The organism is Streptomyces sp. SudanB5_2050, assembly GCF_964272335.1.
GTDB classification, from domain to species: domain Bacteria; phylum Actinomycetota; class Actinomycetes; order Streptomycetales; family Streptomycetaceae; genus Streptomyces; species Streptomyces rochei.
Genome location: NZ_OZ186760.1, coordinates 1,465,001 through 1,522,671, shown reverse-complemented (window position 1 = coordinate 1,522,671; position 57,671 = coordinate 1,465,001). Strand labels below are relative to the sequence as shown.

Below are 57,671 nucleotides of genomic sequence, written 5' to 3'. Positions count from 1 at the left end.
GTCGCCTGGGTCGGCTCCGAGGGCGCCGCGGACGCCTTCGCCGACGGCGTGGACGAGGTGATCGACCTGGACGGCGCCCTGGTCACCCCGGCGTTCACCGACGCACACGTGCACACGACGTCCACCGGCCTCGCCCTCACCGGCCTGGACCTTACCGGCGCCCCCACCCGCGAGGCCGCCCTCGCCCTCGTCCGCGACTTCGCCGCGGCCCGCCCGGCGGACCGGGTGCTCCTCGGCCACGGCTGGGACGCCTCCCGGTGGCCCGACGGGCAGCCCCCGACCCGCGCCGAGCTGGACGAGGCCACCGGTGGGCGCCCCCTCTACCTCAGCCGCATCGACGTCCACTCGGCCGTCGTCACCACCGCCCTGCTCGACCTCGTCCCCGGCGACGTCACCCGTGCGGACGGCCCGCTCACCGCCGACGCCCACCACGCCGTGCGCGCCGCCGCCCTCGGGGCCCTCGCCCCCGCCCAGCGCACCGAGGCCCAGCGCGCCGCCCTCGCGCACGCCGCCTCCCTCGGCATCGGAACCGTTCACGAATGCGCAGGCCCGGACATCTCCTCCGAGGACGACCTCACCGGGCTGCTGCGGCTGGCGGCCTCGGAGCCCGGCCCGCGCGTGATCGGCTACTGGGCCGAACAGGACGTCGACAAGGCGCGCGAGCTGGGCGCGGTCGGCGCCGCCGGTGACCTCTTCGTCGACGGCGCCCTCGGCTCGCACACCGCCTGCCTGCACGAGCCGTACGCCGACGCCGGACACACCGGCACCGCCTACCTGGACGCCGACGCCGTCGCCGCCCATGTCGTCACCTGCACCGAGGCCGGCCTCCAGGCGGGCTTCCACGCCATCGGCGACGCCGCCGTCACCGCCGTGGTCCGGGGGGTGCGCGCCGCCGCCGACAAGCTCGGCCTCGCCCGGGTCCGCGCCGCCCGACACCGCGTGGAACACGCCGAGATGCTCACCCCCGAACACATCGCGGCCTTCGCCGAGCTGGGCCTGACCGCCTCCGTCCAGCCCGCCTTCGACGCCCTGTGGGGCGGCGAGGACGGCATGTACGCCCGGCGCCTGGGCGCCGAACGGGCCCGCACCCTCAACCCCTACGCGGCCCTGCTGCGCGCCGGGGTCCCGCTCGCCTTCGGCTCCGACAGCCCGGTCACGCCCCTCGACCCGTGGGGGACCGTCCGGGCCGCGGCCTTCCACCGCACGCCCGAGCACCGCGTCTCCGTCCGGGCGGCCTTCACCGCGCACACGCGCGGCGGCTGGCGGGCGATCGGGCGCGACGACGCGGGCGTCCTGGTGCCGGGCGCACCCGCCGACTACGCCGTGTGGCGCACGGGCGCGCTCGTGGTCCAGGCCCCCGACGACCGGGTGGCCCGCTGGTCGACCGACCCGCGCTCCGGCACGCCCGGGCTGCCCGACCTGACTCCGGGCGGTGACCTGCCGGTCTGCCTGCGCACCGTGGTGGGCGGCCGGACGGTGTTCGTACGGCCGGGCGAGTGATCCACGCGGCCGACGGGGCGATGATCTTCTCCCGTCCGCGACCTGCGCATCCTCCGCGCTGACCTGCGCATTGGCAGGGAAGTCGCAGGTCGAACGACTGTTGACAGGCGACGGCGGGGGGCCGGTAGGTTCGGCCGGGTCCACCACCGGACGCCCGACCGGGGAAGCCTCCGCGCGCGCGTCGCGGCGCCGCTGGGTCAGGGACGGTGTGCCGCACCGGGGCACCGCCACTGGGAGCCAGGCTCAGCGCTCGCGCCGTGACGACGGAACGTTCCGGACGGTCGGGAGGTGTGACCCGGGTGGGGCCCGGGCGCTCAGTAGACAACGGCCTAGGTCGACCCGCAGCCGGCGGGTCCCGGGTCGGCCCGAAGGGCGCCGGGCCCCCATCCGCCGTGCAAACGGTCCCGAATCGCCTATCCCTACCCCGGCCCGGGGAAAACAACACCCCTTTGCGGACGTCCTGTCACGTCACCGCAGGCCGTGGCCATTATGGTGGTCCTCTGCGTACGGACTCGAAGGGACAGCGGTGAACGACGGCGACGGGACGCCCGCGGCGGCGGGGCAGGGGAGGCGGTTCGGTCCCCTGGGCACGGCCTTGGTGATCATCCCGACCTACAACGAGGCGGAGAACATCAAGGCGATCGTCTCGCGCGTGCGCGAGGCGGTCCCCGAGGCGCACGTCCTGGTGGCCGACGACAACAGCCCCGACGGCACCGGCAAGCTCGCCGACGAACTGGCGGCCGAGGACGACCACGTCCAGGTCCTGCACCGCAAGGGCAAGGAAGGACTGGGCGCCGCCTACCTCGCGGGCTTCCGCTGGGGACTGGAGCACGGCTACGGCGTGTTGATCGAGATGGACGCCGACGGCTCGCACCAGCCCGAGGAGCTGCCCCGTCTGCTGACCGCCCTCAAGGGCGCCGACCTGGTGCTGGGCTCCCGCTGGGTGCCCGGCGGCCGGGTGGTGAACTGGCCCAAGTCCCGCGAGTTCATCTCCCGCGGCGGCAGCATGTACTCGCGCCTCGCGCTGGACCTGCCGCTGCGCGACATCACAGGCGGCTACCGGGCCTTCCGCCGCGAGACGCTGGAGGGGCTGGGCCTGGACGAGGTGGCCTCCCAGGGGTACTGCTTCCAGGTCGACCTCGCCCGCCGGGCGATCAAGGCCGGCTACCACGTCGTCGAGGTGCCGATCACGTTCGTCGAGCGCGAGCACGGTGACTCGAAGATGAGCCGCGACATCCTCGTGGAGGCGCTGTGGCGGGTCACCACGTGGGGTGTGGGGGAGCGGGTCGGCAAGGTCCTCGGCCGCGACCGGCAGCCCGAGCGCCCGGTGGACACCCCCGACGGGCCGGCGCGGTCCACGGAGGAGAAGGGCTGATCGCCCCCTTATGCCGCGCTGAGCCGGGGCCAGGCACACTGGAAGCATGACGACTGGCGCTCAGACCCCCAGGTCCCCCGCCCGGCCCCCGCGCTCCAGGCTGCGCACGTTCCTGCCGCTGGGCTTCGCCGCGTGGCTGGTGCTGGAGATCTGGCTGCTGACCGTGGTGGCGGGCGCCTCCAGCGGGTTCGTGGTCTTCCTGCTGCTGGTGGCGGGCGTCGTCCTCGGGTCCGTGGTGATCAAGGCGGCCGGCCGCCGCGCCTTCCGCAGCCTCCAGGAGACCGTCCGGCAGCAGCAGTCCGGCGTCATGCCCGGAGCCGTGCCGGGCGGCAACAGCGAGGGCAACGGTCTGATGATGCTGGGCGGCCTGCTCATCGTCATCCCCGGCCTGATCTCGGACGCGCTGGGCCTGCTCATGCTGCTGCCCCCCGTCCAGAAGGCGGTGAGCCGCTATGCGGAGCGGACGGTGGAGCGCAAGCTCCGCGAGGCCGGTCCGGGCACGCTGGGCGACGCCTTCCGCCAGGCCCGCATGCACCGGCCGGACGGCAAGGTCGTCCAGGGCGAGGTCGTCCGGGACGAGCCGGGCGACGCCCCGCAGGGACCCCGCCCACCGCTGACGCACTGAGCGCTCCGCAGGCGCGCCGGGGGCCGGTCCACGCGCCCGTGCGCGCCCGTCGGCGCGCCGGGACCCGGCGGCACGGCAAAACCGCGGGTGCCGTACGTGAGATCACGTACGGCACCCGCGGTGTTGTCGATGTGTCGTCTACGGTTTCCCGTCACGCACCTTTGTCACGCACTCTTGCGGCTGTCTCGCGGGTGCACCGCGATGTTCATCGCGCCGGAGCGCAGAACCGCCAGCCGCTCCTCGAGGACCTCTTCGAGTTCCTCGCGGGTGCGCCGCTCCATCAGCATGTCCCAGTGTGTACGCGCGGGCTTGGCCTTCTTCTCCTCAGGGCCGTCGCCGTCCACCAGGAGTGCCTGGGCCCCGCAGACCTTGCACTCCCACTCCGGCGGGATCTCCGCCTCGACCGAGAAGGGCATCTCGAACCGGTGCCCCTTCTCGCATGCGTACTCCACGGCCTGGCGCGGGGCCAGGTCGATGCCGCGGTCCGTCTCGTAGCTGGTCACCACGAGGCGCGTGCCGCGAAGAGCTCGCTCACTCATGAATCGTGCCTCCCGGGCTTGTCGCCCACAGGACAGGTGTCGCTGTCGTCGTCATCCGGTCAACGTCCGGGCGGCGGTAAAGATTCCCGTCCCGACTCCCGATCCGGGCCCTGCGTCGCCGTCGCAGCCGCAGCCTTGCAACCAGTGCAGTACCCGCCGACGTCCGGTTTGTCACCTCTGCTGGCAGGTGTGACATAGCGATTCGGCACCTTTGACGCGCAGTAACGGTACGCCTGGCAGGCCAAACGCGTACACTACAGCCCTTTCGCGCCGAGTGCTAAATCCTTTCGGGTACCGGGTTGCCCGCGTCGCCGATCGCCCGGCGCACCGGCACCCGCGCGAGCAGCGCGAAACCGATGACGAAGAACGCCACCAGCGAGACGATCGCGTCGCGGTAGCTCCCCGTCAGCTGGTAGGTGAGCCCGAACAGCAGCGGCCCCAGCCAGCTCATCCCGCGGTCGCTCAGCTCGTACGCCGCGAAGTACTCGGCCTCCTTGCCGGGCGGGACCAGATGGGAGAACAGGGAGCGGGACAGCGCCTGGCTGCCGCCGAGGACCAGCCCGATCCCGGCGGCTAGCGCGAAGAACCAGCCCGGCGCCCCGGCCGGCAGGAAGTACCCGGCCGCCAGCGTCACCGTCCAGGCGACCAGTGACCCGAGGATCGTCCGCTTGGCCCCGTACCTCCGCGCCAGCCGCCCCAGCGCCAGGGCGCCCGCCACCGCGAGCACCTGGACCAGCAGCACCGCCACGATGAGCGTGGACTGGCCGAGGCCCAGTTCCTCGGAGCCGTACACGGACGCCTGGGAGATCACCGTCTGGATGCCGTCGTTGTAGACGAGATAGGCCAGCAGGAACGCCAGGGTCAGCGGGTGGCGCCGCATGTCGCGGACGGTCGCGGCGAGCTGCCGGAACCCGGGCAGGGCGGAGCCCTCCCGCGCGGGGGCACGGCGGTCGCGCAGCCGCCGCAGCGGGACGAGCGCGAACGCGCCCCACCACAGTCCGGCGGAGGCCAGGCAGACGCGGACCGCCTCGCTCTCGGTCAGCCCGAAGGAGTCGTGGCCGGTGTAGAGGACCAGGTTGGCGACGAGGACCAGGGCCCCGGCCGCGTAGCCGAAGGCCCACCCGCGCGAGGAGACCGCGTCACGCTCCTCGGGCGGGGCGATCTGGGGCAGGTAGGAGTTGTAGAGCATCATCGCCACGGACTGCGCGGCGTTCGCCACGACCAGCAGCAGGCCGCCCAGCAGATAGCGGTCGCCGTCCAGGAAGAACATCCCGGTGGTGGCCGCGGCGCCGGTGTACGCGGCGGCGGCCAGCAGCGGCTTCTTGCGGCCCGAGCGGTCGGCGGCGGCGCCCACCAGGGGCATCACCAGCACCGCCACGATCACCGACAGGGACACCGAGTAGGCGAAGAACGACCCGGCGCGCACGGGTACGCCCAGCGGGTGCACGTACCCGTCCGCGTCCGCCGCCGCCCGGGCGACCGAGGTCAGGTAGGGCCCCAGGAACACGGTGACCACGCTGGTCGAGTAGACCGAGCACGCCCAGTCGTAGAAGTACCAGCCGCGCTGCTCGCGCCGTCGGCCGGCGGCGTCGTCGGCCGCGTCCGTCCGCAGGGTGTCGGTGCCCACCCGTGCCCTCGCTTCCCCGTGCCCGCGCACCGCCCCCGGGGACGGGCCGGGACCTCAGACCCAGACGCCCCGGTCCTCCATGACCTTGCGCAGTGTGTCGATGTGATCGGTCATGATGCCATCCACGCCCAGGTCCAGGAGCCGGTGCATGCGGCCGGGATCGTTCACCGTCCAGACGTGCACCTGGAGCCCGCGCGCGTGGGCCGCGCGGACGAAGCGGCGGTCCACGACCTGGATGCCCGACTGCGCCTCGGGCACCTGCGCGGCCACCGCCGAACGGCGCGGCGCCGCCGGCACGCCCCAGGACCGCAGCCGCAGGTTGAGCACGCCCCTGGTGCCGTACGAGGTGGCCAGACGCGGCCCGGCCAGGCGCTGGGCGCGCACCACACGCGCCTCGGAGAAGGAACCGACGCAGACCCGGTCCCAGGCGTCCGTCCGCCCGATCAGCTCCAGCAGGGGCGCCAGCGCGGGCTCCGCCTTCACGTCGACGTTCCAGCGCACGTCGGGGAAGGCCGCCAGCAGGTCCTCGAACAGCGGCACCGGCTCCCGGCCCGCCACCCGCGCGCGGCGCACCGTCTCCCACGTGAGGTCGGCGATCCGCCCGGCCCCGTCCGTCACCCGGTCCAGGGTCGCGTCGTGGAAGGCGACGAGCTTCCCGTCCCGGGTGGCGTGCACGTCGGTCTCGATGTAGCGGTAACCCGCCTCGACCGCGCGCCGGAACTGCCGCAGCGTGTTCTCCAGGCCGTCCGCCGCCCCGCCCCGGTGGGCGAAGGCGATCGGACCGGGATGGTCGAGGTAGGGGTGGCGCGGACGGGGTATCGGCGTGGTCACCGACGCAGTATCGCGCGCCGGGGTTGACCTGCGGCAACCACCGTGCTGCCGTCGGATGCCGCCGGGACGGCGAACACGCGCAGGAACACCTGGGCGAGCGGGCCGATCGACACGGCGTACAGGAGGGTGCCGACGCCGACCGTGCCGCCGAGGGCGAAACCCGTCACGACGACGGTGATCTCGACGGCCGTGCGCACCAGGCGCACCGACAGTCCCGTGCGCCGGTTCAGCCCGGTCATCAGTCCGTCGCGCGGACCGGGACCGAAACGCGCGGCGATGTACAGCCCGGTGGCCGCGCCGTTGAGGACGATCCCCGCCACCAGCACGGCGATCCGCAGCGTCCAGCCGTGGGCGTCGGGCACCACGGCCAGCGTCGCGTCCATCGCGGCGCCGATCACCAGCACGTTCGAGACCGTGCCGAGGCCCGGCCGCTGGCGCAGCGGGATCCACAGCAGCAGCACCAGAGCGCCCACGACGGTCAGCACCACGCCCATCGACAGACCCGTGCGTTCGGCGAGGCCCTGGTGCAGCACGTTCCACGGCTCCAGACCGAGCCCGGACCGGACGAGGAGCGCCGAACTGGCGCCGTAGAGCACCAGGCCGCCGTAGAGCTGGGTGAGCCGGCGGGCGAGGTGACCGGATGGGCCGGGTCGGCCGGGTCGACTGGGTCGGCTGGACAAGACGAGCCCCCCTGTGTGGTGGTAGTGGCCTGCTGCATGACACCCTGTGGCGTGAGAGGCAGGGTCAACCATGGCCAATTCCGGGAAGGTGGACTGATTTCCATGGCGCAGTGGACCTCGGCCGTGGGGGCCGGACAGCTCGCCCGGCTGCTCGGCTCCCAGCAGGACCGCCCCGCCGGGCCCGGCACCCGTCGCCCCCCGGCCTACCGGGCGCTCGCCGACGGCATCCGGCTGCTGGTCCTGGAGGGGCGCGTGCCGGTCGCCGCCAGGCTGCCCGCCGAGCGCGAGCTGGCCCTGGCGCTGACCGTCAGCCGCACCACCGTCGCCGCCGCGTACGAGGCGCTGCGCGCCGAAGGCTTCCTGGAGTCCCGGCGCGGCGCGGGCAGCTGGACGGCGGTGCCGGCCGGGAACCCGTTGCCGGCGCGCGGTCTCGAACCGCTGCCGCCCGAGGCCCTCGGTTCGATGATCGACCTCGGCTGCGCGGCCCTCCCCGCGCCCGAACCCTGGCTGACCCGCGCCGTGCAGGGCGCGCTGGAGGAGCTGCCCCCCTACGCGCACACCCACGGCGACTATCCGGCCGGTCTGCCGGCCCTGCGCGCGATGATCGCCGAGCGCTACACCGCGCGCGGCATCCCGACCATGCCCGAGCAGATCATGGTGACCACCGGGGCGATGGGCGCGATCGACGCCATCTGCCACCTCTTCGGCGGCCGCGGCGAGCGCATCGCCGTGGAGTCGCCCTCGTACGCCAACATCCTCCAGCTGATGCGCGAGGCGGGGGCCCGGCTGGTCCCGGTCGCGATGGCGGAGGGGCTCACCGGCTGGGACCTGGACCGCTGGCGCCAGGTGCTGCGGGACGCCGCGCCGCGCATCGCCTACGTCGTCGCCGACTTCCACAACCCCACCGGCGCGCTCGCCGACGACGACCAGCGGCGGCGGCTGGTGGACGCGGCCCGCTCGGCGGGGACGGTGCTGGTGGCCGACGAGACGATGAGCGAGCTGTGGCTGGACGACGAGGTCGAGATGCCGCGCCCGGTGTGCGCCTTCGACCCGGCCGGCTCCACGGTCGTCACCGTCGGCTCTGCCAGCAAGGCGTTCTGGGCCGGGATGCGCATCGGCTGGGTCCGGGCCGCGCCCGACGTGATCCGCAGCCTGGTCGCCGCGCGGGCCTACGCCGACCTGGGCACACCCGTGCTGGAGCAGCTGGCCGTGAACTGGCTGTTCAGCACCGGCGGCTGGGAGCAGGCCGTCCAGGTGCGGCGCGAGCAGGCCCGGCAGAACCGGGACGAGCTGGTGGCGGCGGTCCGCCGCGAGCTGCCCGACTGGGACTTCGAGGTGCCGCGCGGCGGGCTCACCCTCTGGGTGCGGACCGGCGGCCTCTCGGGCTCGCGGCTCGCCGAGGCGGGGGAGCGGGTCGGCGTGCGGGTCCCGTCCGGGCCGCGGTTCGGGGTCGACGGGGCCTTCGAGGGCTATGTCCGGCTCCCGTTCACCGTCGGCGGCGCGGTGGCCGAGGAGGCGGCGGTGCGCCTGGCCGCCGCGGCCCGGCTGGTGGAGAACGGCGGCGCCGGGGGCGGGGAGCCGCCGCGGACGTTCGTGGCCTAGCGGGGCACCTTCGGGGCCGTCCGGCCCCGGTGTCCGATACGGCCCCGGCGTCGGTCCGGCTCCGGCGTCCGGTACGGCGAAAAGCCCCGCCCGGGGTGCGGGCGGGGCTCGTGCGCGTGCGTCAGGCGGCCGGTGTCGGTCAGGAGGACTCCGCCGCGACCGCCTTGGCGGCGACCGTCTCGGGCGCGGCCGGTTCCGCCGCCGCGGCCGCCTCCCTCGGCGCCGCCTCCGCGGCGACCGCCACGGGCTCGGCGTCCGTCCGGCGCGTCTTCGGTGTGGGCTCGGCCGGCTCCTCCTCCTTCTCGGCGGAGGTCTTCTCGGCCGGCTTCTCCAGCTTCTCGAGCTTCTCCAACTTGTCGAGTTCGTCGAGCTTCTCGAGTTTGTCGAGTTTGTCGAGGTTCCCCAGTTCTTGAAGCTTCGACTCCATCTCCCTCTCCCTCACCGCCTCCGCCTCCGCCTCCACCGGCACCGGTGCCCGTTCGCCGTCCGCCGGTGTGGTGCGCGGCGGGAGCAGGTCCAGTACCGCCTGGCGGTGGGCCTCGCTCGTCGCGTCGTCGTAAGGATCCGGGGTGGCCGGGACCTGGAGGCGGTGCACGGGGCCGGTGCCCAGGCGGGCGTAGCCCCGGCCCGGCGGGACCTGGTCGACGGGCGTGGTGCGCGGCGGAGCCCCGAGCGCGGCCGTCAGTTCGTCGGCCGTCGCGGGGCCGAGCACGACACGCGCGCGGGTGTGCTGCCGTACCGCGTCGCCGAGGCCGTCCAGGGCGTCCAGCTGCTCGGCGACGACCACCGTCACGCTCGCGGCACGGCCGTGCCGCAGCGGGACCTGGAGCAGGGACTGCGGGTCCCTGCGCCCGTCGGCGGCGGCCAGGTGGGAGAAGGCGCCGGGGCGGTCCAGGAAGATCCACAGCGGCCGCCTGGCGTCCTCGGGCGGGGCCTCGCCCTCCTGCCGGGCGCGGTTGACGGCGATCAGCCTGCGCTCCGTCTCGGCGGCGGCCCATTCCAGGCTGGTCAGGGCCCCGGTGAGGCCGCACTCGACGGCCAGCACGCCGTCCCGGCCGACCAGGCAGGCGTACTCGCCGGTGCCGCCGCCGTCGACGATCAGCAGGTCGCCGTGGTGCAGCGCCTGGAGCGCGATTGACCGCAGCAGGGTGGACGTGCCGGTGCCGGGCTGCCCGAGGACGAGGAGGTGGGGTTCCGTGGAGCGGACGCCGGTGCGCCAGACGACCGGCGGCACGTCGCGCTTCTCCTCGCCGTGGGTGAGCGGGAGGGTGCGTTGGACGCCGGTGGGGTCGGTGAAGCCGAGGACGGTCTCGCCGGGCGCCGTCACGAAGCGCTGCGCGGCGATGTCGGTGGGCAGCGCCGCGAGCACGTCCACGGTGAGGTGGTTGGCCTCCTCGTTCCACGTGAAGCGGTACTCCCGGCCCCGGCCCGCCTTGGCCGTGAGCAGGTGCTCGATGCGGGTCCGGGCCTCCGCCTCCCCGTCGGTGAAGTGCGCGGGGTAGCGGATCACCAGATGGGCGAAGCGGCCGGCGTCGTCGAAGTCGTAGGCCGGGAACGCCCTCTCCCACGCGCCGCCGTGGGCGTACAGGGGGTCGGGGTCCTCGGCGAGCGAGAAGTACGGGACCAGCGCCTCGTAGAGGGACCGCAGACGCTGGGACTGCGAGTCGTCGGGGCCTTCCGGCGCGGGCGGGGTGCGGTCCCGGCCCTGCCAGGCCGCCGCCGCCATCAGGACGACGGCGGCGAGCAGCGGACCGTACGGCACGAGCGCCACGACCAGGACCACCGAGGCCGCCAGGAAGAGCAGCGCGCCGCGCCGGTCCTTGGGGGTCTCGGACCACCTGCGCCGCGCGGCCGCGGCCAGTCGGCGCAGGCCGCGGGCGATGGTGATCAGCGGCTGGAGGACGTCGGTGGCGCTGTCGGCCGCCGTCCGGGCCAGCTCCCGGCTCCGGGCGAGCTGTGCGCCGCCGTTGCTCAGAATGCGGGGGAGGGGCCGCCGGGCCACTGCTGCCTCCTGGAAGTGCGTGCGTGCGGATGTCGGGCGGTGCGTGGGGGCCTCAGAACTTGATTCCGCCGAGCAGGCCCGCCAGGCTCTCGCCGCCCGCCTTGATGCTCGGGGCGATGGCCGTGGACGCGAGGTAGAAGCCGAACAGGACCGCTACCAGCGCGTGCGAGGCCTTGAGGCCGTCCTTGCGGAAGAAGATGAAGACGACGATGCCGAGCAGGACCACGCCTGAGATCGAGAGGATCATGTGAGTTCTCCTGGTTCGCGGGGACAGTCACCATGAGTACTTCCAGGCTCACAGGATGTATCCGTACGATAAAAGGTGCAAATGGGGGAATTTCGGCGAAGTTGCCCCGGGCGGGGTAGGCGTGACTGGGCCGGTTGAGCAGTGCGGTTGCGCGCTGCCGGTTCCTTGCCGATCTTTACCTCCGGCACTTCGGCCCGGGTGCCGCGACAGCCAGTACCCTGGCGATTCACTCGTACGGCCGCTCCGCTCGCGGCCGTGCGCACCCGCAGTCCCCAACGCGCGCGCTGCGCGACGTTCGTAGTGAGAGGTGGTCCGGCCGATGACTGAAGCCCCCGACCCCGAGGTCGTGGAGCTGGCGACCAAGATCTTCGATCTGGCCCGGCAGGGGCGGACGGAGGAGCTGGTGGCCTATGTGGACGCCGGTGTCCCGGCCAACCTCACCAACGACCGCGGGGACTCCCTCGTCATGCTCGCCGCCTACCACGGCCACGCCGACGCGGTGCGCGCCCTGCTGGCGCGTGGCGCCGAGCCGGACCGCGTCAACGACCGGGGTCAGACGCCACTCGCCGGGGCCGCCTTCAAGGGTGAGACGGAAGTGACGAAGGCGCTCCTGGAGGCCGGCGCGGACCCGTCCGCGGGCACTCCGTCCGCCGTCGACACGGCGCGGATGTTCGCCCGGACGGAGCTGCTGGAGCTGTTCGGCGCCCAGTGACCGGAGGCGGGGACGGGGCTGACCGGCGCCCGCTCCGCCCATTCTGACCAGGCAGAACACGGAAAACGGGGGAGGCGGTACAGGGCCGCCGAAATTTCGGTCGCGGCAGATGTGACCGCCGGGCCATCATGACGACGTGGTTCACGGACGTGATGGCTGGGCAGGTGTTGCCGCACCGCGCGGGCCGTGACACGGCCCGCAGGGGCCACCGACGAGAGGCAGAGGAACATGGTCTTCAGCAAGCAAGAGACGGCGGGCGCTTCGACGTGTTGGCGCACGGCCAGGTAACGCGTGCTCCCCGGTTGCGTCGACGCTTGATGTGAGGCTGTTTCCCATGTTCGATCCGGTCATAGCGCCCAGCGGTACGCTGCTCGGCCTGCTTCAGCGGGGTCGCGGCGACGGCACGCTGCACGCGCTCACCGCTCCGCGCGCCGAAGCGCTCGCGGCCCTGAACCACTGCGTGGTCCACGACCCCCGGCACGACTGGCAGGTCGAGAACCGCTCCCTCTACTACGCCCGCCTCTATCTCGACCTGAACGGTGAGCTGGACGCCGTCGAGGCCCATCTCTTCGACCCCGAGGACGTCCTGGACTCCGACGAGTCGCGCACCGGGCTGGCCCTCGCCGTCCTCGGTCACCTCGCCTCCTACGGCAGGCTGGACGCGCTCCACCTGCTGCGCCGGTACGCCGCCCACGGCGTCAACTGGGCGTGGGCGCTGGACGAACTGGCGCTGCGCGACGACGACGCCGGGCTGCGCTCGCTCGCCCTGCCCGTCCTGGCCCGCTTCCCGCGCGACGCCGAGGGCGACGCCGAGCTGGCCGCCGCCGTGCGGGACGCCTTCGAACCCCGGCCCTGGCGCCTGTGGGCCGACGATCCGCGTGAATCGGTCGCCGCGCGTGTGCGGGCCGCCCAGGAGGCGGGCAGTTTCGACCGATGGCAGCGGCAGCTGAGTTCCAGCGGGCCGCGTCCGGGGTGGAGCGTGCGGGCCGTGCTCGACTGGGCCGACCAGGGCGTCGAGCGCGGCGTGGCCCTCCATGTGCCCGCCGCTCGCTGCCTCACGGCCGTGGCGGGCCCCGAGGACCGGCCCGAGATCGTCGAGGCGGCCCGGTCGGGCGGCGAGGGCGCCCGCTGCACGGCCCTGCGCCATCTCGCCGACGGCAATGATCCGGAGGCCCTCGACCTGATCGAGGCCGCGGTGGCCACCGGCTCGACGGCGGTCGTGGAGGGCGCGGTCTCCGCCTTCGAGCGCATGCGCAGCCTCGCCGCCGTCGACCGGGCGCGCGGCTGGGTCCACCGGCCCGACGCGCTGGGCGCCGCCGCCGGACGCGTGCTGGCCTGCCGGGCGGGGCGCGCGACCGTGACCTGGTCCTCGGCGCCCTGCGGGAGGCGATCCGCGGCGAGGGCCCGGACGCGCCGACCCTGTGGACCCTCGTCGACGGCGCCGGACGCCTCGGCATCGCCTGCGCGGCCCCGGTGCTGCGCCACATCTACCGCGAGACCGCCTCCTCCCACCTGCGCGGCCGTGCCGCCCGGGCGCTGGCCGCGACCGACCCCTCCTTCGCCGCCGGCTTCGCCATCGAATGCCTCTGGGACTGTGAGGAGACCACCCGCGAAGTGGCCGCCCGCCACGCCGAGACCGGTGACAACCGCGTCGTCGAGAGGCTGCGCAGACTGGCCGCCGATCCGGCCGAGGAGGACGAGGTCCAAACCGCCGTACGCAGCCGCTTCGGCCCGGACGCGCCCGCGGTGTGAGCGGTTCGCGAGGGCCGCGCGCGGGGCACCACCGCCCCCGCCGCACGGGCCTCGTGGGCGCACGGCGGGGGTGGCGGTGGCCCGGTGCGTGAGCGGGACGGACGCCGACGGCCCCGGTCGTTGCGCCGAGCACGCCGGTCGATGTCCGGGCGCCCGGCCCGAAGCCGGACGCCGGCCGTCCCGTGCGGTCGGCCGTCCCGTGTGAACGACGGATGGCCCGTCTGAACGACGGATGGCCCGTCGGCACGGCGGATGTGGCCTGAGTCCGACTCGCGGGGTGGGCGGGGCAACGCTCACGGGACGTTCCTCGCCCCGAAAGATCGACGTTGACGCGAGCACGTCCAGCACGGCGACAACACCCGTATGCGTGTCGTCATCGTGACCGAATCCTTTCCCCCCGATGTGAACGGCGTGGCCCACTGCACGCTCCAGACCGCCCGGCACCTCGTCGACCGCGGTCACGACTGCGTGGTCGTCGCTCCGGCCACCGCACCCGGCAACGGCCCGGACACCTCCGCGCCGTGCCCCCTCGTCCGGATCCCCTCCCTCCCGCTCCCCGGGTACCCCCAGGTCCGCGTCGCCCTCCCCAGCCGGCGCCTGGCGGCCGCGATCGCCGGACACCGCGCCGACATCGTCCACCTGGCCAGCCCGTTCGTCCTCGGCGTGCGGGGCATGGCCGCCGCCGCCCGGCTGGGCGTCCCCGCGGTGGCCGTCTACCAGACCGACCTCGCCGGATACGCCCGTACCTACATGGGGGCGGGGGAGGCGGCGGCCTGGCGGCGCATCCGCTCCGTGCACGGTGCCGCCGACCTCACCCTCGCGCCGTCGAGCGCGGCCCTGCGCGACCTCGAGGCGCACGGCGTGCCCCGGGTGGCCCGGTGGCCGCGCGGGGTGGACACCGACCGCTTCCGGCCCGACCGGCGCGACGAGGCGCTGCGCCGCGAACTCGCCCCGAACGGCGAGCTGATCGTCGGCTACGTCGGCCGGCTCGCTCCCGAGAAGCGGGTGGAGCTGCTGTCCGGGGTCTGCGGGCTGGACGGCGTGCGCGTGGTGGTCGTCGGGGACGGGCCCAGCCGGCCGGCCTGGAGCAGGCACTGCCGGGCGCGGTCTTCCTGGGCCGCCGTACCGGTGACGCACTCGCCCGCGTCTTCGCCTCCCTGGACGTCTTCGCGCACACCGGCCCCTTCGAGACGTTCTGCCAGACGGTGCAGGAGGCCATGGCGAGCGGCGTCCCCGTCGTCGCCCCCGCCGCGGGCGGCCCCCTCGACCTGGTCGCCCACGGCCGCACCGGGATGCTGGTGCCGCCCCACGACGCCGCCGCCGTACGGGGCGCGGTCCGGTCGCTGGCCGAGGACCCCGCGCTGCGGGCCGCCTACGGCGCCGCCGGGCGGGCGGCCGTCGAGGGCCGCACCTGGGCGGCCGTGGGCGACCGGCTGATCGGGCACTACACGGACGTCCTCGCCTCACGGAAGGCGGTGCTCGCGGCATGAACGCGCTGCGGATCGTCCGGCTCGCCAACTTCGTCGCCCCCGCGTCCGGCGGCCTGCGCACCGCGCTGCGCGAGCTGGGCAAGGGCTACCGGGCCGCCGGCCACCACCCCGTCCTCGTCGTTCCCGGTGAGCGGGCCGACGACCGGGAGACCGAGCAGGGGAGGGTGATCACCCTCCCCGGGCCTCTGCTCCCGGGCACCGGCGGCTACCGCGTGCTGACCGACAAGCGGCGCGTGGCCGCCCTGCTAGAGGACCTGGCCCCCGACCGCCTGGAGGTCTCGGACCGCACCACGCTGCGCTGGACCGGCAAGTGGGCCCGCCGGGCCAGGGTCCCCGCCGTGATGGTCTCGCACGAGACCGCCGACGGGGTGCTGCGCACCTGGGGCCTGCCCGAGCGGACGGCACGGCGCACCGCCGACGCCCTGAACATCCGTACCGCGCACACCTACGCGCGGGTGGTGTGCACGACGGAGTTCGCCGAGCGGGAGTTCGTCCGCGTCGGAGCCCGCAACGTCGTACGAGCCCCGCTCGGCGTCGACCTGACCGGACGCCACCCCGGCCTGCGTGATCCGGGGCTGCGCGCCGGCTACGCACGCGGGGACGAGACCCTGCTGGTGATGTGCTCGCGGCTCTCCGTGGAGAAGCGGCCGGGCACGGCGCTCGACGCGCTGGCGGCGCTGCGGCGGCGAGGGGCGCGCCCGGTGCTGGTGGTGGCCGGGGACGGGCCGTTGCGCGCGCGGCTGGAGCAGCGGGCGCGGGAGCAGGGGCTGCCGGTGACCTTCCTCGGACACGTCGCCGACCGCGGTCTGCTCGCAGCGCTCCAGGCGTCCGCCGACGTGTGCCTGGCGCCCGGACCGGCCGAGACCTTCGGACTGGCCGCGCTGGAGGCGATGGCGTGCGGGACGCCCGTGGTGGCGAGCGCGTCGTCGGCGCTGCCGGAGGTCATCGGCTCCGCCGGGGCCGTCGCCGCCGACCACGGGGAGGCGTTCGCCGACGCGGTGGCCCGGCTGCTGGAGCGCGGGGAGCGGGACCGGCGGGAGGCGGCACGCGCGCGTGCGGAGTGCTTCGGCTGGGACACGGCGGTCAGGGCGTTCCTGGACGCGCACGACGCGGCGGTGCCCACCCGGCCCGTGCTGCCGGAGGCCGTGTCATGAGACGCGTCCGGTTCGTGGCGCTCGGTGACTCGCTGACCGAGGGGGTCGGCGATCCGGTCGGGAGCGGGAGCGGGAGCCGCACCGGGGTCCGGGTCGGGGGCCGGTGGCGCGGATGGGCCGCGCTGCTGGCCGCCGGGCTGGCCGAGGAGCCCGTGGAGTTCACCAACCTCGCCGTCAGCGGGGCGCAGACCTCCGACGTGGCCGCGCGTCAGCTCCCCGCGGGGCTCGCCCTGCGCCCCGACGTCGTCTCCGTCGTCGTCGGCGTCAACGACACCCTGCGCGGCACCTTCGACGTGGGGGAGGTCGCCGCCCGCCTCGACACGGTGTACTCCGCGTTCACCGGGCAGGGGGCGCTGCTGCTCACCGCCTGTCTGCCGGACCCCGGGACGATGCTCGGGCTGCCGGGCGTGCTGGCCCGGCCGCTGGCCAGGCGGCAGCGGGCGGTCAACGCGGTGGTGCACGCCCTCTCCGAGCGGTACGGGGCCGTGCACCTGCACGCGTGCGAGGGCGAGTGGGTCACCGACCGGGTGATGTGGAGCGCGGACCGGCTGCACCCCGGCGAAGGGGGCCACCGGCAGCTCGCGCTGCGCTTCCACGCCCTGCTCGCCGAGCGCGGCGCCGCCACGGGGCCCGCGCCCTCACCCGACCACGGGTCCCCGGCCCCCACCGGACCGGCGAGCCTGTGGTGGCTGGCCACCGCCGGTACGGGCTGGGTGGCCCGGCGCTGCGTCGACCTGCTGCCCCAGCTCCTGACCCTGGCCGCCGACGAGCTGCGCCACCGCGCGCGCGGCACGAGCACCCGCCTCGACCTGCGCGCGTCCGCCGCGGTCGCCGCCGCCCTCGCCGCCCTGTCGGCGACGGAACGGCCCGAGGCGGCGTGACGACCGGCGCGGGTGTGCCGCCCGGTCCGCCCGCGCCGTCGGTCAGCGTCTGCGTACCGCCGTGAAGCGCACCGGTGTTCCGGGCGCCGCCTGTGCCGCAGCCGGCAGGTCGGCGGCGCGGACGACGCCGATCACCGGGTAGCCGCCCGTCGTCGGGTGGTCGGCCAGGAACACCACCGGCCCGCCCTCGGGCGGCACCTGCACCGCGCCCAGCACCATGCCCTCGCTGGGCAGCTCCCCGGTGCGGGAGCGGGGCAGGGCGGGGCCGTCCAGGCGCAGCCCGATGCGGTTGCTCGCGGACGACACCCGGTAGGGCAGGGTCGTGAACACCCGCAGCGCCTCGGGAGTGAACCAGTCGGCGCGCGGGCCCGGTGTCACCCGCAGGACCAGCTCGGCCGCGGGCGCCGGCTGCGGGGCGACGTCCACGCGTGCGGGCGGCTCGCCCGGCCGCCCCAGCGGCAGTACCGTGCCGTCCGCCAGCGGAGGCGGACCCAGCCCCGAGAGCAGGTCGGTGGAGCGGCTGCCGAGGACCGGTTCGACGAGGACGCCGCCCGAGACGCCGACGTAGGCGCGCACGCCGGCCTCGGCGGCCCCGACGTCCAGCAGCGCCCCGGCCGGCACGTCGACCGGCGCACCCCAGGGCACCGGCCGGCCGTCCACCGTCACCCGGCAGGGGGCGCCGCCGACCGCCACCGTCACCGGGCACCGCGGGCGCAGCGCGCACCCGGTCAGCGTGGTCTCCAGGACGGCCGCGCCCGGCGGATTGCCGACCAGCCGGTTGACCAGCGCCGCCGCCGGAGCGTCGAGCGCCCCGGAGCGGGGCACCCCCACGTGCGCGTGACCGGGCCGGCCCCGGTCCTGCACGGTCGTCAGGGCGCCGGCCCGGACGACGGCGAGCGCCCGGTCGGTCATGGGTCCCCCCGGTGCCCGCGGGGAACGAACCGCACACGCGTGCCGGGCGACAGCAGCGCCGCCGGGACGCGCGTGTGGTCCCACAGCACCGCCTCCGTCGTGCCGATCAGCTGCCAGCCGCCCGGCGACGAACGCGGGTACACCCCGGTGTACGGGCCCGCCAGCGCCACCGAACCGGCCGGGACGGCCGTGCGCGGAGCGGCCCGCCGGGGGACGTCGTACCGCGCGGGCAGACCGGTCAGGTAGCCGAAGCCGGGCGCGAAGCCGCAGAAGGCGACCCGGAACTCGGTCCCCGCGTGGATGCGCGCCACCTCCCGCTCCGCGACCCCCCAGTGCGCGGCCACGTCGGCGAGGTCCGGACCGTCGTAGCGGACCGGGATCTCGACGACGTCCCCGGTGCGCGGGGGAGCGGCGGGCACCTCGGCGGCGGTCAGTTCGCGGGCCACCCCGGCCGGGTCGGCGAGACCGTCGAGGAGGACGGTACGGGCCGCCGGGACGATCTCCCGGGCCGCGAGCGAACCCTCCGCGCGGCGCCGCAGCAACTCCGCCCGCAGCGCCTCCGCCTCGTCGCCCGAGGCGACCTCGACGAGCAGGGCGTCGTCACCGACCCGCAGGACGTTCACGCGAAGGCCCCCACCCGCACACCGGACGCCTCCAGCCGCCGCCGGACGCGCCGCGCCAGTTCCACCGCGCCGGGCGTGTCACCGTGCACGCACAGGGAACGCGCGCGGACCTCGACCCGCGTCCCCGAGCGGGCGACGACCGCGCCGGAGACGGCCAGCGCCACCGAGCGCTCCACCACGGCGTCCGGGTCGGCCACCACCGCGCCGTCCTGACCGCGCGGGACGAGCGTGCCCTCGTCCGTGTACGCGCGGTCGGCGAACGCCTCCGCGACGACCGGCAGCCCGGCACGGCCGGCCAGCTCCAGCAGGCGCGAGCCGGGCAGCCCCAGCACGGGCAGCGCGCCGCCCGCCAGCAGCACCCCGTCGACCACCGCCGCCGCCTGCGCCTCGTCGCGCACCACCCGGTGGTAGAGGGCCCCGTGCGGCTTGACGTACGCCACGCGCGTGCCCGCGGCCCGGGCGAAGACGTCCAGGGCGCCGATCTGGTAGGCCACCTCGGCCGCCAGCTCGGCGGACGGCACGTCCATGGCGCGCCGTCCGAAGCCCGCCAGGTCCCGGTAGGAGACCTGGGCGCCGACCGTCACGCCCCGCGCGACGGCCAGCTCGCACACCCGCCGCATGGTGGCCGGGTCCCCGGCGTGGAAGCCGCACGCCACGTTGGCGCTGGTGACGGCCGAGAGCAGGCCCTCGTCGTCGGTGAGCCGCCAGCGGCCGAAGCCCTCGCCGAGATCGGCGTTGAGGTCGATCGAGGTCATGTCTCCAGTGTCTCCGCTCCGCGCCCCGCCTCGGGGTCTCCGGGCCTTCGGACCATCCGGGCCGGGGGATTATCCGGTCCTTCACACCGCCCGGTCCTCACACCACCCGGTACTGCTCGTCCCGGGCATCGGTGAGGAACATCTGCCCCGGTGCGTGGGTGAGGGCGAAGGGCGGGCGCGACGCCATCACCGCGGCCTGCGGGGTCACGCCGCAGGCCCAGAAGACCGGGATGTCGCCCGGCTGGGCCTGCACCGGATCGCCGAAGTCCGGCCGGCCCAGGTCGCCGATGCCGAGCGCCGACGGATCGCCGCAGTGCACCGGGCTGCCGTGCACCGCCGGGAGCAGACCGGTCTCGCGGATCGCCGCGTCCAGGTGCGCGGGCGGCACCGGACGCATCGACACGACCATCGGCCCGCGCAGCCGCCCCGCCGGACGGCACTGCCGGCTGGTGACGAACATCGGCACGTTGCGGCCCTGTTCGACATGGCGGATCGGGACGCCCGCCGCGGACAGCGCCCACTCGAAGGTGAAGCTGCACCCGATCAGGAACGACACCAGGTCGTCCCGCCAGTGCGCCCGTACGTCCGTCGGCTCCTCCACCAACTCACCGTCCCGCCACACCCGGTAGCGCGGCAGATCGGTGCGCAGGTCGGCGCCGTCGGCGAGCGCGGTGGTCCACGACCCGGCGTCCGTGACGTCGAGCACGGGGCAGGGCTGCGGATTGCGGGTGCAGAAGAGCAGCATGTCGTACGCCCAGTCGGCGGGCACCGCGATCAGGTTGGCCTGGGTGTGGCCGGCCGCCACCCCGGCCGTGGGGCCGGTCAGCCCCTGCCGGAAGCGGGAGCGGGCCGTCCTGGGGCTCCACGCGTGCGCCTGCTCGTCGACGAGGACGACGGGTCGGTCCGCGGCCACGGGGGCCACGGGGGCCACCGGGGCCACGGGGTGCGAGTGCTTCACGTCAGTTCCCTTCCACGCGTCTCGGGCAGCCCCAGCAGAGCCAGCGCCGCGATGCCGTAGCCGAGGGCGCCGAACACCAGCGCGCCGCCCACGCCCCAGCCGTCGGCCAGGAAGCCGACCGTCGTCGGGAAGACGGCGCCCACGGCGCGACCGGTGTTGTAGGTGAATCCCTGGCCCGCGCCCCGCACCGCCGTCGGGTACAGCTCGCTCAGGTACGAGCCGAAGCCGCTGAAGATGGCCGACATGCAGAAGCCGAGCGGGAAACCGAGCACCAGGAGCAGGGTGTCGGCCCCGCTCGGGATGTTCGCGTACGCCACGATGCAGCAGGCCGACAGCAGGGCGAAGAGCCAGATGTTGCGCCTGCGGCCCAGCCGGTCGGTGAGATAGCCGCCGGTCAGGTACCCGATGAAGGCGCCGGAGATCAGGAACGTCAGATAGCCGCCGGTGCCCACCACCGACAGGTCGCGCTCGTCCTTGAGGTACGTCGGCACCCAGGTGGCGAGGGTGTAGTAGCCGCCCTGGACACCGGTGGACAGCAGGCTCGCGAAGAGCGTCACGCGCAGCAGGCCCGGCGCGGACGCGGTGCCCGGCCGGAAGATCGCCGCGAACGAGCCCTTGCCCGCGCCCTGTCGGCGGACCTCGGTGGCCTTCGGCGCGTCGTGGACGCTGCGCCGCACCCAGACCACGAGCAGCGCGGGCAGCGCGCCGGTCCAGAACATCACGCGCCAGGCCAGGTCGTCGTCGACCAGCGAGAACACCAGGGTGTAGACGAGCACCGCGAGCGCCCACCCCACGGCCCAGGAACTCTGGATCGCGCCGAGCGTGCGCCCCCGGTGCCGGGCGCTCGCGTACTCGGCGACCAGGATCGCGCCGACCGCCCACTCACCGCCGAAGCCGAGGCCCTGGAGGGCGCGGAAGACCAGCAGCGTCTCGTAGTTGGGCGCGAAGCCGCAGGCCACCGTGAACACTGCGTACGTGATGACGGTGAGCAGCAGCGCCTTGACCCGGCCGACGCGGTCGGCCAGGACGCCCGCGAGGGCGCCGCCGACGGCGGAGACGACCAGCGTGACGGTCGTGAGCAGGCCCGTCCGGCCGCTGTCCAGGCCGAAGTAGGCGGACAGGGCGACCATGGTGAGCGGCAGCGTGAAGTAGTCGTAGGAGTCGAGCGCGTAGCCGCCGAACGCGCCGCCGAAGGCCCGGCGGCCCCGCGGGCCGAGGGCGCGCAGCCAGCCGAACGGGCCGTCTTCCGAGGGCGGTCGGCCGGTACCCGCGGTGGTCGCGGCGGCGGACACGGCCGGTGGGGGAGGAGGGGGTGTGCTCATGGGGCACCTCACAGGGGGAGGACGGAGGGTGCTTGGAGACTGAGCGGGTCGGTGCGGCGGCGCCGTGAGGGAGCGGGCGCCGTACGGCACTTGAGGGCACCGTAGAGGATCGTTCAACGATCCCTCAATACCCCTGTTGTTTCGTTCTGGCATCTGCGATTGAATTCCGGGCATGGCAGAGCAGTTGACGGGACTGGCGGACGATCGCGCCCTCCTCGGACGGACCAGCACCGCGGAGCGGGTCTCGGACATCCTCAGGAGCCGCATCGCCGAGGGGTACTTCCCGCCCGGGACCCGGTTGTCCGAGGACAGCATCGGCGGCGCGCTCGGGGTCTCCCGCAACACCCTGCGCGAGTCGTTCCGGCTGCTCACGCACGAACGCCTGCTGGTCCACGAGCTGAACCGGGGCGTCTTCGTCCGGGTCCTGACCGTCGAGGACGTCGAGGACATCTACCGCACCCGCTCCCTCGTCGAGTGCGCCGTCGTCCGGGGCCTCGGGGAGCCCCCGTACGCGCTGGACGGGCTCGCCGAGGCCGTCGAGGACGGTCGCCGGTCGGCCGGCGAAGGTGACTGGAAAAGCGTGGGTACGGCCAACATCCACTTCCACCGGGAGCTGGTGGCCCTCGCCGGCAGCGAACGCACCGACGAACTCATGCGCAGCGTCTTCGCCGAACTGCGGCTCGCCTTCCACGTGGTGGACGACCCGCGGCGCCTGCACGAGCCCTACATCGCGCGCAACGCGGAGATCCTCGACACCCTGCGCGCCGGCGAGCGCGAGACGGCCGCCCGGCTGCTCGCCGTCTACCTCGACGACTCCCTGAAGCGGGTCGTGGAGGTCTATCTGCGGCGGGTGGGGGACGAGGCGTAGCCCCTGGCGCCGGTAACGGCCGTCCACCGGGCTTCCGTCCGCCGGACCCGCATGTCCAGCGGGCCTCCGTCCGCCGGGCCTCCGTCCGCCGGACTGCCTGTCCAGCGGGCTTCCGCCCGCCGGACCGCCGGTCCAACGGGCCTCCGTCCGCCGGACCGCCGGTCCAACGGGCCTCCGTCCGCCGCTCCGCTCGTCCACCGGGCCTCCGACTGCCGGGTCGTCGTCTGCCGGGGACCGGCCGTCCGCCCGGTCCCCGGCCGCCGGGAGGGCTCTCTCTCGCCGGGCGCCAGCCGGGGCGGGGCCTGTCGCGTCGGGGCGCATCTGCGCCGTTTGGGTCGTTGTCGGACCGAGGACCTAGTCTGTGCACCGTGACTTCGCCTGCATCGACGGACAGCGTTCCGCCCCAGCTCAGCGCGGGGCCGCGCCCCGCCCCGGGCCCGGCCGCCGACGAGGGGCTGGCGCGGCGGCTGCGCGCGCTCGCCTGCACCGCGCCGCTGCACGACCTCGATGCGCGCAAGGCCAACCTCGCGGGTGAGTACTCGGTGTACGGCATGGCGGAGGTCGCCCTCGCCGCCATCGACCTCGTCACGCTCAACATGGACTTCGACACCGGCGCCGACCACGACCAGATCGTCGCCCGGCTCGTCCCGCGGGTGGCCGCACAGGCCCCGGCGCGGCCCGCCGCCGAGCACGAGCGGGTGGCCCGCTGGGTCCTGGAGAACCTGATCAACGTCGGCAGCGTCGACCGCGGTTTCCGCGCGGTCTACGGCACGTTCGGGCCGGACGGCACCTATGTGCGCCGTGACTACGACTTCAAGCTGCTGGAGGAGGTCCCCGGCCCCGGCGGCACCGTCTATCTGCGCACCACCGACGAGGCGGTCAACGTCCTCGTCGGCGCCCTGGACACCGACGTCACCAGCGCCCAGATCGCCGCCGAGGTCAAGCTGGAGGTGCTGATCAGCCGCGGCCGGCTCGCCGACGCCCAGCTCGCCGCCGAGCAGGCCCGGTACCGGACCGTGCAGTACTCGGAGACCCTCCGCAAGGCCCTGGACGCCACCCGGCGCAACGTCCGGGCGGTCGACTGGCTCACCGCCGTCCCCGACATGATCGCCGAGGCCCTGGAGCACGTCGCCGACCGGTACCGGCACGAGAACGCGATCCTCACCAACATCCGCAAGGCCCGGGACGAGTCCGAGGAGCCCGAGCACAAGCGCCGCGCGGCCGAGCTGGTCGACATCGTCAAGGACTGCATCCGCCGCCACACCCAGCTCCAGTCCCGCCTCCTGGAGGCCGGCCCGCTCTTCCGCGCCGAGCAGGACCGGCAGGCCTTCGGCACCCCCCTGACGACCTCCGGCCTGGACCTGTACGGCCACCTCGTCGCCCCCGTCCTGCCGCTCCCCCTGGAGCAGGGGCTCCGCGTCACCGACGCCTTCTTCGCCCGCGGCACCGGGCTGCGCACGCCCGTCTCCGTCCGGGTCGGCGACCTCGTCGACATACTCCTGACCCCGCCCGTGGAACGGGAGCACCTCGGCGCCGAGATGCCCGAGCCCGATCTGATCGCCACCCCGGACGACAGCCGCTTCAGCGAGGAGCAGCTCGCCGCCGCCATGGAGCTGCTCGACCTGCCGCACGACGCCCCGCGGCGGCTCTCCGGGCTGCTGGCCGACGCCCGCGCCCAGGACCCCGACCTGCCCTACCTGGTCGCCCTGCTCGCCGTCCACGCCGCCAGCCCGCCGGTCGGCACCGCCTACCGACAGGGCGAGCCCAAGCTGCTGTTCGCCGTGGACGACGGCACCGAGCTGGACGACCCGGAGTTCGGCGGCGCCGACCTCATCGTCGGCACGGCTCTGCTGGACGCCGCCGGAATGGCCGCCGACCGCACGGAGGCGGCATGAGAACCCGCCGGCGGCACCAATGCCCCGGGCAGCCCCAAGCCCCTGAGCCACACCAGCACCAGCACCAGCACCAGCACAGCGAGGAGACCCGACCGTGACCGAGCACGTCGACGCGAGCGAACCGGAGGCGGACGCCACACCGGCCACCGCGGCCGTCACGCCCGCCGACGCCGCCGACGCGGCGCGGCTCGTCGCCTTCGGCCTCCAGCCCAAGCTGCTCCCCGCCCGCGACCAGGAGTACGCCGACCTGCTGCGCCGCTACCGCGAGGACCCGCCCTTCGCCCGCCTCGCCGACGCCGTGGCCGCCGGCCTCGGACTGGTCGTCCTGGAGGTGTCCCCGCGCGCGGGCATGGCCGTCACCGCGGCCGAGGACTCGGTGTTCGCCGTCCGGATGGGCGACTACGCGCGCCGCGCCGCCACCGACTCCGGCGACCGCTTCCTGCACGGCCTCGCCCACCTCGCCGTGGCCGCCATGGCGTACCCGCGGCCCGAGGACCTCGCCGACGACGGCTACATCGGCCGGGTCACGGTCAACGGAGTGGACGCCTTCGTCCGCCAGGCCTGCCGGCGCCTGGAGGAGCGGGCGGAGGAGCAGGGCGAGAACACCGACCCGGCCACCGACGCGCCCGGTCTGGAGGCCGCCTGGCGGATCTGGGCCAGACGCAGCTCCACCGGCGCCACCAAGGACGCCCGCAGACTGCCCGGCTCCACCACCGGCATCGTCGGCAAGGCCGCCGCCTTCCTCACCGAGTCCGGCTTCCTCCAGCGCACCGGCGACGACAACGGCGGCACGTACCGCACCACGGCCCGCTACCAGCTCCAGGTGCGCGACATGGCGGGCAGCGCCGCCATGGCCGAGCTGCTGGACCTGGGCATCGTCCCCGTCACCGACGGCACGGCGACGCTGCTGCCCGCCGACGAGACCGACGACCTGGAGCTGGTGGCCGACGCCGGCCTGCCGTTCCACGGCTCCTGACCACCCACCCGCCGCCGAACGCCGCCCGCTTCCCGACTACCCGAAGACTTACGAGAGTCCGCCATGTACGAGCTGTCCCGGGTCCGCCTCTACTCCATCGGACCCGCCGGTGCGCGCTACGCCGACACCGTGCTTGACCTGCGCGGTGTGGGCGAGCCCGTGCCCGCCCCCGCGCCCACGCAGGCGGAGTTCTTCGAGGAGGAGCCCGTCGGTCCGCCCCGCCGGCCGGCACCCGCCGGCGTGCTGTTCCTGGAGAACGGCGGCGGCAAGTCCGTACTGCTCAAGCTGATCTTCTCGGTGATGCTGCCGGGCCACCGCAACACCCTGGGCGGCGCCAGCTCCGGCGTGCTGCGCAAGTTCCTGCTCGCCGACGACTGCGGTCATGTGGCGCTGGAGTGGCAGCACGTGCAGACCGGCGAGTGCGTGGTCGTCGGCAAGGTCAGCGAGTGGCGTGGGCGCCAGGTCTCCAACGACCCGCGGAAGTTCGCCGAGGCGTGGTACTCCTTCCGGCCCGGCCCCGGACTGACCCTGGACAACCTGCCGGTCGCCGAGGCCACCGCGGTCCGCCCGCCCGTCGAGGGCGTCTCCGGTGCCCAGGGCCGACGGCGCACCATGAAGGGCTTCCGGGACGCCATCACCGAGGCCGGGAAGGCGTACCCGCACCTGGAGGTGCACTGGGAGGAGATCCACGACCGCTGGATCGAGCACCTCGGCGACCTCGGCCTCGACCCCGAACTCTTCCGCTACCAGCGCGAGATGAACGCCGACGAGGGCGAGGCGGCCGGCCTCTTCGCGGTCAAGAAGGACTCCGACTTCACCGACCTCCTGCTGCGCGCCGTCACCGACACCCGTGACACCGACGGGCTCGCCGACCTGGTCGGCGGCTTCGGCAACAAACTGGGCCGCCGCGCCGAGCTGATCGCCGAACGCGACTTCACCGCCGGGTCCGTCGACCTCCTCGGCCGGATCGTCGAGGCCACCGAAGCCCGTGCCCGCGCCCGCGACATCCACACCGCCGCCGAACGCCGGACCAGGACCCTGGCCCGCCGGCTCTCCGCGCGCGGCGCCCAGGAGCGGGTCCGGGCGGGCGACCTCGCCCAGCGGGTCACCGCCGCCGCCTACGCCGTCACCCACGCCGAGTCCGCCCGGGACCGCAGCGCCCTCATCGCCGCCGAACTCGCCTACCGGCACGCCTCGTTGGCACTGACCGCCGCGGAGAAGTCCGCCGCGGCGCAGAAGCGCGAACTCGCCGACGCCCGCACCCTGCACTCCGCCTGGCAGGCCGCCGAGGCCGTCCTGCGCCACCGGGCCGCCGCCGACCGCGTCGCCCGGGTGTCCGCCGCCATCCAGGAAGCCGAGCGGGACGCCGCACCGGCCCTCGCCGCCCGCTCCCAGGCTGCCGTCGACCTCGTCCGCGCGCTGCACGCGGCGGCCGGCCGGGCCGAGCGGCACGCCAACGAAGAGGAGGAGCGGTCCGCCGCCCTCCAGGAGGTCAGCGACGCCGCCCACCGGGACTCCACCACCGCCGCGACCGAGGCGCAGCGCGCCCGCAGCGAGGCCGGGCACCTGCGCCAGCGCCTGACCGAGGTCGAGCAGGAGACCGCCGAGGCCGTCCGCGCCGGCTGGCTCGACGACAGCGCACCCGACGCCGACCCGGCGCGGGCCGCCCTCGCCGCCAGCGACGCCGAGAAGACGACCGTCGAGGCGTGGGACACCGCCCGGGAGGCGGCACGCCGCGCCACGGAGCACGCACGCGAGGCCGCCGCGGCCGAGAGCCGCGCGGAACTGACCGCCGCCCGCGCGGCCGACGCCGCCACCGCCGCCCGCCGCGCCCACGAGGCCGAACGCGGCACCGCCGAAGCACTGGCGGCCGAGGAACGCCTCGCGGAACTCCTGGGCCTGGCCGCCGCGCACCGCCCCGGCATCCCGCAGCCCCGCCGGGACGGGGACGGCGCAGACCCGGCCGCCCCCCACCGTGCGGGCGACGGCGCACTGACCGCCGAGGAGCTGGACCGCTTCGCCGACGAACTGCGCGAACTGCTCGACGACACCGTCCACTCGGCCGAGCGCCAGCTGTTCGACCTGCGCACCGCGGCGGCCGACGACTCCCGCATCCTCGGCGCACTCGGCGACGGCGGGCTGCTGCCCCCGGGCCCGGACGTGCTGGCCACGGTGGAGTTCCTGGGCGAGCACGGCATCCCCGCCCTGCCCGGCTGGCGCTACCTCGCCCAGGCCGTCGACCCCGCCGACCACGCCCGGGTGCTGGCCGCCCGGCCCGAGCTGGTCGACGGCGTGATCATCACCGATCCCGACTCGCACTCCCGCGCCCGCGAGGTCCTCGGCGACGCGGCCCTGCTGCCGCGGTCCGCCGTCGCCGTCGGCACGGCCGCCGCCCTGCTCGCGCCCACCCCCGCCCCCGACTCCGGCACCGGCACCGGCGACGTATTCCTCGTACCGCCGAACCCGGCCATGCACGACGAGCACGCCGCCGACGAGGAACGGCAGGCGCTGCGCGCGCGGGCCATGGAGCGGGACGAGGAGATCCGGGCGCTCGCCGCCCGGCTCGGCAAGGACCGGGAGCTGGCGGCCCGCCTCGCCTCCTGGCGCGCCGGCTGCCCCGCCGGACGCCTCGCCGAGCTGGCCCGGACCGCGGAGGAGGCCCAGGCGTTCGCCGAGGAGACCGAGGCCGAGCTGACCGAGGCCCGTACCGCGCGGGCCGAGGCCGAGGAGAGCGCCGCCGAGGCCGTACGGGTGCGCGACGAGCGGCAGGAGGCCGCGCAGAAGGCCCGCAGGGCCGCCGACGCCCTGGCGGGACTCGCCTTCCGGCTGCGCGAGCGCGCGGGCTGGCAGGCCAGGCTCCGCGAGCTGGCCGACGAGGGCGCCGAGGCCGAGGCGCGCGCCCAGGCGTGCCTCGAGCGCGCCCGCGCCGCCGACGAGGACCGCCGGGCCGCCCAGCGGGCCGCCGACGACGCCCGCCGCACCGCCCGAGCGCTGCGCGCCGAGCGCTCCGAGATCGCCGGCGCCCCCGACGACGTCCTGGACGACGTGACGGGAGAGGCGCCCGAGGACGGCGCGGACGCGCCGAGGGCGAAGGCGTCCCTGCCGGATCTCCGCGAGGCCTACCGGGCCGCCTCCCAGGTGTACGAGAAGGTCGGCGTCGGCGCCGACCTGCGCGCCGAACAGGCCCGCGCGGAGAGCGACGAGAGCGCCGCCCGCGCAGAACTGGACCGGCTCAGCAACAAGGTCCGCACCCGCGCCGCCCAGCTGCTGGAGTCGCCCGACGGTTCCGACGGTCCCTCCCGGCAGGCCGCCGCCGCCCGCGCGGAGGAACTGGTCCAGCTCCTGGAGACCCGCATGTCGAGCGCGAGCGAACAGCTCGGCCGGCTGCGCGGCGAGGCCGAGCGCCACGCCCCCGAGGATGGCGACGCCCACACCGAACTCCCCGGGGAACTCGTCCCGCGCGACGCCGAGCACGCCCAGACCCTGCTGCGCACGGCGACCGCCGAACTCGCCTCCCGCACCGAGGCGCTGGCCGAGGCGCGCGAGGCGCACGCCGGTCTCCTCGACGCCCACCGTGCCGCCGAGGACGCCGCCGGCGGCTTCGACGAGATCGCCGCCATGCTGCGCGACCTGATGCGCGAGCACCCGACCGAGGAGGAACGGGAGGAGCCGGAGCCCTACGCGGACACCCTGGAGGAGGCCCGCCGGTCCGCCGCTGAGGCCCGCCGTTCGCTGCGCGGCTGCGCCGCCGACCTCTCCGCCGCCGAGGCCGCCGTCCGCGAGGCGAGCGACGTGCTCGTCCGCCACGCCAACTCCACCCGGTACGAGCAGGTCCGCACCCCCGCCCGCCAGCAGATCCGCGAGCTGCCCGCCTCCGCGCTGCCCGAGCACGCGGCCAAGTGGGCCCAGGCCTTCGCGCCCCGGCTCCGCGTCCTGACCGACGAGCTGGCCCAGCTGGAGCGCAACCGCGACTCGATCGTGGACCGGCTGCGCGGCCTGGTGGAGTCGGCCCTCGCCACCCTCCGTTCCGCCCAGCGGCTGTCCCGGCTGCCGGAAGGGCTCGGCGAGTGGTCCGGGCAGGAGTTCCTGCGCATCCGCTTCGAGGAACCCGACCAGGCCACCCTCACCGAGCGCCTCGGCGAGGTCGTCGACGAGGCCACCCGGGCGGCCGTCAAGAAGAACTCCGACCTGCGCCGCGACGGGATGTCCCTGCTGCTGCGCGGTGTCGCCGCCGCCCTGCAGCCCAAAGGCGTCGCCGTCGAGATCCTCAAGCCGGACGCCGTCCTGCGCGCCGAGCGGGTGCCCGTCGGCCAGATGGGCGACGTCTTCTCCGGCGGCCAGCTGCTCACCGCGGCCATCGCCCTGTACTGCACGATGGCCGCGCTGCGCAGCAACGACCGGGGCCGCGACCGGCACCGGCACGCCGGCACCCTCTTCCTCGACAACCCCATCGGCCGGGCCAACGCCACCTATCTGCTGGAGCTCCAGCGGGCCGTCTCCGACGCGCTCGGCGTCCAGCTGCTGTACACCACCGGTCTGTTCGACACCACCGCGCTGGCCGAGTTCCCGCTGGTCATCAGGTTGCGCAACGACGCCGACCTCAGGGCGGGCCTGAAGTACATCAGCGTGGAGGAGCACCTGCGGCCGGGGCTGCCCCAGCCGGCCCCCGCCGGTGACGGCGAGGGCGAGACGGTCCACAGCGAGATCACGGCGACGCGCATGTTCCGGCGTCCCGCGCAGTCGCCGGCCTAGGCCCTGACGCCGCGAGGCCCGCCCTCCGGGCGGACGACGGGAGTGTGACGAGGACCTAGGCGAGGCCGTCCCCGAGCCGACCGAGCAGCCACTCGTGGAAGGTCCCGATGTGGTGCTCGGTCGGCACCAGCACGCCGCCCGCGCGGTAGGCCCGGGACGCCATGGCCGGCTGGGTCCGCTCACAGGCCGCGAAGTCCTGGACGTTGACCCGGTGGAACAGCTCGACCGACTTCGACAGGTCGGCCCCCGACGCCACGACCTCCGGCGCGTACAGCCAGTCGCACTCGACCACCGTGCGGTCCTCGGCCATCGGGAACATGCGGTGCAGGATCACGTGGTCCGGTACGAGATTGACGAAGACGGTCGGCCGCACGGTGACGGCGTAGTAGCGGCGGTCCTGGCCGTCCGACACCTCGGGCAGCCTGCCGAAGCCCTCGCTGCCGTCGACCGTGAAGCCCCGCACGCCCTCGCCGAACTCGGCACCGTGGCCCACGTAGTACTGGGCGGCGTACCCGTCGGTGAACTCGGGCAGCACGTCGGTGAGTTCCGGGTGGATCGTCGCGCAGTGGTAGCACTCCATGAAGTTCTCGACGATCAGCTTCCAGTTGGCCCGTACGTCGTACGTCTCGCGCCGGCCCAGCGCCAGCCGCTCCGTCCCGTACCGCTCGATCGCGGCCGGATCGCCGAGCCGTTCGACGGCCGCGCCCCGCACCGTCTCCTCGAAGGAGGGCGGCTCGTCGGCCAGGCACACCCAGGCATAGCCGAGCCACTCCCGCAGGGCGACCTCGACCAGCCCGTAGGCGGCCCGGTCGACGTCGGGCATCTTCGACAGACCGGGCGCGGCGACCAGCCGGCCGTCCAGGTCGTACGTCCAGGCGTGGTACGGGCACTGGAGGGCGCGGCGCACCTCCCCGGACTCCTCCAGGCACAGCCGGGCGCCGCGGTGGCGGCAGATGTTGAGGAAGGCGCGCAGGGCGCCGGTGCGGGTCCGCGTGACGATCACGTTCTCGCCGCCGACCTGGACGGTGCGGAAGGCGCCGGGCCGTTCCAGGTCGGCGCCGCGCACGGCGCAGAACCACATCGCCTCGAAGACGTCCCGCTGTTCCCGCCGGAAGACCTCCGGGTCGGTGTAGTAGCGGCCCGGGAGGGTCCGGACGAGGCTGGAGGGCAGGGGAGTGGTCGTCATGCGTGTGCTCCTCCGGTCGGCGCGGCGGTGAGGCGGGTGGGGTCGAAGAGACCGATGGGGTGCGCGGTGGTGCCGGTCAGGGCCAGATCGGCCAGGATCTCGCCCACGACGGGCACGAACTTGAAACCATGTCCGGAGAAGCCGCAGGCCACGGTGACCGATCCGGGGTGCGCCGGGTGCCGCGCGATGACGAAGTGCTCGTCCGCCGTGGTGGTGTACATGCAGGTCGCGGCCTTGAGGAAGGTACCGGGCAGGTCCGGGATGCGGGTGGACATGTGGTCCGCCATCGCCGTGACCTCGTCGTCGTGCACGGTGCGGTCGATGGTCTCCGGGGTGGTGGGGCGCCCCTTGCGGAAGAAGGCGACCTTCGCGCCGCCGCCGGGGCCGTCGATGGCCGGGAAGCCGTAGACCTGGACGCCGGTCGCGTCCTCCCAGACGTAGATCGGCTGGCGGTCCGGGAGAAAGGGGTCGACGCCGTTCCGCGGCCGGAACCAGTACATGACCTGGCGTTCGACCGTGAAGGGCACCGCCAGGTCGGTGAGCAGCCGGGGTGCCCACGCGCCCGGGCAGATCACCAACTGCCCGGCGGTGTAGGTGTGGTCGGCGGTGTGCACCCGAACGCCGTCCCGGTACGGCTCCCACCGTGTCACCGGTTCCTCGAAGTGCAGGTCGGCGCCCTGCCGGGTGGCGAGCTGGAGATGGGCGGCGACCGTGTTCTCCGGGCGCAGCAGCCCGGCCCGGGCCTCGTACAGCGCGACCTCGTCGTCCGCCGGGGCGAGCGTGGGGAAGCGGCGGCGGATCTCCCGGGCGTCCAGGATCTCGTGCGGCAGGTCCCAGGCGCGGGCCGAGCGCAGCGAACCGGAGACCGTCCACGAGTCGGGCCGGCCGACCATGACGCCGCCGCACAGCAGTGCGATGTCCCGGCCGGTGGCCCGCTCCAGGTCCTCGTACAGCTCGTAGGCGCGCAGGAGCAGGGGCACGTACGCCGGGTCCTCGAAGTAGGACTGCCGGGTGATCCGGGAACCGCCGTGGCTGGAGCCGCGGTCGTGCACCGGACCGAACTTCTCCAGGCCGAGCACGCGGGCGCCCCGCGCGCTCAGGTGGTGCGCGGCGGCGCTGCCCATGCCGCCGAGGCCGATGACGATCACGTCGTGGGTCGGGGACAACGCGGGGTCCTCCTAGCGTTCTGGTGTCCGGGTCGCCGGCGTCCTGCCAGGCCCTAGCGGCGGATGCGGGTCATCCGCGGATCGAACAGCGGCTCGTCGGCGACCGTGGCCGGCACCTTCTCGCCGAAGTACTCCACGTGCACGCCGGTGCCGGCGGCCAGACCGGCCGGCAGCCAGGCGTAGGCGACGCAGCGGCCGAGGGTGTAGCCGTAGGCGGCACTGGTCACGTAGCCGACGGGCGTACCGTCCACGTGCACGGGTTCCTTGCCGAGGACCACGGCCGCCGGGTCGTCGAGGAGGAGGGGCGTGAGCCGCCGGACCGGATCGCCCCGGCGCTCCAGTGCCGCCTTGCCGACGAAACCGGCCTTGTCGCGGCGGACGGCGAAGCCGACTCCCGCCTCGTACGGATCGTGCTCGTCGGTCATGTCGACGCCCCAGGCCCGGTAACCCTTCTCCAGCCGCAGGGAGTTGAAGGCGGAGCGCCCGGCCGCGACCGCTCCGAGGTCCCGGCCGGCCTCCCAGAGCGTGTCCCAGAGCCGGAGGCCGAGGTCGGCGGTGGTGTACAGCTCCCAGCCCAGCTCGCCGACGTAGCTCAGGCGCAGGGCCGTGACCGGGACGTGGCCGACGTAGGTCTCCCTGGCGCGGAAGTAGCCGAACGCCTCGTGCGAGAAGTCGTCCGCCGTGAGCGGCTGGACGAGGTCGCGGGCGAGCGGGCCCCAGACGCCGACGCAGCAGGTGCCGGCGGTGATGTCCCGGATGTGGACGCCGGCGGGCGCGTGCCGGAGCAGGTGGTCGAGGTCGGCGGGGGAGTTGGCGCCGATCTGGAAGCGGTCGGGGGCGAGGCGGGCGACGGTGAGGTCGGAGCGGATGCCTCCGGTCTCGTCCAGGAGGAGGGTGTAGGTGACCGCGCCCGGCTTCCTGCGCAGGTTGTTGGTGGTCATGCGGTCGAGGAAGTCGAGTGCTCCGGGGCCGGTGACCTCCAGGCGGCGCAGCGGGGTCATGTCGTACAGCGCGACCCTCTCGCGGGTGGCCAGCGCCTCGGCCGCGGCGACGGGGGACCAGTGCCGGGCCGACCAGGCGTCGCGGGCGGGCAGCCGCAGATCCTCGGCGAGCCCGGCGTTGGCCTCGTACCAGTGGGGGCGTTCCCAGCCCCCGCCCTCCAGGAAGTACGCGCCCAGTTCCCGCTGCCGGGCGTGGAAGGGGCTGACCCGCAGCGGCCGCGGCCGGTCGATCGGCTGGAGCGGGTGGACGACGTCGTACACCTCGACGAACTGCTGTGCACCGCGCTCACGGATGTACGCCGGTGAACGCTGGGCTTCCTCGAACCGCGTGAGGTCGCACTCGTGCACGTCGACGGCCGGCCGCCCGTTCACCATCCACTCGGCGACGGCCTTGGCGACACCTGCCGAGTGGGTCACCCAGACGGCCTCCGCCAGCCAGAAACCCCGCAGACGGGATTCGCCGAGGACGGGCATGCCGTCCGGGGTGAAGGAGAAGACGCCGTTGAAGCCGGACTCGATCTCCGCCCCGCGCAGGGCGGGCATCAGCCGGCGGCAGTCCTCCCAGCTCGGCGCCCAGTCCTCGGGGGTGAAGGGGTAGGACGAGGGCATGTCCATGTTCCGGGCGCGCGCCTCGTCCCAGCCGGGGACGGCGAACGGGTCGACCGGCAGCGGGCGGTGGGCGTAGGAGCCGATGCCCAGCCGGTCGTGGTGTTCCCGGAAGTACAGATCGCGGTCCTGGAAGCGCAGGATCGGCTTCGTGGCCTCGGTCGTGGCGCCGCTCAGCCCGGGCAGCGGACCGGTCCTGGCGTACTGGTGGGCGAGGGGTTGCAGGGGGACGTCGACCCCGGCCATGCGGCCGATGACCGGCCCCCAGAAGCCGGCGGCGGAGACGACGTGGTCGGCGGGGAAGGTGCCCCGGTCGGTGACGACGCCGGTGACCCCGCCGTCCCGCCGTTCGATGCCGGTGACGGTGTGCCGGTCCAGGAAGCGGGCGCCCCGCGCGGTGGCCCGCTCCGCCTGGGCGCGGCACGCGAGCCCGGCACGGGCCAGACCGTCGTGCGGGGTGTGGAAGCCGCCGAGGACCACCGACTCGTCGAGGAGCGGCCACAGTTCCTTGCAGCGGGCGGGGCCGACGACCTCGCCGGCCACGCCCCAGGCGGCGGCGTGACCGGCCCGGCGGTGCAGGTCGGCCAGGCGCTCCGGGGTCGTGGCCAGCTCCAGACCGCCGACCTGCTGGAAGCACGGCACGCCGTCCGCTTCGAGGGAGGTGAACTTCTCGACGGTGTACCGGGCGAACGCGGTCAGGGTCCGGGACGGGCTGGTGCGGAAGACCAGGCCGGGGGCGTGGGAGGTGGAGCCGCCGGGCGTGGGCAGCGGTCCCTGTTCGAGGACCGTGACGTCGGTCCAGCCGCGGGCGGTCAGTTCATCGGCGAGGGAGCAGCCGACGATGCCGGCGCCGATGACCACCACGCGGGGAACGGGCCGGGTGTCCCGGGCGCTCACAGGACCACCACCGAGCGCAGCACCTCTGCGCGGCGCATCTTGGCGAACGCCTCCTCCACCCCGTCCAGCGAGGTGGTCTCCGAGACGAAGGCGCCTAGGTCCAGCTGCCCGTGCAGGTACTGGTCGACCAGGAACGGGAAGTCGCGGCTCGGCAGGCAGTCGCCGTACCAGGAGGACTTGACGGCGCCGCCCCGGGAGAACACGTCGATGAGCGGGAGTTCGACCGTCGCCTCCGGTGCGGGCACGCCGACCTGGACCAGTACGCCCGCGTGGTCGCGCATGTAGAACGCCTGGCGGAAGGTCTCGGGATGGCCCACCGCGTCGATCGCCAGGTCCACGCCGTGGCCGTCGGTGAGGGCGCGGACCGCCTCGACGGGGTCGGTGCGGCGGGAGTTGACGGTGTGCGTGGCGCCGAAGCGCTCCGCCCGGTCCAGCTTTCCGCCGTCGACGTCGATGGCGATGATCTTCCTGGCGCCGTTGAGGGCGGCGCCGGCGATGGCCGCGTTCCCGACGCCGCCGCAGCCGACGACGGCGACCGAGTCGCCCCGGCCGACGTTGCCGGTGTTGACCGCGGCCCCGTATCCGGCCATCACGCCGCAGCCGATCAGGCCGGCCGCCTCGGGCCGGGCGGCCGGATCGACCCTCACGGCCTGGCCCGCCGCGACCAGCGTCTTCTCGGCGAAGGCGCCGATGCCGAGCGCGGCGGTCAGCTCGGTGCCGTCGGGCAGTGTCATGGGCTGGGCGGCGTTGCGGGAGTCGAAGCAGTACCAGGGGCGGCCGCGGCGGCAGGAACGGCACGCGCCGCAGGGAGCGCGCCAGGCCAGGACGACGTAGTCACCCGGCCCGAGGTCCGTGACCCCCTCGCCGACCGCCTCGATCGTGCCGGCCGCCTCGTGACCGAGCAGGAACGGGAAGCCGTCCGTGATCGCGCCCTCCCGGTAGTGCAGATCGGTGTGGCAGACCCCGCAGGCCTGCACCGCGACGAGGACCTCGCCGGGGCCCGGGTCCGGGACGACGACCGTCCGCACCTCGACCGGTGCGCCCTTCTCGACAGCGACTACGGCACGGACCTCGTGTGTCACGACAAGCTCCTCAGCTGTTGCGCAGTGCACGATGGGTTGCGCTATGAGGAACATAGTGGGAATGCCGGAGAGCGGCCGTCAAGAGGTACGGGGCAACGCCGTCGACGCCGGGTCAGCCGCCGTAGCCCATGCGGCGGGACAGCTCCACCCCGGCCGTGCGGGCGCGCTCGGCCAGCTCCGGCAGGCGCTCCGGGGTCAGCCGGTACACCGGACCCGAGACGCTGATCGAGGCGATCACCTTGCCGTCGTGGGAGCGCACGGGCGCGGCCACGGCGGCGAGACCGATCTCCAGCTCCTCCTGCGTGATGGCGTACCCCTGCTCGGCCACGGTGGCCAGCTCGCCGCGCAGCATCGCGGCGCCGGTGACGGTGTGCTCGGTGAAGCGGTGCAGGGGGCGGGCCAGCAGGCCCTCGCGCAGCGTGGTGGGCAGGTGGGCGAGGAGCACCTTGCCGCTGGCGGTGGCGTGCAGCGGGGTGCGCCGGCCGAGCCAGTTCTGCGCGGTCACCGACGCGGTGCCGCGGGCCTGCATGACGTTGACCGCCGCGTCGTCGTCCAGCACGGCGATGTTCGACGTCTCGCCCAGCTCGTCGGCGAGTTCGCGGCAGACGGGCACGCCCTCCTGCGAGATGTCCAGCCGCACGGCCGCCGCCCCGGCGAGCCGCAGCACGCCGGCCCCCAGGTAGTACTTGCCGCGCTCCTTCTCCTGGGCCACGAGACCGCGGTTCTCCAGGACGCCGAGCAGCCGGAAGGCGGTGGACTTGTGCACGTCCAGTTCGTCGGCGATCTCGGTGACGCCGGCCTCGCCGTGCCGGGCCAGGATCTCCAGGACGCTCACCGCCCGGTCCACCGACTGCACGCCGCTCGCCGCGCCTCTTCCGGACTGCTTGTTCTCCACGTGGTCCTCACCATGGTCGGGCTGTTTCTGTGTGCGGGGCACGGCTCGCCTCCCACCGCCTGGCGGCCCTTTCGGGCCGTGTCCGCGGGAAGCCCTTGACGCCACGGGCGCCCGCCCGGATTCTGTTGCGCATAGCGCTCTCCAGTGCGCCATGTGAAACATCATGTTACCGAAGCGTCCGGATCGCGGAAGGGTGCGCGTGCCGCCCCTCACCTCCGCGTGTCCGTACAGAGAGGGGAGCCCATGATCGCCGTCTGCCGCCTCGAAGACCTCCCCGAGGGCGAGTCCGTGCGCGTCGACACCAGTCCGCCGATCGCCGTCTTCCGCACCGACGACGGCGACCTCTACGCGATCGACGACACCTGCACCCACCAGGACGCCTCCCTGTCCGAGGGCTGGCTGGAGGGCTGCCTGGTCGAATGCCCGCTGCACGCCGCCTCGTTCGATCTGCGCACGGGCATGCCGACCTGTCTTCCGGCGCGCCGGCCCGTGGGCACCCACCGTGTCTCGGTCGAGGACGGCGTCGTCCACGTCCATGTCGCCGCGCGGGAGGGCAGCGCCGCATGAGGACCGTCGCCGTCGTCGGCGCCGCGCTGTCCGGCCTGTACGCCGCCCGGGAACTGCGGGACCAAGGCTTCGGCGGCCGCCTCGTGATCATCGGGGACGAGGACCACCCTCCCTGCGACCGCCCTCCCCTCTCCAAGGACTTCCTCACCGGACGGGCCGACGAGGAGCGACTGGCGCTCTGCGACGCCGAGGAGCGGGCCGCCCTGGACGCCGAATGGCTGCTCGGCGTGCGCGCCCGCGGCCTGGACGCCCCCGGGCGCTCCGTGCTCCTCGACGACGGCCGCGCCGTACGCGCCGACGGAGTCGTGATCGCCACCGGGGCCTCGGCCCGGTGCCTTCCCGGCCGCGGCCTCGCCGGCGTCCACACCCTGCGCACCCTGGACGACGCCCGCGCCCTGCGCGCGGATCTGACCCGGGGCACCCGCCGGGTCGTCGTCATCGGCGGTGGCTTCATCGGCGCGGAGACCGCCTCCGCGTGCGCCGCCCTGGGGCACGCCGTCACCGTCGTCGAGGCCGCACCGCTGCCGCTGGTGCCCCAACTCGGGGCGGAGATGGCCGCCGTGTGCGCGGGATTGCACCGCCGCGCCGGCACGGCCCTGGTGACCGGCGCGTCCGTGGCCGCGCTGCACGGCACGGACGCCGTCACCGCGGTGGCCCTCCGGAACGGCCGGATCCTGCCCGCGGACGTGGTGGTCGTCGGCATCGGCGCCGTCCCCAACACCGGCTGGCTCGCCGGGTCGCCGCTGGTGGTCGACGACGGCGTCCGGTGCGACCACGGCTGCGTGACGTCCCTCCCGCACGTGGTCGCCGTCGGCGACGTGGCCCGCGTCGACGGCACCCGCGCGGAGCACTGGACCTCCGCGACCGAACAGCCCCGCGCCGCCGTGACCAACCTGCTCGCCGGGAAGACCGTGCGGAGCGCGGGGACGGTGCCCTACTTCTGGTCCGACCAGTACGGCGCCCGCATCCAGTTCGCCGGCCGGCGACGCGAAGGGGACACCGTCCACATCACCGAGGGCGGGGTCGTCGACGGCGCTCCGGGCGCGGACGGACTCCTCGCCCGCTACCGACGGGACGGCCGGACGACCGCGGTGCTCGCCGTGGACCGCCCGCGCCCCTTCGCACGGGCCCGGCGCGAACTCCTGCGCGCGGCGGAACCGGCGCGACTCGCGCCGTCGTGAGGGACCCGGGCCGGCTCAGGGGTGCGACAGCTGCCCCGCGCCGCCCCGCCGCTGTATCCGCTCTTGCGCGCGCTGGGCGGTCCGGGCCTGCCGACGCGCCCGGCGCCGCTCGCGCCGCACGGCACGCGCGGTGCTGCTCGGCACGGACACCACACCGTGCCGCTGGTTCCAGACCTGCCGGGTCACCCACACGTCCAGCACGCCCCAGGTGGCCACCACCGTGCCCGCCACGCTTCCGAGCACCATCGGGAACGCCAGCCACGAACCCGCGAGCGTGCACAGGAAGGCCACCATCGCCATGATCAGCGTCACGGCCACCACGAGCACCGCCCGCACGGCCGCCGTCCGCACCGGGTCCGGCAACCGGCGCCGCCGCGCGGGCTCCTCCGTCCACAACGGCCGGTAGACCGCCTGCTCCCCACGCTCCTCGCGCCGGTCAGCCCGAGGGGCCTCCGCCCGAGGGGCCTCCGGCAGGTCAGCCCGCCGTTCCTCGCGCGGCTCCTCCGGCAGGTCAGCCCGCCGTTCCTCCCGTACCGACGTCTTCGGGACCGCCCGGCTCGCCGCCGGGATGTCGCGATCCGGTGCCTCGCGGTCCGGTGCCTCGCGGTCCGCGTCCGAACGGGCCGTCGACCCGGCCGCACCACCGTCCCCGGGCGCCTCGCGCCGTTCCGCCGTGCCCATCACCATGTCACTCCCCACCGCCTGCAGCCCGCTCGCCCGTGTCCGAAGACACGGCTCCCCTCTGGCTGCCCGGCTTGCGCTGCTTTACGCCGCCCGGAGGCGGGATGCGGCTCCTGTGGCCGATTCCGCCTCCATTTCCCGTAGTGAAGGACGAACGACGGCCGCTCAAGATTCCCGGACATGCCGACCGGTCGAAAAAATCCGGCCAACCCACCGGTTCCTGCGGCAGGATGCCCCACCTCACCCACCGTCCGATCCCGGTGGGCGATCTCCCGCAATGACCGGACAACTGACCATCGTCGCGAGGTGGTGCGGAGGTTCGGGTTCCGGACAGGTCTTCGAGTTGTCTGTGCGTCAGTAGTAGGCTCGCGCCGTTTGTTGACGCACATGTGTACCCCCTGCCGGTGGGGGACGAGCTGGGGGAGGCCATGCGCTTTCGCGGGAAGTCGATCCGCCGGAAGATCGTGGCGCTGCTTCTCGTGCCGCTGGTGTCCCTGACCGCGATCTGGGCCTTCGCCACGGTGCTCACGGGACGTGAGGCGAGCCGCCTGTTCGACGTCACCACCGTCGTGGAGGAGATCGGCTACCCGGTCGAGGACACCGTCCGCGTCCTCCAGCAGGAACGCCGCCAGACCCTCGTCCACCTCGCCGACCCGCGCGCCTCCGACCCCCTGGCCGCCCTGGAGCGCAGCCGCACCGCCACCGACGAGGCCGTCGCCGAGATCCGCCGGGGCGCCGCGGACCCCGACGTCCGCGACGCGATGGGCCAGGCCGAACAGGAACGGCTCACCGCCGTGCTGGACGCCTTCGACGGCATCGGCTCGCTGCGCCGCAGCGTCGAGGACGGCACCGTCGACCGGGCGCAGGCCCTCGCCCTGTACAACCGGCTGGTGGACCCCTGCCACGAACTGCTCGCCAACCTCCACGTCGTCGACGACGTGAGCCTGGACAAGCAGTACCGCGCCCTCGTCAACGTCTCCCGCGCGCGCGAACTGCTCTCCCGCGAGGACGCCCTCCTCGGTTCCGCCCTGGTCACCGGCCGGCTCACCCGCGCCGAGACGCGGGACGTCTCCGATCTCGTGGCCCAGCGGACGATGATGTACGACATCAACCTGCCGCTGCTGCCCGCCGCCGACCGCGGCCGGTACCAGCGCTTCTGGAAGAACGCGGCCAGCGCCCCCCTGCGGACCGCAGAGGAGGCGGCCGTCTCCACCGGGTCCGGCGTGCCCCGCGGTGTCACCGCCCAGAGCTGGGACACCGCCGCCGGCAGTGTCCTGGACGAACTGGGCGACCTCGACGACCACGCCGCCGACCGCTACCAGGACCGCGTCGACCCGGTCGCGACGAACACCATCGCCAAGGTGGTCGTCGCCGGCGCCCTCGGCCTGATCGCCCTGCTGGTCTCCCTCTTCCTCTCCGTGCGTGTCGGCCGCTCCCTCATCCGCGACCTCAGGCAGCTGCGCCTGGAGGCCCACGAGGCGTCCGGCGTCCGCCTGCCCAGCGTGATGCGCCGCCTCTCGGCGGGCGAAGAGGTGGACGTCGAGACCGAGGTGCCGCGCCTGGAGTACGACAAGAACGAGATCGGCGAGGTCGGCCAGGCGCTCAACACGCTCCAGCGCGCCGCCGTGGAGGCCGCCGTCAAACAGGCGGAACTGCGCGCGGGCGTCTCCGAGGTCTTCGTCAACCTCGCCCGGCGCAGCCAGGTGCTGCTGCACAAGCAGCTCACCCTGCTGGACACCATGGAGCGCCGCACCGAGGACACCGAGGAACTCGCCGACCTCTTCCGGCTGGACCACCTGACCACCCGTATGCGCCGGCACGCGGAGGGCCTGGTCATCCTCTCGGGTGCCGCCCCCTCCCGGCAGTGGCGCAAGCCCGTCCAGCTCATGGACGTGGTGCGGGCCGCCGTGGCCGAGGTCGAGGACTACGAACGCATCGAGGTCCGCCGGCTGCCCCGCATCGCCGTCACCGGACCGGCCGTCGCCGACCTCACCCACCTCGTGGCCGAACTCCTGGAGAACGCCACGGTGTTCTCCCCGCCGCACACCGCCGTGCAGGTCCTCGGCGAGCGTGTCGCCAACGGCTTCACCCTGGAGATCCACGACCGCGGTCTCGGCATGGCCTCCGAGGCCCTCCTCGACGCCAACCTCCGGCTGGCCGAGACGCCCGAGTTCGAGCTGTCCGACACCGACCGGCTCGGCCTGTTCGTCGTCAGCCGGCTCGCCCAGCGCCAGAACGTCCGGGTGTCCCTGCAGCCCTCCCCCTACGGCGGCACCACGGCCGTCGTCTTCGTCCCCGACGCGCTCCTGACCGACGACGCCCCCGACACCAACGGCGTCGGCTTCCGGCTCGACCGGCCGCGGCAGGTCAGGGAGAAGGACCGGGAGGAGACCCGCCGTTCGGCGCTCACCCACGTCCCCGCACGGCTGCCGGGGCGCCCCTCCCCGCTGCTGGACGGGCCGGTGGAGCTGGAGGCGCCCGTCGACCTGGACGCCCTCGACGACCTGCCGGGAACCCTAGGCGACCAGGACAGCGAGGACGGCGGCCTGTTCCGCCCGCGCCGCTCCCTGCTCGGGCCGGACGACGAGACGCCCGCCCGCCGCACGGAACGGCGACGGCGCGACCGTGACCCCGACGGCGCCCCGCACCACGACGGCGCCCCGCCCCGGACGGGTGGCCCGTACCGCGACGGGGAAGAGGCGGACGGGCCGGTCGCGCTGCCCCGCCGGCGGACACCGAAGCTGGTCAGCTCGCACGGACGTCCGGTGCCCGAGCGCACCGGCCGGGACCGGGCGGGGGACGCGCCCGCGTCGGACGGTGACGGCAACGGCCCCCGCACGGCGCCGCAGGACCGGCCGGGAGCGCCCCCCGCGCTCCCGACCCGCCGCCGACGCGACGACCGAGCCGGGGACCACGTCGAGAACCGCGACGAGGTTCGCGCCGACGACCGTACCGAGAACCGCGACGCCGCCCGGGCGGAGCCCGACGAGCCGCCGTCCCTCCCGTCCCGTCGCCGCAGCGCCTCCACGCGCCCGGGGGAGCGGAGCGGTCCCGCCGAGGACCGGCCGCGGGGTACCGACCGCACCCCGGGCCCCTTGAGCACGCCGCCCGGGACCGCGTCCGGCACGGACGCCCTGCCCCGCCGCGTCCGGCAGGCCAGCCTGGCCCCGCAGCTCAGGCAGAGCGCCGGGAAGCCGGCCGAGAACCGTCCGGACCCCGCCGACCGGGACGCGGAAGAGGTACGCAGCCGTATGGCCTCGCTCCAGCGGGGCTGGCGGCGCGGCCGCGAGGAGAACGCCGCGGGTGACGACGTCCCCGGCGGCACGGCACCACAAGCACCACGAGGAACGACTAAGGGGGACGGTCGATGACCGCACCGAAGGCGACCGGCCAGACCACCACCACGTCCGGCGAGCTCAACTGGCTCCTCGACGACCTGGTGGACCGTGTCGCGAGCATCCGCAAGGCCGTGGTCCTGTCCGGCGACGGACTGGCGACCGGTGCCTCCAAGGACCTGACCCGGGAGGACAGCGAGCACCTGGCCGCCGTGGCGTCCGGCTTCCACAGCCTCGCCAAGGGAGTGGGACGCCACTTCGAGGCGGGCAGCGTCCGCCAGACGGTCGTCGAACTGGACGACGCGTTCCTGTTCGTCACCGCGGCCGGCGACGGCAGCTGCCTCGCCGTGCTCTCCGACGCCGACTCCGACGTCGGACAGGTCGCCTACGAGATGACCCTCCTGGTCAAGCGGGTCGGCGCGCACCTGGGCACCGCCCCGCGCACCGATCTGCCCGCGGGTGGGTAAGTGGGATGACATGAGCGCAGACGGTCAGGGAAGCAACCACTGGTTCGACGACGAGGCCGGCCCCGTCGTCCGTCCGTACGCCATGACGCGCGGCCGCACCTCCAGTGCGGGGCAGCACCGCCTCGACCTGATCGCGGTCGTCGTCACCGAACCCCACGCGGACGACCCGGAGGCGGACGTCACGCTCTCCCCGGAGCACGTGGACATCGTCGGGCTGTGCCGGCAGGCGCCCCAGTCCGTCGCCGAACTGGCAGCCGAACTGGACCTGCCCGTCGGGGTCGTACGGGTCCTCGTCGGAGACCTCCTGGACGGCGAACTGGTCCATGTGAACAGGCCCGTGCCCCCGGCCGAACTGCCGGACGAGGGAATCCTGCGCGATGTGATCAATGGGCTGAGGGCACTGTGAACCGTCACGGGAACGCCGCGGACCGGCCCGGGGGCACGGTCAGCGGCACGTTAAGGAGAAGAGATCGATGATCTTCGGGCGTTCTCAGCGCGGCAAGCCGCCGGTCGAGCCCGTCACGCTCAAGATCCTGGTGGCCGGCGGCTTCGGCGTCGGCAAGACCACCCTCGTCGGCGCGGTCAGCGAGATCAGGCCGCTGCGCACCGAGGAGGTGCTCACCGAGGCCGGGCGGCCCGTCGACGACGTCAGCGGCGTGGAGGGCAAGCACACCACCACCGTCGCCATGGACTTCGGGCGGATCACCCTGCGCGAGGACCTGGTCCTCTACCTCTTCGGCACACCCGGCCAGGAACGGTTCTGGTTCATGTGGGACGAGCTGTCGGAGGGGGCGCTCGGCGCCGTCGTCCTCGCCGACACCCGCCGCCTGGAGGACTGCTTCGCGGCCGTCGACTACTTCGAACGCCGCGCCATCCCCTTCCTGGTCGGCGTCAACTGCTTCGAGGGAGCGGCCCGCTACCCGGCCGAGACCGTCCGCCAGGCCCTCGACCTCGACGCCGACGTGCCGCTGGTGATGTGTGACGCCCGCGACCGCGAATCGGTCAAGGAGGTCCTGGTCGGCGTGGTCCAGCACGCCATGGCCCAGGGCGCGGACCGCCGCCGGGCCGTCACGACCTGACGGAACCGGAACACGGCAGCCGCCCGGGGCACCCGGCGAACGCGCCGCACGCGCGTGCCCCGGGCCGCCGCCCGCCCGCGACCGGTCCTCAGCCCTCGTCAGCTGTCGTCGTCGCCCTCCGCCAGCCATCCGAAGCTCTTCTCGACCGCCTTGCGCCAGTTGCGGTACTCCCGGTCCCGCACCGACGCCTCCATCGCGGGCGTCCACTCGGCGTCCGGGCGCCAGTGGGCCTGGAGTTCGTCGAGGCCGTTCCACACACCGGTGGCCAGTCCGGCCGCGTACGCGGCGCCCAGACAGGTGGTCTCGGAGACCCGGGGCCGGATCACCGGCACGCCCAGGACGTCCGCCTGGTGCTGCATCAGCAGCCCGTTCCCCGTCATGCCGCCGTCCACCTTCAGGGTCGTGATGCGCACCCCGGAGTCCTGGTACATGGCGTCCACGACCTCCCGCGTCTGCCAGCTCGTGGCCTCCAGCACCGCCCGCGCGAGGTGCGCCTTGGTCACGTACCGGGTGAGCCCGGTGACGACGCCGCGCGCGTCCGAGCGCCAGTAGGGGGCGAACAGCCCGGAGAAGGCGGGGACGATGTACGCGCCCCCGTTGTCCGCCACGCTCGCCGCCAGCGGCTCGATCTCGTCGGCGCTGCGGATGATGCCGAGCTGGTCGCGGAACCACTGCACCAGGGCGCCGGTGATGGCGATCGACCCCTCCAGGCAGTAGACCGGTGGCTCGTTCCCGATCCGGTAGCCCATCGTGGTCAGCAGCCCGTTCTTCGACGGCACCGGCCGCTCCCCGGTGTTGAGCAGCAGGAAACTGCCCGTGCCGTAGGTGTTCTTCGCCGTGCCCACGTCGTAGCAGGCCTGCCCGAACACCGCCGCCTGCTGGTCGCCCAGCGCCGAGGCCACGGGGACGCCGGCGAGCTGCCCCACGGCCGTGCCGTACACCTCGGCGGAGGACCTGATCTCGGGGAGCACGGCCTCGGGGATGTCCATGGCCGCCAGGATGGACGGGTCCCACTCCAGGGTCCTCAGGTTCATCAGCATGGTGCGCCCGGCGTTGGTGACGTCCGTGACGTGCCGGCCGCCGTCGGTGCCGCCGGTGAGGTTCCAGATCAGCCAGGAGTCGATGGTGCCGAAGGCGATCTCGCCCCGCTCGGCACGGGCCCTGAGGCCGGGCACGTGGTCGAGCAGCCAGGCGGCCTTCGGCCCCGAGAAGTAGCTGGCCAGCGGCAGTCCCGTCGCCTCGCGGAAGCGGTCCTGCCCGTCCGTGCCGCCCAACTGGCGGCACAGCGCCGACGTACGGGTGTCCTGCCAGACGAGGGCGTTGTGCACGGGCTTCCCGGTCGCGCGGTCCCACAGCACGGTGGTCTCGCGCTGGTTGGTGATGCCCAGCGCGCTGAGCTGGTCGGCGCGCAGGCCGGCCCGGGCGAGCGCCCCCGCGACCACCGCCTGGACCTTGGACCAGATCTCGGTGGCGTCGTGCTCCACCCAGCCGGGCCTGGGGAAGATCTGGCGGTGCTCGCGCTGGTCCACGGCGACGGCCGCGCCGTCCCGGTCGAAGACGATGCAGCGGCTCGAGGTGGTGCCCTGGTCTATCGCGGCGACGTACTGCGCGGAGCGGTCCGTCATGGCTGTCCCTCCTGCTGGGCCGGTGATGGAGGAGTGCTGCGGCGGCCGGTCAGAAGGCCGCGTTGTAGACGAGCCCGGCGAGCGTCCCGCCGATCAGCGGGCCGGCCACCGGGATCCACGCGTAACCCCAGTCGGACGTGCCCTTGTCGGGGATCGGCAGGAAGCTGTGGACGATGCGCGGGCCGAGGTCGCGCGCCGGGTTGATGGCGTAGCCGGTCGGCCCGCCGAGGGAGAGGCCGATGCCGACCACGAGCAGGGCGACGATCAGCACCAGCGTCCCGGACTCGCCCAGCCCTTCGGTCAGCCCGAAGGCGAGGACGGGCAGGACGAGCCCCACGGTCGCGATGATCTCCGTCATCAGGTTGGCGACGGGGTTCCGGATCTCCGGGATCGTGGCGAAGACGCCGAGCGTCGGCACGGGGTCGTCCGCCGTGCCCTCGGTGGTCCCGGTCTCGCGCACATTGGCCCGGAACTGGGCGAAGTACGTGAGGTAGCACAGCACGGCCCCGAGCATCGCGCCGGCGAACTGCCCCAGCACGTACACCCAGACCTGCCCCCACTCCCCGGTGTCCACGGCGATCCCGAGGGTGACGGCCGGGTTGAGGTGCCCGCCCGAGAGCGGGGCCGCGGTGTACGCGCCGGCCAGCACGCCGAACCCCCAGCCGAAGGCGATCACCACCCACCCCGAGGCCCGCGCCTTGCTGTACCTGAGGGTCACGGCGGCGCAGACACCCGCGCCGAAGAGGATGAGGATCGCCGTACCGATCATCTCGCCGACGAAGACGTCTCCGTTGCTCATGGCGGCTCCTGGGCCTGGCCCGGGACGATCGGCCCCGGTCCGCACGTGCGGGGTGCGTTCCCCGTGGCGTCCTGCGCCGAGGGGGCGTGAGTGACGAGCGAGCGTGCCGCAACAGCCGAACCGCCCGTGGGGGAGTGGCCTCGAAGCACCGGAGCACTCGCGCGACGCGGTGCCGGAATACGCCGGGATGTACGGCGATGTCGACTGACACCGGCAGTGTTCACCGGCGTCCGGGGGCCGTCAAGGTGGCCGACCGCAACGGTTCGTGAGCCCCGCCGGGCCGGCGCCGGGACCACCCGTCGGCCGGACCCCCGGCCCTCACCCCGTCTGCGCCGCCGCCCGGTTCGGACCCCGCCGCACCTCGTGCCCCGGTGCCCCCGCCCGGCCCAGCACCCAGCTCGCGCCCCGCAGCGCCTTCGCGGCCTCCTTCAACGGGGCCAGGCACGCCGCCGCCTGCCGGTGGTCCGGCACACCTCCGGGCGGACACAGGACCGTGGCCAGGGACAGCGTCACGGGCCGCCCCCCGGCCGCCCAGGGCACGTCCAGCACGCGGGACGCGAGCCCCTCCAGCGCCTCCGGGTCGGTGAGCACCAGGAAGTCGTCGCCCCCGATGTGTCCCACGCGTGTGGACCCCGACGCTGCCCGCGACAGGACCCGGCCGACCGCCCGGATCAGCTCGTCGCCGGCCGCGAACCCGGCCCGGTCGTTCACCTGCTTGAAGTGGTCCACGTCGAGCCAGCTGAGCGCGAACGCCCGCCCGTCCGCGATCCGCCGGTCCACCTCGGCCGTGATCGCGTCCGAACCGGGCAGCCGGGTCAGCGGATTGAGCCCGGCCGCCTCCTCCACCCGGCTCTCCGCCAGCGCCCGCACCAGATCCGCGAGCCGTACGACGCCCACGCACCGTCCGTGGGCGTCGACCACCGCGACATCGTCCGAGGTGCGGCCCCGGCCGCCGACCGCCACCACGTCCAGCACCTCCCAGGCCGTCGCGTCGACGCCGACCGTGCGCGGCACGTCGCCGAGCTTCGCGGCGGGCCGGTCGGCGTACAGGGCGTGCCCGTACCGTCCCGACATGGTCAGCAGGAAGCGGGACCGGTGCACCGACCGCACCGGCACCCCGTCGCGGTCCACGAGCAGCACCCCGGACACATCGGGCGACCCGGTCAGCAACGCCCGCACCTGCCCCGCCGACGCGGACGCCGGCAGCAGCGCGGCCGGCCGCACGAACTGACGCACCGGCGGACCCGACCTCGGCGCCGGCGGTACGCCGGGGGAGCCGGCCGGGAGGTACACGTCCGTCGCCGGCAGCCGCGCGGGCGGCGCCAGCAGCTCCCCCTGGGCCCACTGCGCGCCGGCCGTCCGCGCGGCGGCGTACTGCGCCTCCGTCTCCACGCCCTCCACGGCCAGCAGGGCTCCCAGTTCGTCGCAGAGCACCCGCATCGCCCGCACCGCCGCGGGCCGCGCCAGCAAGGAGGCGTCGAGCTTCACCAGTTCCGGGGCCAGGTCCGTCAGCAGCCGCAGCGGCGCGTCGCCGTCACCGACCCCGTCCGCGCAGATCCGGAACCCTTGCGCCCGGACCGCGGACACCGCCTCCAGCAGCGCCCGCCGCGGCACGTGCGCGTACGGCGGACAGACGTCCAGGGTCACCTCCCAGGGCATCCGGCCCGCCTCCCGCACGGCGTCGTGCAACGGCTGGAGGCCACCGAGATCGGCCAGCGTGCCCGCGAACACGTTGACGTGCAGCGGCAGCAGCGTCTCCTTGCGCACCGCCGCGCGGAACGCCGAGACCGCGAGCCGCCCGTCCAGTTCGGGATCGCGGCGCGCCTCGGCCAGCACGTCGCCGCCTTCCGGCCGGGCGAGTATCTCCAGCGCCGCGACCCCGCCGGTCATCAGGTTGACCACCGGTTGGAAGGCGAAGCGGAGAGTGTCCGTCCAGGAGCGCACGGGAGCAGGATGGGCGTCACCGGCGACCGCCGGGGCCCAGTTCATGAGACGTTCACGCGCAATTCCGGCTCGCGCACGGAGCGTACGCGGCGCGTGTCGGACGTCCGCCTGCTTCCCCCACGCGACCCGCGCCTGATAGATGCAGGGGACATGACACGATTCTCCCGCGCGTTCCGCGGTCTGGCCACCGCCCTCACCGCCCTGGTCGCCGTGACCGCCGCCCCCGCCACCGCCCGGGCGGAGACCGAGCCGAAGGCCCCCGAGGACTTCGTGGCGCTCGCGACCGTCGACCCCACGATCATCCAGGAGATGCGCTACGTCACCCGGCACAACTTCGTCGGCGAGCCCATCGACGGCTACCGGCAGCGCCTGTGCATCCTCACCCGCCCCGCCGCCGAAGCCCTGCACCGGGCCCAGACCCGCCTGCTGCGCCAGGGCTACTCCCTGAAGGTGTACGACTGCTACCGGCCGCAGCGCGCCGTCGACCACTTCGTCCGCTGGGCCGAGGACCTCGGCGACCAGCGGATGAAGGCCGAGTTCTACCCCGAGGTGGACAAGACCCGCCTCTTCGAGGACGGCTACATCGCCGAGAAGTCCGGCCACAGCCGCGGCTCCACCGTCGACCTCACCCTCGTACGGCTCCCGGCGAAGCCCACCCGGCCCTACCGCCCCGGACAGCCCCTGGTGCCCTGCTACGCGCCCCAGGCCGAGCGCTTCCCCGACAACTCCGTCGACATGGGCACCGGTTACGACTGCTTCGACACCCGCTCCCACACCCTCGACCCGCGCGTCCAGGGCGTCCAGCGGGCCAACCGGCTGCTGCTGAAGAACACCCTGGAGGACGTCGGCCTGGTCAACCTCCCCGAGGAGTGGTGGCACTTCACGTACAAGCCCGAGCCGTACCCGGACACCTACTTCGACTTCCCGGTCTCCGCGAAGTCCCTCGCCGGCCGCCGCTGAGCCGCCTGCCGGAGCCGCCCGCCGAGCCATCGGATACAGTCCGCCGCGTGTCCGAAACTCAATCCTCCGTTCCCAACTCCGCGCCCGACTCCCACTGTTCGAGCTGCGGATCGCCCTACGGAGAGGGCGTCTCCGGCTGGCCCCGCACCTGCCCGGCGTGCGGCACCGTGGCCTACCGCAACCCGCTGCCGGTCGCGGTCGCCCTCCAGCCCGTGTACGACACCCAGGGCACCGCCCTGGTCGTCATCACCCGAACCGTGTCCCCCGCGCGCGGGGGAGTCGCGCTGCCCGGCGGCTACGTCGACGACCGGGAGGACTGGCGGCAGGCCGTCGTCCGCGAACTCAAGGAGGAGACGGGCATCGACGCGGCGAGCCGCGACGTCCGCCTGATCGACGCGATGAGCTCGGCCGACGGCCATCTGCTGATCTTCGGGCTCCTCCCGGAACGGCCGGCCGACGGGCTCCCGCCCTCCGCCGCCACCGACGAGACCGAGGGCTGGCACCTGCTGCGCAGGGCCGAGGAACTGGCCTTCCCCCTCCACACCCGGGCCGTGCGGGCCTGGTTCGAGGGCCGCTACATCTGAGCGTCCGCCGCCTTCGAGCGCCCGCCACCTTCGAGCATCCGCCGCTTCCGACGGCCGCCCCCAGCGGCCGTTCCCTCCGACCGCCACCACCCCCGCCCGGCCACTGCCCCCACGGTCGCCCCCCACGGGCGGCGCCCCCGCCCGACCGCTGCCCCCACGGCCGGCGCCCCCGCCCGACCGCTGCCCCACCCGACGGCCGCTATCCCCGAGCCGAGCGTTCCGCGAGCCCGCGAGCACGGACCGGGCGGGACGGCGCGCACCCCCCGTCCTCGCCCTCCCGCTCCACGACCACCCGCGACCCCTCCCAGCGCGACCCGTACCGCTCGATCTCCGGCTCCCCCCAGCCGTCGCCCGCGTCCGGCACGACCAGCCCCCCACCGGTCCGCCCCCGCGCGGGCGCCCACACCTCCAGTTCCGTCCCGCCGTCCGCACCGCGCACCGGAAGCACGGCACCCCCGCGCGCGAACACCGGGACGCGCGCCAGGGGCGCGTCGACCAGGACCTGCGCCGGCCCCTCGTACGCCCGTCCCGTCGCCGTGTCGTACCAGCGCCCGCGAGGCAACCGCACCGCCCGCCGGTCGGCCCCCGGCTCCAGCACCGGCGCGACCAGCAGACAGTCGCCGAGCAGGAAGGCGTCCTCGCAGTCCCGCAGGGCCCGCTCCTCCGGCGCCGACCACCACAGCGGCCGCACGTACGGCGCGCCCGTACGCCGGGCCAGGTGGGCCAGGGTCACGAAGTAGGGCAGCAGCCGCCGCCGCTCCGCGAGGACGGCGCGCGCGTGCTCCGCCACCCCCGCCGCCTCCGCCCCGGACTCCCACGGCTCACCGCTCTCCTCCCACCAGCCCCCGCGCGTGCGCAGCAACGGCAGGTGAGCCGCCAGCTGCAGCCACCGCAGGAACAACTCCGGCGACGTCCTGGCGCCGGGTGCGGCCACGTCCGGCCCCGCGTACGGCACACCGCACAGCCCCAGCCCCGTCACCAGCGCCAGCGAGGCCCGGAGCGCCGGCCAGCCCGTGCCCACGTCCCCGGCCCACACACCGCCGTGACGCTGCGTCCCGGCCCACCCCGCGCGCGACAGGACGAACGGCCGCTCCCCGGGCGCCGAGGCCCGCAGCCCCTCGAACGCGGCGCGCGCCATGCACGACGCGTACACGTTGTGCGCCTCCCGATGGTCGCCCCCGCGGCCCTCCAGCGAGTGCCGCGCCGAACGCGGCAGGGTCCGCTCACCGAAGGCGGTGAACGAGACCGGCTCGTCCAGGTCGTGCCAGAACCCCGCGAAGCCCCGCCCCAGCCGCTCCTCGTACCACCCGCCCCACCACGCGCGCACCCGCGCGCTGGTGAAGTCCGGGAAGACGACCTCCCCGGACCGAGCCACCCCGCGCACGACGGGCCCGGCGGCCTCCCGTACGAAACCGTCCTCGGCCGTCCCGCCGTCGAACACGGCGTCCCCCGGCACCGCCGGGACCGACGGCTCCACGACCGACACCAGCCGGACACCGTCCCGGCGCAACTCCTCCGCGAGCACCCCCAGCTTGGGGAACCGCTCCTCGTCCACCGAGAACACCCGACGGCCGTCGAGGTGACCGGCGCCCAGATGCACGGCGTCCAACGGCAGATCACGCTCCTGGAAGCCGCTGACCAGCCGCCGCACCTCCTCCTCGTCACCCGGGCCCGAGGGCACGTGCTGGTGGCCGAGCGCCCACACCGGCGGCAACGCGGGCGCCCCGGTGAGCGACGCCCAGGCGAGCAGCACCCGCGCGGGAGTGCCCACCGCGACCCAGCACCGCAGCGGACCGCCCTCCATCCGCAGCACGCTCCGTCCCGGCCGGTCGTGCCCCGACCCGGCGCCCTCCTCGCCCTCCCGCAGCGTCACCGTGCCGTCCCACGAGCTGTCGTGGAACACCAGGTGCGTCCCCGCGTCCGCCACCACCAACTGCACCGGCATCGTCACGGCCGCCCGGTCCTCACCCGCGGCGGAGCCCGGACCGGCGCCCCCGTTCCACAGCCGGTACGTGCCCTCCCGCAGCCGGGGACCCGAGGACCGCCCGCCGAGCCCGAAGAAACGCGCGTCCGCCGCCACCTCCGACCGCTGCGTCCAGCGGGCCGGACCGCCGCCCACGGGCTCCCACCAGCGCGGCGGCAGCTCCCGGCGCAGCACCACACCGCCCGGCGTACGGACCTCGACGGCGCCGTGCCGGGAGACGGCCACCGTCGCGCGCTCGGCCACCACCCGCCAGCCGCCGGCCTTGTCCGGCTCCAGCGCCACCCGGGGATCGGGCTCCGGACAACGGCCCGCCAGCGCGTACGACGGCTCCGGCCCGGCCCCGTCCCACCCCCAGAACACCGCCCCGTTCACGGCGACGAGGATGCGCAGCTCCGAGCGTTCGAACCGGACGATCCCGCCTCCCGGTCCGGACTCCACCTCCAGCATCGGCCCCGGCACCCGGGCGCGCTCCGGCCCCCGAGGCGGGAGCCCCGCGGCGTCCGCACGCCGCCTGCGCCATGCCGCCCGTACGCTACGCAACCCGTGCGCCGCCCCCGCGGAACCGACCAGTTTCATCGAACGCACCAGGTCACGACCGTCCATGCTGCTCACCCTGCCACCGACCGGCCTCCGCGCGGGTCGCGTTCAACTGCCGTTCACCCGTGACGCCAACACATCTTCATGACCACGACTATGTGGGGCGCGCCCTGGTGCGGAAGTCGATCACATGGCATCGTCCGTGGGAGCCGCGTCACGCGCACACCCCAGCCCGTGCGCGCAGGACGCACACGACGCGCACAGTCCGGGAGCCGCCCATGTCGACCGTGAACCCCCAGCCGCTCTGGCAGCCGGATCCGCAACGCATCGCACGAGCCCGGATCACCGCCTTCCAGACCTGGGCAGCCGAACACCACGACGCCCCCGCCGAAGGCGGCTACGCGGCCCTGCACCGCTGGTCCGTCGACGAGCCGGAGACCTTCTGGCAGGCCGTCGCCGAATGGTTCGACGTGCGGTTCACGAGCCCCTGGACGCGCGTGCTGGGCGACCGCTCGATGCCCGGGGCCCAGTGGTTCCCCGGCGCCACGGTCAACTACGCCGAACACGCCCTGCGCGCGGCGGCCACCCGCGCGGACGAACCGGCCCTCCTCCACGTCGACGAGACCCACGAACCCACCCCCGTCACCTGGGCCCAACTGCGCCGGCAGGTCGGCTCGCTCGCCGCCGAACTGCGCGCCCTCGGCGTACGCCCGGGCGACCGCGTCAGCGGCTACCTCCCGAACATCCCCCAGGCCGTCGTCGCCCTCCTCGCCACCGCCGCCGTCGGCGGGGTCTGGACCTCCTGCGCCCCCGACTTCGGCGCCCGCAGCGTCCTGGACCGCTTCCAGCAGGTCGAGCCCGTCGTGCTGTTCACCGTCGACGGCTACCGCTACGGCGGCAAGGAACACGACCGCCGGGAAACGGTCGCCGAACTCCGCCGCGAACTGCCCACCCTCCGCGCGGTGGTCCACATCCCGCTCCTCGGCAGCCAGGCCCCCGAGGGCGCGCTGGAGTGGGAAACGCTGACGGCAGCGGACACGGAACCCGTCTTCGAGCAACTGCCCTTCGACCACCCCCTGTGGGTGCTCTACTCCTCCGGCACCACCGGCCTGCCCAAGGCCATCGTCCAGTCCCAGGGCGGCATCCTCGTCGAGCACCTCAAACAGCTCGGCCTGCACTGCGACCTCGGCCCCGAGGACCGGTTCTTCTGGTACACCTCGACCGGCTGGATGATGTGGAACTTCCTCGTCTCCGGCCTCCTCACCGGCACCACGATCGTCCTCTACGACGGCAGCCCCGGCTTCCCGGACACCGGCGCCCAGTGGCGCATCGCCGAACGCACCGGCGCCACCCTCTTCGGCACCTCCGCCGCCTACGTCATGGCCTGCCGCAAGGCGGGCGTCCACCCCGCACGCGACCACGACCTCTCCCGGGTGCAGTGCGTCGCCACCACCGGCTCCCCGCTCCCGCCCGACGGCTTCCGCTGGCTGCACGACGAGTTCGCCGAGAGCGGCGCCGATCTGTGGATCGCCTCCGTCAGCGGCGGCACCGACGTCTGCTCCTGCTTCGCCGGCGCCGTCCCCACCCTCCCCGTGTACATCGGCGAGCTCCAGGCCCCCGGCCTCGGCACCGACCTCCAGTCCTGGGACCCCGCCGGCAACGCCCTGACCGACGAGGTCGGCGAGCTGGTCGTCACCAATCCCATGCCGTCCATGCCGATCCGCTTCTGGAACGACCCCGACGGCAGCCGCTACCGCGACAGCTACTTCGACACCTACCCCGGGGTGTGGCGCCACGGCGACTGGATCACCGTCACCTCACGGGGATCGGTCGTCATCCACGGCCGCTCCGACTCCACCCTCAACCGGCAGGGCGTCCGCATGGGCTCGGCCGACATCTACGAAGCCGTCGAGCGGCTGCCCGAGATCAAGGAATCCCTCGTCATCGGCGTCGAACAGCCCGACGGCGGATACTGGATGCCCCTCTTCGTCCACCTCGCCCCCGGCGCGACCCTCGACGAGGCCCTGCTGACCCGCATCAAGCGGACCATCCGCGAACAGCTCTCCCCCCGCCACGTCCCCGACGAGATCATCGAGGTCCCCGGCATCCCGCACACCCTGACCGGCAAGCGCATCGAGGTACCGGTCAAGCGCCTCCTCCAGGGCACCCCGCTGGACAAGGCCGTCAACCCCGGCTCCATCGACAACCTCGACCTGCTCTCCTTCTACGAGGAGCTCGCCCGAAAGCGCGCCTGACCAGGCACGTCGCGGGCCGGCCGCACACCGGCGCCCGGCCCGCGACGCCCGCCCCGACGCCGTTGTCAGTGCCGCCGGTTACTGTGAGTGAGCATTGATCGACTGCGGGCACAGGGGGAAACATGGCGTACACCGACCGGACCACGCGACGCGCCCTGAGCCGGGAAATCGCCGGCACCATCGGACTGCTCACCGACGAACACGACTTCCGCGCCATGCGGCGCTACCGAAGTTTCGCCTTCGACGACCACACCGCCTACCTGCTCCAGGTGGAAGCCCTGCTCAAGACCCGGGCGTCCCAGGGCACCCACACCGCGGTCGCCCTCTTCGACCCGGAGGAGTACGCCGAGTTCTGCACGGCGGCGGGCCTCGACCCCGACGCCCCCGCCAGTCGCGGCCGCTTCACCGCCGAACTCGCGGCCAACGGCCCCACCGTCCCGTACGACGGCCGGCCACTCACCGAACTCCTCCCCGTCCTCGTCGACGAAGCCGTCCGTCAGGCCACCTGGGAGTACACCGCCACCCTCCTCGCCCGCCTCGGCACCTGCGCCACCTGCGGCGAGGACCTCGGCCGGGCCGCCTTCACCCGCGCCTCCCACCTCCTGCGGCGCGTCCTGGAGACCGCCCCGCCGGGCAACCGGCACCTCGTCTGCAGCGTCTCCGGTGCCCCCGAGACCCTGGTCTCCGTCCTGCACGCCGACGACGAGATCGACGGCACCCCGCACATCGACGAGGCCGAGGCACTGGAGTTCACCAGCGTCCTCGCCCTCGGCCTGGCCACCCACAGCCCCGGCGGACTCGTCATGCGCATCACCACCCCGAGCGGACCCGACCGCATCCACGGCTGGCGCCTGCGCGGATACGGCCTCGAACCCCTCACCGCCGGCGAGGTCTTCGACGCCTACTGCACCGACATCGAATCCGGCGACCTCGTCGCACCCGAGTCCAACGTCGACTACTGCGCGCCACCCGACCTCGGGGACGACCACCGCTCACCGGGACACCACCACTGAACGCGCGCGGGGCGCCCCACCCGAAGGTGGAGCGCCCCGCACCGCGGTCCCGACGACGGCCTCGCCCGGCCCTACTCGCCGGACAGCACGGCCTGAGCGGCGCTGCGCGACTCCTCGGCGCTGTCCGCCGCCCGGGCGGCCGCCGCCGCCCGCTCACACTGCGCCAGCGTGAACTTCGCCAGCGTCGCCCGGACGTAGGGGAGGGACGCGGCACCCATGGACAGGGAGGTGACACCGAGACCGGTCAGCACACACGCCAGCAGCGGGTCCGACGCGGCCTCACCGCAGACACCGCAGCTCTTGCCCTCGGCCTTGGCCGCCTCGGCGGCCAGGGCGACGAGGTCGAGCAGCGCCGGCTGCCACGGGTCCTGCAGCCGGGACACCGCGCCCACCTGACGGTCGGCCGCGAAGGTGTACTGCGCGAGGTCGTTGGTCCCCAGCGACAGGAACTCGACCTCCTGCAGCACCGAGCGCGCCCGCAGCGCGGCGGACGGGATCTCCACCATCGCGCCGAACTTCGCCCGCAGCCCGGCCTCCCGGCACGCGTCCGCGAACGCCTTGGCGTCGGCGCGGTCCGCCACCATCGGGGCCATCACCTCGAGGTAGACCGGAAGCCCCTCCGCCGCCTTCGCCAGCGCGGTGAGCTGCGTGCGCAGCACCTCCGGGTGGTCCAGCAGCGTCCGCAGCCCGCGCACGCCCAGCGCCGGGTTCGGCTCGTCGCCCGGCGTCAGGAAGTCCAGCGGCTTGTCCGCACCGGCGTCCAGCACCCGCACGACGACCCGGCCCTCCGGGAACGCCTCCAGCACCTGCCGGTACGCGGCGACCTGCTTCTCCTCGGACGGCGCGTTCTCGCTGTCGTCGAGGAAGAGGAACTCGGTGCGGAAGAGACCCACACCCTCCGCGCCGGCCTCGACCGCCGCGGGCACGTCGGCGGGACCACCGATGTTCGCCAGCAGCGGCACCTTGTGACCGTCCGAGGTCGCCCCCGGCCCCGTGGAAGCGGCCAGTGCGGCCTTGCGCTCGGCCGCCTCCGCCTCCATCCGCGCCTGCTTCTCGGCGCTGGGGTTCACGAAGATCTCGCCGGTGCTGCCGTCCACGGCGACGACCGTGCCCTCGGGAAGCTCCCCGGCCCCGGGCAGCGCCACCACGGCGGGCACGCCGAGCGCCCGCGCGAGAATGGCGCTGTGGCTGGTCGGGCCGCCCTCCTCGGTGACGAACCCGAGCACCAGCGTCGGGTCCAGCAGCGCCGTGTCCGCCGGCGCGAGGTCACGCGCGATGAGCACGTAGGGCTCGTCGCTGTCCGGCACGCCCGGCATCGGCACTCCGAGCAGACGGGCGACGATACGGTTCCGCACGTCGTCGAGGTCGGCCACGCGGCCGGCCAGGTACTCGCCGGCGCCGGCCAGCAGGGCACGGTAGGCGGCGAAGGCGTCGTACACCGCGCGCTCGGCCGTGCTGCCGACGGTGATCCGTCGCTCCACGTCCGCCATCAGCTCGGGGTCCTGGGCCATCATGGCCTGCGCCTCGAGCACCGCCTGCGCCTCGCCGCCCGCCAGGTTGCCGCGCGCCATCAGGTCGGCGGCCACGGCCTCCACGGCCTTGCGGGCGCGTCCCTGCTCGCGTTCGGCGTCCTCGGCCGGAATCTGCTTGGCCGGGGGCTCCAGCACCGCGGTCCCCATGTGCCGAACCTCGCCGATCGCCACGCCGTGGCTCACACCGACGCCTCGCAGCGTTGTCTCCATCTCACCC

General features: G+C 74.5%; 43 protein-coding genes and 2 pseudogenes (1 of these 45 cut by a window edge). 23 read left to right on the top strand and 22 right to left on the bottom strand.

The window, feature by feature from the left end; all coding sequences use genetic code 11:
• The 3 genes from ACFZP7_RS06675 to fxsA form a co-directional block, all read left to right on the top strand.
• Positions 1–1,500, top strand: partial view of an amidohydrolase gene (locus ACFZP7_RS06675; protein ID WP_019325020.1) — the 3' portion only. 114 nt of this gene lie to the left of the window's left edge; 1,500 of the gene's 1,614 nt are visible here — the last part of the coding sequence; its start codon lies off the left edge, out of view; its stop codon occupies positions 1,498–1,500.
• 526 nt (positions 1,501–2,026) lie between these two features.
• Entirely contained in the window at positions 2,027–2,875 is an 849-nt protein-coding gene (locus ACFZP7_RS06670) for a polyprenol monophosphomannose synthase (protein ID WP_019325019.1), read from the top strand.
• Between the two features lie 46 nt (positions 2,876–2,921).
• Entirely contained in the window at positions 2,922–3,500 is a 579-nt protein-coding gene (gene fxsA, locus ACFZP7_RS06665; protein WP_282392449.1) for an FxsA family membrane protein, read from the top strand.
• 164 nt (positions 3,501–3,664) lie between these two features.
• Here fxsA and ACFZP7_RS06660 read toward each other — a convergent pair whose 3' ends face one another.
• The 4 genes from ACFZP7_RS06660 to ACFZP7_RS06645 form a co-directional block, all read right to left on the bottom strand.
• On the bottom strand, positions 3,665–4,039 hold the full coding sequence (locus tag ACFZP7_RS06660) for an RNA polymerase-binding protein RbpA (protein ID WP_003977404.1): 375 nt from the start codon (positions 4,037–4,039) through the stop codon (positions 3,665–3,667).
• A gap of 277 nt (positions 4,040–4,316) precedes the next feature.
• Positions 4,317–5,666, bottom strand: coding sequence for an MFS transporter (locus ACFZP7_RS06655; protein ID WP_127439486.1), 1,350 nt, complete (start codon positions 5,664–5,666; stop codon positions 4,317–4,319).
• A 54-nt stretch (positions 5,667–5,720) separates the two neighbouring features.
• Complete coding sequence (locus ACFZP7_RS06650; protein WP_127442983.1) at positions 5,721–6,497, bottom strand: glycerophosphodiester phosphodiesterase; 777 nt, start codon at positions 6,495–6,497, stop codon at positions 5,721–5,723.
• A complete protein-coding gene (locus ACFZP7_RS06645) occupies positions 6,494–7,249 on the bottom strand; it encodes a YitT family protein (protein WP_374203492.1) in 756 nt (251 codons plus the stop codon). The genes ACFZP7_RS06650 and ACFZP7_RS06645 overlap by 4 nt, the downstream gene beginning before the upstream one ends.
• Before the next feature lie 30 nt (positions 7,250–7,279).
• Here ACFZP7_RS06645 and ACFZP7_RS06640 point away from each other — a divergent pair, with 30 nt between their 5' ends.
• Entirely contained in the window at positions 7,280–8,779 is a 1,500-nt protein-coding gene (locus ACFZP7_RS06640) for a PLP-dependent aminotransferase family protein (protein WP_031016451.1), read from the top strand.
• A gap of 139 nt (positions 8,780–8,918) precedes the next feature.
• Here ACFZP7_RS06640 and ACFZP7_RS06635 read toward each other — a convergent pair whose 3' ends face one another.
• Positions 8,919–10,781, bottom strand: coding sequence for a hypothetical protein (locus ACFZP7_RS06635; protein ID WP_385634075.1), 1,863 nt, complete (start codon positions 10,779–10,781; stop codon positions 8,919–8,921).
• A gap of 52 nt (positions 10,782–10,833) precedes the next feature.
• The gene (locus ACFZP7_RS06630) at positions 10,834–11,028 is read right to left on the bottom strand and encodes a hypothetical protein (RefSeq protein ID WP_003977410.1); all 195 of its coding nucleotides are present in this window, start codon (positions 11,026–11,028) and stop codon (positions 10,834–10,836) included.
• Between the two features lie 319 nt (positions 11,029–11,347).
• Between ACFZP7_RS06630 and ACFZP7_RS06625 the strand changes: the two genes are divergently transcribed.
• From ACFZP7_RS06625 to ACFZP7_RS06605, 5 genes and pseudogenes are all read left to right on the top strand, one after another.
• Complete coding sequence (locus tag ACFZP7_RS06625) at positions 11,348–11,740, top strand: ankyrin repeat domain-containing protein (RefSeq protein ID WP_019325012.1); 393 nt, start codon at positions 11,348–11,350, stop codon at positions 11,738–11,740.
• A gap of 334 nt (positions 11,741–12,074) precedes the next feature.
• Positions 12,075–13,492: pseudogene (locus ACFZP7_RS06620) on the top strand (HEAT repeat domain-containing protein).
• 363 nt (positions 13,493–13,855) lie between these two features.
• Positions 13,856–14,982, top strand: a pseudogene (locus ACFZP7_RS06615) (glycosyltransferase family 4 protein).
• Positions 14,979–16,136 (top strand): glycosyltransferase, encoded by a 1,158-nt coding sequence (locus tag ACFZP7_RS06610; RefSeq protein ID WP_385634074.1) that lies wholly within the window; start codon positions 14,979–14,981, stop codon positions 16,134–16,136. Before ACFZP7_RS06615 ends, ACFZP7_RS06610 begins: the two are co-directional and overlap by 4 nt.
• The gene (locus ACFZP7_RS06605; protein WP_385634073.1) at positions 16,133–17,017 is read left to right on the top strand and encodes an SGNH/GDSL hydrolase family protein; all 885 of its coding nucleotides are present in this window, start codon (positions 16,133–16,135) and stop codon (positions 17,015–17,017) included. Before ACFZP7_RS06610 ends, ACFZP7_RS06605 begins: the two co-directional genes overlap by 4 nt.
• Positions 17,018–17,059: 42 nt before the next feature.
• On the opposite strand, the gene ACFZP7_RS06600 is transcribed toward ACFZP7_RS06605, so the two are convergent.
• From ACFZP7_RS06600 to ACFZP7_RS06580, 5 genes are all read right to left on the bottom strand, one after another.
• The gene (locus ACFZP7_RS06600) at positions 17,060–17,929 is read right to left on the bottom strand and encodes a biotin-dependent carboxyltransferase family protein (protein ID WP_019325007.1); all 870 of its coding nucleotides are present in this window, start codon (positions 17,927–17,929) and stop codon (positions 17,060–17,062) included.
• Positions 17,926–18,552 carry an allophanate hydrolase subunit 1 gene (locus tag ACFZP7_RS06595; RefSeq protein ID WP_030973061.1) on the bottom strand — a complete coding sequence of 209 codons (627 nt, stop codon included), beginning with the start codon at positions 18,550–18,552 and terminating at the stop codon, positions 17,926–17,928. Before ACFZP7_RS06595 ends, ACFZP7_RS06600 begins: the two co-directional genes overlap by 4 nt.
• Positions 18,549–19,307 (bottom strand): LamB/YcsF family protein, encoded by a 759-nt coding sequence (locus tag ACFZP7_RS06590; protein WP_385634072.1) that lies wholly within the window; start codon positions 19,305–19,307, stop codon positions 18,549–18,551. Before ACFZP7_RS06590 ends, ACFZP7_RS06595 begins: the two co-directional genes overlap by 4 nt.
• Before the next feature lie 97 nt (positions 19,308–19,404).
• Entirely contained in the window at positions 19,405–20,238 is an 834-nt protein-coding gene (locus tag ACFZP7_RS06585) for a putative hydro-lyase (RefSeq protein ID WP_385638362.1), read from the bottom strand.
• 23 nt (positions 20,239–20,261) lie between these two features.
• Positions 20,262–21,587, bottom strand: coding sequence for an MFS transporter (locus ACFZP7_RS06580; RefSeq protein WP_030973056.1), 1,326 nt, complete (start codon positions 21,585–21,587; stop codon positions 20,262–20,264).
• A 172-nt stretch (positions 21,588–21,759) separates the two neighbouring features.
• Here ACFZP7_RS06580 and ACFZP7_RS06575 point away from each other — a divergent pair, with 172 nt between their 5' ends.
• The 4 genes from ACFZP7_RS06575 to ACFZP7_RS06560 all read left to right on the top strand — a co-directional run bounded on the left by ACFZP7_RS06575 (position 21,760) and on the right by ACFZP7_RS06560 (position 30,078).
• Positions 21,760–22,455: a GntR family transcriptional regulator gene (locus ACFZP7_RS06575; protein WP_019325001.1), complete on the top strand. Its 696-nt coding sequence runs from the start codon at positions 21,760–21,762 to the stop codon at positions 22,453–22,455.
• Positions 22,456–22,823: 368 nt separating this feature from the next.
• Positions 22,824–24,350 (top strand): membrane protein, encoded by a 1,527-nt coding sequence (locus ACFZP7_RS06570; RefSeq protein ID WP_031016422.1) that lies wholly within the window; start codon positions 22,824–22,826, stop codon positions 24,348–24,350.
• Between the two features lie 94 nt (positions 24,351–24,444).
• Positions 24,445–25,326 carry a hypothetical protein gene (locus ACFZP7_RS06565; protein WP_046248592.1) on the top strand — a complete coding sequence of 294 codons (882 nt, stop codon included), beginning with the start codon at positions 24,445–24,447 and terminating at the stop codon, positions 25,324–25,326.
• Positions 25,327–25,389: 63 nt separating this feature from the next.
• On the top strand, positions 25,390–30,078 hold the full coding sequence (locus tag ACFZP7_RS06560; RefSeq protein WP_385634071.1) for a hypothetical protein: 4,689 nt from the start codon (positions 25,390–25,392) through the stop codon (positions 30,076–30,078).
• A gap of 55 nt (positions 30,079–30,133) precedes the next feature.
• On the opposite strand, the gene ACFZP7_RS06555 is transcribed toward ACFZP7_RS06560, so the two are convergent.
• The 5 genes from ACFZP7_RS06555 to ACFZP7_RS06535 all read right to left on the bottom strand — a co-directional run bounded on the left by ACFZP7_RS06555 (position 30,134) and on the right by ACFZP7_RS06535 (position 36,872).
• Positions 30,134–31,264, bottom strand: a complete 1,131-nt coding sequence (locus ACFZP7_RS06555) for an aromatic ring-hydroxylating dioxygenase subunit alpha (RefSeq protein WP_031016418.1) — start codon at positions 31,262–31,264, stop codon at positions 30,134–30,136.
• Positions 31,261–32,430: an N-methyl-L-tryptophan oxidase gene (gene solA / locus ACFZP7_RS06550; protein ID WP_385634070.1), complete on the bottom strand. Its 1,170-nt coding sequence runs from the start codon at positions 32,428–32,430 to the stop codon at positions 31,261–31,263. The genes ACFZP7_RS06555 and solA overlap by 4 nt, the downstream gene beginning before the upstream one ends.
• A 53-nt stretch (positions 32,431–32,483) precedes the next feature.
• A complete protein-coding gene (locus ACFZP7_RS06545) occupies positions 32,484–34,934 on the bottom strand; it encodes an FAD-dependent oxidoreductase (protein ID WP_385634069.1) in 2,451 nt (816 codons plus the stop codon).
• Positions 34,931–36,016: an S-(hydroxymethyl)mycothiol dehydrogenase gene (locus ACFZP7_RS06540; RefSeq protein WP_228900421.1), complete on the bottom strand. Its 1,086-nt coding sequence runs from the start codon at positions 36,014–36,016 to the stop codon at positions 34,931–34,933. Before ACFZP7_RS06540 ends, ACFZP7_RS06545 begins: the two co-directional genes overlap by 4 nt.
• A 112-nt stretch (positions 36,017–36,128) precedes the next feature.
• Positions 36,129–36,872: an IclR family transcriptional regulator gene (locus tag ACFZP7_RS06535; protein ID WP_031016408.1), complete on the bottom strand. Its 744-nt coding sequence runs from the start codon at positions 36,870–36,872 to the stop codon at positions 36,129–36,131.
• A 282-nt stretch (positions 36,873–37,154) separates the two neighbouring features.
• Here ACFZP7_RS06535 and ACFZP7_RS06530 point away from each other — a divergent pair, with 282 nt between their 5' ends.
• Complete coding sequence (locus ACFZP7_RS06530; protein WP_046248611.1) at positions 37,155–37,478, top strand: bifunctional 3-phenylpropionate/cinnamic acid dioxygenase ferredoxin subunit; 324 nt, start codon at positions 37,155–37,157, stop codon at positions 37,476–37,478.
• The gene (locus tag ACFZP7_RS06525) at positions 37,475–38,659 is read left to right on the top strand and encodes an NAD(P)/FAD-dependent oxidoreductase (RefSeq protein ID WP_385634068.1); all 1,185 of its coding nucleotides are present in this window, start codon (positions 37,475–37,477) and stop codon (positions 38,657–38,659) included. The genes ACFZP7_RS06530 and ACFZP7_RS06525 overlap by 4 nt, the downstream gene beginning before the upstream one ends.
• A gap of 15 nt (positions 38,660–38,674) precedes the next feature.
• Here ACFZP7_RS06525 and ACFZP7_RS06520 read toward each other — a convergent pair whose 3' ends face one another.
• Positions 38,675–39,340 carry a hypothetical protein gene (locus tag ACFZP7_RS06520; protein ID WP_385638361.1) on the bottom strand — a complete coding sequence of 222 codons (666 nt, stop codon included), beginning with the start codon at positions 39,338–39,340 and terminating at the stop codon, positions 38,675–38,677.
• A gap of 428 nt (positions 39,341–39,768) precedes the next feature.
• Between ACFZP7_RS06520 and ACFZP7_RS06515 the strand changes: the two genes are divergently transcribed.
• The 4 genes from ACFZP7_RS06515 to ACFZP7_RS06500 all read left to right on the top strand — a co-directional run bounded on the left by ACFZP7_RS06515 (position 39,769) and on the right by ACFZP7_RS06500 (position 44,221).
• Positions 39,769–42,711 carry a nitrate- and nitrite sensing domain-containing protein gene (locus tag ACFZP7_RS06515; protein WP_385638359.1) on the top strand — a complete coding sequence of 981 codons (2,943 nt, stop codon included), beginning with the start codon at positions 39,769–39,771 and terminating at the stop codon, positions 42,709–42,711.
• Positions 42,708–43,142, top strand: a complete 435-nt coding sequence (locus ACFZP7_RS06510) for a roadblock/LC7 domain-containing protein (RefSeq protein WP_019324985.1) — start codon at positions 42,708–42,710, stop codon at positions 43,140–43,142. The genes ACFZP7_RS06515 and ACFZP7_RS06510 overlap by 4 nt, the downstream gene beginning before the upstream one ends.
• A gap of 10 nt (positions 43,143–43,152) precedes the next feature.
• Complete coding sequence (locus ACFZP7_RS06505) at positions 43,153–43,548, top strand: DUF742 domain-containing protein (protein ID WP_385634067.1); 396 nt, start codon at positions 43,153–43,155, stop codon at positions 43,546–43,548.
• A 67-nt stretch (positions 43,549–43,615) separates the two neighbouring features.
• Positions 43,616–44,221 (top strand): ATP/GTP-binding protein, encoded by a 606-nt coding sequence (locus ACFZP7_RS06500; protein WP_031016397.1) that lies wholly within the window; start codon positions 43,616–43,618, stop codon positions 44,219–44,221.
• 98 nt (positions 44,222–44,319) lie between these two features.
• On the opposite strand, the gene glpK is transcribed toward ACFZP7_RS06500, so the two are convergent.
• The 3 genes from glpK to ACFZP7_RS06485 all read right to left on the bottom strand — a co-directional run bounded on the left by glpK (position 44,320) and on the right by ACFZP7_RS06485 (position 48,589).
• A complete protein-coding gene (gene glpK / locus ACFZP7_RS06495; RefSeq protein ID WP_385634066.1) occupies positions 44,320–45,846 on the bottom strand; it encodes a glycerol kinase GlpK in 1,527 nt (508 codons plus the stop codon).
• A 49-nt stretch (positions 45,847–45,895) separates the two neighbouring features.
• Positions 45,896–46,645, bottom strand: coding sequence for an MIP/aquaporin family protein (locus tag ACFZP7_RS06490; protein WP_019324981.1), 750 nt, complete (start codon positions 46,643–46,645; stop codon positions 45,896–45,898).
• A 318-nt stretch (positions 46,646–46,963) separates the two neighbouring features.
• Positions 46,964–48,589, bottom strand: coding sequence for a GGDEF domain-containing protein (locus ACFZP7_RS06485; RefSeq protein WP_193450280.1), 1,626 nt, complete (start codon positions 48,587–48,589; stop codon positions 46,964–46,966).
• A gap of 150 nt (positions 48,590–48,739) precedes the next feature.
• Between ACFZP7_RS06485 and ACFZP7_RS06480 the strand changes: the two genes are divergently transcribed.
• Both ACFZP7_RS06480 and ACFZP7_RS06475 read left to right on the top strand, forming a co-directional pair.
• Entirely contained in the window at positions 48,740–49,549 is an 810-nt protein-coding gene (locus ACFZP7_RS06480; protein ID WP_031016389.1) for a M15 family metallopeptidase, read from the top strand.
• Between the two features lie 47 nt (positions 49,550–49,596).
• Positions 49,597–50,133 carry an NUDIX domain-containing protein gene (locus tag ACFZP7_RS06475; RefSeq protein WP_385634065.1) on the top strand — a complete coding sequence of 179 codons (537 nt, stop codon included), beginning with the start codon at positions 49,597–49,599 and terminating at the stop codon, positions 50,131–50,133.
• A 199-nt stretch (positions 50,134–50,332) separates the two neighbouring features.
• On the opposite strand, the gene ACFZP7_RS06470 is transcribed toward ACFZP7_RS06475, so the two are convergent.
• Complete coding sequence (locus ACFZP7_RS06470) at positions 50,333–52,720, bottom strand: glycoside hydrolase family 31 protein (RefSeq protein WP_385634064.1); 2,388 nt, start codon at positions 52,718–52,720, stop codon at positions 50,333–50,335.
• A 212-nt stretch (positions 52,721–52,932) separates the two neighbouring features.
• Between ACFZP7_RS06470 and ACFZP7_RS06465 the strand changes: the two genes are divergently transcribed.
• Both ACFZP7_RS06465 and ACFZP7_RS06460 read left to right on the top strand, forming a co-directional pair.
• The gene (locus tag ACFZP7_RS06465; protein WP_385634063.1) at positions 52,933–54,909 is read left to right on the top strand and encodes an acetoacetate--CoA ligase; all 1,977 of its coding nucleotides are present in this window, start codon (positions 52,933–52,935) and stop codon (positions 54,907–54,909) included.
• Positions 54,910–55,031: 122 nt separating this feature from the next.
• Positions 55,032–55,922 (top strand): hypothetical protein, encoded by an 891-nt coding sequence (locus ACFZP7_RS06460; protein WP_127436768.1) that lies wholly within the window; start codon positions 55,032–55,034, stop codon positions 55,920–55,922.
• 71 nt (positions 55,923–55,993) lie between these two features.
• Here ACFZP7_RS06460 and ptsP read toward each other — a convergent pair whose 3' ends face one another.
• Positions 55,994–57,664, bottom strand: a complete 1,671-nt coding sequence (gene ptsP / locus ACFZP7_RS06455) for a phosphoenolpyruvate--protein phosphotransferase (protein ID WP_385634062.1) — start codon at positions 57,662–57,664, stop codon at positions 55,994–55,996.
• Positions 57,665–57,671: the final 7 nt, after the last annotated feature.

Excerpts from the sequence above, each read along its gene's own strand:
- ACFZP7_RS06660 (WP_003977404.1), bottom strand. The coding sequence starts at position 4,039 with ATGAGTGAGCGAGCTCTTCGCGGCACGCGCCTCGTGGTGACCAGCTAC.
- ACFZP7_RS06505 (WP_385634067.1), top strand. The coding sequence starts at position 43,153 with ATGAGCGCAGACGGTCAGGGAAGCAACCACTGGTTCGACGACGAGGCC.
- ACFZP7_RS06575 (WP_019325001.1), top strand. The coding sequence starts at position 21,760 with ATGGCAGAGCAGTTGACGGGACTGGCGGACGATCGCGCCCTCCTCGGA.
- glpK (WP_385634066.1), bottom strand. The coding sequence starts at position 45,846 with ATGACGGACCGCTCCGCGCAGTACGTCGCCGCGATAGACCAGGGCACC.
- ACFZP7_RS06530 (WP_046248611.1), top strand. The coding sequence starts at position 37,155 with ATGATCGCCGTCTGCCGCCTCGAAGACCTCCCCGAGGGCGAGTCCGTG.
- ACFZP7_RS06605 (WP_385634073.1), top strand. The coding sequence starts at position 16,133 with ATGAGACGCGTCCGGTTCGTGGCGCTCGGTGACTCGCTGACCGAGGGG.
- fxsA (WP_282392449.1), top strand. The coding sequence starts at position 2,922 with ATGACGACTGGCGCTCAGACCCCCAGGTCCCCCGCCCGGCCCCCGCGC.
- ACFZP7_RS06625 (WP_019325012.1), top strand. The coding sequence starts at position 11,348 with ATGACTGAAGCCCCCGACCCCGAGGTCGTGGAGCTGGCGACCAAGATC.
- ACFZP7_RS06470 (WP_385634064.1), bottom strand. The coding sequence starts at position 52,720 with ATGGACGGTCGTGACCTGGTGCGTTCGATGAAACTGGTCGGTTCCGCG.
- ptsP (WP_385634062.1), bottom strand. The coding sequence starts at position 57,664 with ATGGAGACAACGCTGCGAGGCGTCGGTGTGAGCCACGGCGTGGCGATC.
- ACFZP7_RS06645 (WP_374203492.1), bottom strand. The coding sequence starts at position 7,249 with ATGGTTGACCCTGCCTCTCACGCCACAGGGTGTCATGCAGCAGGCCAC.
- ACFZP7_RS06560 (WP_385634071.1), top strand. The coding sequence starts at position 25,390 with ATGTACGAGCTGTCCCGGGTCCGCCTCTACTCCATCGGACCCGCCGGT.
- ACFZP7_RS06610 (WP_385634074.1), top strand. The coding sequence starts at position 14,979 with ATGAACGCGCTGCGGATCGTCCGGCTCGCCAACTTCGTCGCCCCCGCG.
- ACFZP7_RS06600 (WP_019325007.1), bottom strand. The coding sequence starts at position 17,929 with ATGACCGACCGGGCGCTCGCCGTCGTCCGGGCCGGCGCCCTGACGACC.
- ACFZP7_RS06515 (WP_385638359.1), top strand. The coding sequence starts at position 39,769 with ATGCGCTTTCGCGGGAAGTCGATCCGCCGGAAGATCGTGGCGCTGCTT.
- ACFZP7_RS06580 (WP_030973056.1), bottom strand. The coding sequence starts at position 21,587 with ATGAGCACACCCCCTCCTCCCCCACCGGCCGTGTCCGCCGCCGCGACC.
- ACFZP7_RS06510 (WP_019324985.1), top strand. The coding sequence starts at position 42,708 with ATGACCGCACCGAAGGCGACCGGCCAGACCACCACCACGTCCGGCGAG.
- ACFZP7_RS06555 (WP_031016418.1), bottom strand. The coding sequence starts at position 31,264 with ATGACGACCACTCCCCTGCCCTCCAGCCTCGTCCGGACCCTCCCGGGC.
- ACFZP7_RS06640 (WP_031016451.1), top strand. The coding sequence starts at position 7,280 with ATGGCGCAGTGGACCTCGGCCGTGGGGGCCGGACAGCTCGCCCGGCTG.
- ACFZP7_RS06520 (WP_385638361.1), bottom strand. The coding sequence starts at position 39,340 with ATGGGCACGGCGGAACGGCGCGAGGCGCCCGGGGACGGTGGTGCGGCC.
- ACFZP7_RS06465 (WP_385634063.1), top strand. The coding sequence starts at position 52,933 with ATGTCGACCGTGAACCCCCAGCCGCTCTGGCAGCCGGATCCGCAACGC.
- ACFZP7_RS06500 (WP_031016397.1), top strand. The coding sequence starts at position 43,616 with ATGATCTTCGGGCGTTCTCAGCGCGGCAAGCCGCCGGTCGAGCCCGTC.
- ACFZP7_RS06460 (WP_127436768.1), top strand. The coding sequence starts at position 55,032 with ATGGCGTACACCGACCGGACCACGCGACGCGCCCTGAGCCGGGAAATC.
- ACFZP7_RS06590 (WP_385634072.1), bottom strand. The coding sequence starts at position 19,307 with ATGACCTCGATCGACCTCAACGCCGATCTCGGCGAGGGCTTCGGCCGC.
- ACFZP7_RS06630 (WP_003977410.1), bottom strand. The coding sequence starts at position 11,028 with ATGATCCTCTCGATCTCAGGCGTGGTCCTGCTCGGCATCGTCGTCTTC.
- ACFZP7_RS06525 (WP_385634068.1), top strand. The coding sequence starts at position 37,475 with ATGAGGACCGTCGCCGTCGTCGGCGCCGCGCTGTCCGGCCTGTACGCC.
- ACFZP7_RS06480 (WP_031016389.1), top strand. The coding sequence starts at position 48,740 with ATGACACGATTCTCCCGCGCGTTCCGCGGTCTGGCCACCGCCCTCACC.
- ACFZP7_RS06490 (WP_019324981.1), bottom strand. The coding sequence starts at position 46,645 with ATGAGCAACGGAGACGTCTTCGTCGGCGAGATGATCGGTACGGCGATC.